This is a genomic window from Microbacterium sp. gxy059, from assembly GCF_050958665.1.
Taxonomy (GTDB): domain Bacteria; phylum Actinomycetota; class Actinomycetes; order Actinomycetales; family Microbacteriaceae; genus Microbacterium.
In genome coordinates, this window is sequence record NZ_JAMXWT010000002.1 from 1 (window position 1) to 53,667 (window position 53,667).

59 protein-coding genes, 1 tRNA gene and 1 other RNA gene (1 of these 61 only partly in view) are annotated in these 53,667 nt (G+C 71.4%); 41 read left to right on the plus strand and 20 right to left on the minus strand.

All coding sequences use genetic code 11. The annotated features are described in order from the left end of the window. The 5 genes from NHL53_RS01465 to xseA form a co-directional block, all read right to left on the minus strand. A partial coding sequence (locus NHL53_RS01465; protein ID WP_433774436.1) for a class II fumarate hydratase occupies nucleotides 1-1,379 on the minus strand: 1,379 nt, incomplete at its 3' end. Then, nucleotides 1,376-2,035, minus strand: a complete 660-nt coding sequence (locus NHL53_RS01470; protein ID WP_433774438.1) for a carbonic anhydrase — start codon at nucleotides 2,033-2,035, stop codon at nucleotides 1,376-1,378. The genes NHL53_RS01465 and NHL53_RS01470, both read right to left, overlap by 4 nt. After that, nucleotides 2,035-2,682 (minus strand): DUF4245 family protein, encoded by a 648-nt coding sequence (locus NHL53_RS01475; RefSeq protein ID WP_433774440.1) that lies wholly within the window; start codon nucleotides 2,680-2,682, stop codon nucleotides 2,035-2,037. Before NHL53_RS01475 ends, NHL53_RS01470 begins: the two co-directional genes overlap by 1 nt. Beyond that, entirely contained in the window at nucleotides 2,682-2,918 is a 237-nt protein-coding gene (locus tag NHL53_RS01480) for an exodeoxyribonuclease VII small subunit (RefSeq protein ID WP_433774441.1), read from the minus strand. Before NHL53_RS01480 ends, NHL53_RS01475 begins: the two co-directional genes overlap by 1 nt. Nucleotides 2,919-2,928: 10 nt before the next feature. Beyond that, entirely contained in the window at nucleotides 2,929-4,215 is a 1,287-nt protein-coding gene (gene xseA / locus NHL53_RS01485) for an exodeoxyribonuclease VII large subunit (RefSeq protein WP_433774443.1), read from the minus strand. 53 nt (nucleotides 4,216-4,268) lie between these two features. Between xseA and NHL53_RS01490 the strand changes: the two genes are divergently transcribed. Further along, nucleotides 4,269-5,312 carry a 4-hydroxy-3-methylbut-2-enyl diphosphate reductase gene (locus NHL53_RS01490; RefSeq protein WP_433774445.1) on the plus strand — a complete coding sequence of 348 codons (1,044 nt, stop codon included), beginning with the start codon at nucleotides 4,269-4,271 and terminating at the stop codon, nucleotides 5,310-5,312. Next, the gene (locus tag NHL53_RS01495) at nucleotides 5,309-5,860 is read left to right on the plus strand and encodes a DUF6264 family protein (RefSeq protein WP_433774447.1); all 552 of its coding nucleotides are present in this window, start codon (nucleotides 5,309-5,311) and stop codon (nucleotides 5,858-5,860) included. Before NHL53_RS01490 ends, NHL53_RS01495 begins: the two co-directional genes overlap by 4 nt. Before the next feature lie 68 nt (nucleotides 5,861-5,928). On the opposite strand, the gene fbaA is transcribed toward NHL53_RS01495, so the two are convergent. Then, nucleotides 5,929-6,960 carry a class II fructose-bisphosphate aldolase gene (gene fbaA / locus NHL53_RS01500; protein ID WP_433774449.1) on the minus strand — a complete coding sequence of 344 codons (1,032 nt, stop codon included), beginning with the start codon at nucleotides 6,958-6,960 and terminating at the stop codon, nucleotides 5,929-5,931. A 190-nt stretch (nucleotides 6,961-7,150) separates the two neighbouring features. On the opposite strand from fbaA, the gene glpX reads away from it, so the two are divergent. The 6 genes from glpX to NHL53_RS01530 all read left to right on the plus strand — a co-directional run bounded on the left by glpX (nucleotide 7,151) and on the right by NHL53_RS01530 (nucleotide 10,851). Continuing rightward, on the plus strand, nucleotides 7,151-8,152 hold the full coding sequence (glpX, locus tag NHL53_RS01505) for a class II fructose-bisphosphatase (protein WP_433774451.1): 1,002 nt from the start codon (nucleotides 7,151-7,153) through the stop codon (nucleotides 8,150-8,152). A gap of 60 nt (nucleotides 8,153-8,212) precedes the next feature. After that, nucleotides 8,213-8,413 carry a UDP-N-acetylmuramyl pentapeptide phosphotransferase gene (locus NHL53_RS01510; protein WP_433774453.1) on the plus strand — a complete coding sequence of 67 codons (201 nt, stop codon included), beginning with the start codon at nucleotides 8,213-8,215 and terminating at the stop codon, nucleotides 8,411-8,413. A 32-nt stretch (nucleotides 8,414-8,445) separates the two neighbouring features. Then, complete coding sequence (gene ychF, locus NHL53_RS01515) at nucleotides 8,446-9,519, plus strand: redox-regulated ATPase YchF (protein ID WP_433774455.1); 1,074 nt, start codon at nucleotides 8,446-8,448, stop codon at nucleotides 9,517-9,519. A gap of 128 nt (nucleotides 9,520-9,647) precedes the next feature. After that, a complete protein-coding gene (locus NHL53_RS01520; protein WP_433774457.1) occupies nucleotides 9,648-9,881 on the plus strand; it encodes a FitA-like ribbon-helix-helix domain-containing protein in 234 nt (77 codons plus the stop codon). After that, on the plus strand, nucleotides 9,878-10,303 hold the full coding sequence (locus tag NHL53_RS01525; RefSeq protein ID WP_433774459.1) for a type II toxin-antitoxin system VapC family toxin: 426 nt from the start codon (nucleotides 9,878-9,880) through the stop codon (nucleotides 10,301-10,303). The genes NHL53_RS01520 and NHL53_RS01525 overlap by 4 nt, the downstream gene beginning before the upstream one ends. After that, nucleotides 10,300-10,851: a GNAT family N-acetyltransferase gene (locus tag NHL53_RS01530; RefSeq protein ID WP_433774461.1), complete on the plus strand. Its 552-nt coding sequence runs from the start codon at nucleotides 10,300-10,302 to the stop codon at nucleotides 10,849-10,851. The genes NHL53_RS01525 and NHL53_RS01530 overlap by 4 nt, the downstream gene beginning before the upstream one ends. A 157-nt stretch (nucleotides 10,852-11,008) precedes the next feature. On the opposite strand, the gene NHL53_RS01535 is transcribed toward NHL53_RS01530, so the two are convergent. Continuing rightward, the gene (locus NHL53_RS01535) at nucleotides 11,009-11,692 is read right to left on the minus strand and encodes a TetR/AcrR family transcriptional regulator (protein WP_433774463.1); all 684 of its coding nucleotides are present in this window, start codon (nucleotides 11,690-11,692) and stop codon (nucleotides 11,009-11,011) included. A gap of 63 nt (nucleotides 11,693-11,755) precedes the next feature. Between NHL53_RS01535 and NHL53_RS01540 the strand changes: the two genes are divergently transcribed. The 4 genes from NHL53_RS01540 (at nucleotide 11,756) to NHL53_RS01555 (ending at nucleotide 14,510) form a co-directional block, all read left to right on the plus strand. Next, a complete protein-coding gene (locus NHL53_RS01540) occupies nucleotides 11,756-12,511 on the plus strand; it encodes an SDR family oxidoreductase (RefSeq protein WP_433774465.1) in 756 nt (251 codons plus the stop codon). A 44-nt stretch (nucleotides 12,512-12,555) separates the two neighbouring features. Continuing rightward, a complete protein-coding gene (locus NHL53_RS01545; RefSeq protein WP_433774467.1) occupies nucleotides 12,556-12,885 on the plus strand; it encodes a nuclear transport factor 2 family protein in 330 nt (109 codons plus the stop codon). A gap of 237 nt (nucleotides 12,886-13,122) precedes the next feature. Next, nucleotides 13,123-13,620, plus strand: coding sequence for a YbaK/EbsC family protein (locus NHL53_RS01550; protein ID WP_433774469.1), 498 nt, complete (start codon nucleotides 13,123-13,125; stop codon nucleotides 13,618-13,620). Nucleotides 13,621-13,910: 290 nt separating this feature from the next. Further along, entirely contained in the window at nucleotides 13,911-14,510 is a 600-nt protein-coding gene (locus NHL53_RS01555; RefSeq protein ID WP_433774969.1) for a mismatch-specific DNA-glycosylase, read from the plus strand. A 250-nt stretch (nucleotides 14,511-14,760) separates the two neighbouring features. On the opposite strand, the gene NHL53_RS01560 is transcribed toward NHL53_RS01555, so the two are convergent. Next, a complete protein-coding gene (locus tag NHL53_RS01560; protein WP_433774471.1) occupies nucleotides 14,761-15,189 on the minus strand; it encodes a hypothetical protein in 429 nt (142 codons plus the stop codon). Nucleotides 15,190-15,278: 89 nt separating this feature from the next. Between NHL53_RS01560 and NHL53_RS01565 the strand changes: the two genes are divergently transcribed. Beyond that, nucleotides 15,279-15,512, plus strand: a complete 234-nt coding sequence (locus NHL53_RS01565) for a hypothetical protein (protein ID WP_433774473.1) — start codon at nucleotides 15,279-15,281, stop codon at nucleotides 15,510-15,512. Between the two features lie 107 nt (nucleotides 15,513-15,619). Here the strand turns inward: NHL53_RS01565 and NHL53_RS01570 are convergent, their stop codons facing one another. Then, nucleotides 15,620-16,111, minus strand: coding sequence for a tetratricopeptide repeat protein (locus NHL53_RS01570; RefSeq protein ID WP_433774475.1), 492 nt, complete (start codon nucleotides 16,109-16,111; stop codon nucleotides 15,620-15,622). Nucleotides 16,112-16,245: 134 nt separating this feature from the next. On the opposite strand from NHL53_RS01570, the gene NHL53_RS01575 reads away from it, so the two are divergent. The 3 genes from NHL53_RS01575 to NHL53_RS01585 all read left to right on the plus strand — a co-directional run bounded on the left by NHL53_RS01575 (nucleotide 16,246) and on the right by NHL53_RS01585 (nucleotide 18,358). Next, on the plus strand, nucleotides 16,246-16,803 hold the full coding sequence (locus NHL53_RS01575) for an HIT family protein (protein ID WP_433774477.1): 558 nt from the start codon (nucleotides 16,246-16,248) through the stop codon (nucleotides 16,801-16,803). A gap of 91 nt (nucleotides 16,804-16,894) precedes the next feature. After that, entirely contained in the window at nucleotides 16,895-17,761 is an 867-nt protein-coding gene (locus NHL53_RS01580; RefSeq protein WP_433774479.1) for an AraC family transcriptional regulator, read from the plus strand. A gap of 300 nt (nucleotides 17,762-18,061) precedes the next feature. After that, the gene (locus tag NHL53_RS01585) at nucleotides 18,062-18,358 is read left to right on the plus strand and encodes a hypothetical protein (protein ID WP_433774481.1); all 297 of its coding nucleotides are present in this window, start codon (nucleotides 18,062-18,064) and stop codon (nucleotides 18,356-18,358) included. A 62-nt stretch (nucleotides 18,359-18,420) separates the two neighbouring features. On the opposite strand, the gene NHL53_RS01590 is transcribed toward NHL53_RS01585, so the two are convergent. Next, nucleotides 18,421-19,236 carry a MerR family transcriptional regulator gene (locus tag NHL53_RS01590; RefSeq protein WP_433774483.1) on the minus strand — a complete coding sequence of 272 codons (816 nt, stop codon included), beginning with the start codon at nucleotides 19,234-19,236 and terminating at the stop codon, nucleotides 18,421-18,423. A gap of 225 nt (nucleotides 19,237-19,461) precedes the next feature. On the opposite strand from NHL53_RS01590, the gene NHL53_RS01595 reads away from it, so the two are divergent. The 3 genes from NHL53_RS01595 (at nucleotide 19,462) to NHL53_RS01605 (ending at nucleotide 22,079) form a co-directional block, all read left to right on the plus strand. After that, nucleotides 19,462-21,246: a glycosyl hydrolase family 18 protein gene (locus tag NHL53_RS01595; protein ID WP_433774486.1), complete on the plus strand. Its 1,785-nt coding sequence runs from the start codon at nucleotides 19,462-19,464 to the stop codon at nucleotides 21,244-21,246. Between the two features lie 125 nt (nucleotides 21,247-21,371). Further along, on the plus strand, nucleotides 21,372-21,581 hold the full coding sequence (locus NHL53_RS01600) for a DUF4287 domain-containing protein (protein ID WP_433774488.1): 210 nt from the start codon (nucleotides 21,372-21,374) through the stop codon (nucleotides 21,579-21,581). A gap of 24 nt (nucleotides 21,582-21,605) precedes the next feature. Beyond that, the gene (locus tag NHL53_RS01605; protein WP_433774490.1) at nucleotides 21,606-22,079 is read left to right on the plus strand and encodes an SRPBCC family protein; all 474 of its coding nucleotides are present in this window, start codon (nucleotides 21,606-21,608) and stop codon (nucleotides 22,077-22,079) included. Between the two features lie 45 nt (nucleotides 22,080-22,124). Here the strand turns inward: NHL53_RS01605 and NHL53_RS01610 are convergent, their stop codons facing one another. Both NHL53_RS01610 and NHL53_RS01615 read right to left on the minus strand, forming a co-directional pair. Beyond that, complete coding sequence (locus NHL53_RS01610; RefSeq protein WP_433774492.1) at nucleotides 22,125-22,775, minus strand: response regulator; 651 nt, start codon at nucleotides 22,773-22,775, stop codon at nucleotides 22,125-22,127. Beyond that, entirely contained in the window at nucleotides 22,772-23,926 is a 1,155-nt protein-coding gene (locus NHL53_RS01615; protein WP_433774494.1) for a sensor histidine kinase, read from the minus strand. The genes NHL53_RS01610 and NHL53_RS01615 overlap by 4 nt, the downstream gene beginning before the upstream one ends. Before the next feature lie 131 nt (nucleotides 23,927-24,057). On the opposite strand from NHL53_RS01615, the gene NHL53_RS01620 reads away from it, so the two are divergent. Beyond that, a complete protein-coding gene (locus NHL53_RS01620) occupies nucleotides 24,058-24,435 on the plus strand; it encodes a hypothetical protein (protein WP_433774496.1) in 378 nt (125 codons plus the stop codon). Beyond that, nucleotides 24,432-25,928, plus strand: coding sequence for a multicopper oxidase family protein (locus NHL53_RS01625; protein WP_433774498.1), 1,497 nt, complete (start codon nucleotides 24,432-24,434; stop codon nucleotides 25,926-25,928). The genes NHL53_RS01620 and NHL53_RS01625 overlap by 4 nt, the downstream gene beginning before the upstream one ends. A 17-nt stretch (nucleotides 25,929-25,945) precedes the next feature. On the opposite strand, the gene NHL53_RS01630 is transcribed toward NHL53_RS01625, so the two are convergent. Then, nucleotides 25,946-26,728: an alpha/beta fold hydrolase gene (locus tag NHL53_RS01630; RefSeq protein ID WP_433774500.1), complete on the minus strand. Its 783-nt coding sequence runs from the start codon at nucleotides 26,726-26,728 to the stop codon at nucleotides 25,946-25,948. A 45-nt stretch (nucleotides 26,729-26,773) separates the two neighbouring features. Between NHL53_RS01630 and NHL53_RS01635 the strand changes: the two genes are divergently transcribed. Continuing rightward, nucleotides 26,774-28,537 (plus strand): GNAT family N-acetyltransferase, encoded by a 1,764-nt coding sequence (locus NHL53_RS01635; protein WP_433774502.1) that lies wholly within the window; start codon nucleotides 26,774-26,776, stop codon nucleotides 28,535-28,537. A 7-nt stretch (nucleotides 28,538-28,544) separates the two neighbouring features. Here NHL53_RS01635 and NHL53_RS01640 read toward each other — a convergent pair whose 3' ends face one another. Then, nucleotides 28,545-29,240, minus strand: a complete 696-nt coding sequence (locus NHL53_RS01640) for a DsbA family oxidoreductase (protein ID WP_433774970.1) — start codon at nucleotides 29,238-29,240, stop codon at nucleotides 28,545-28,547. Nucleotides 29,241-29,505: 265 nt separating this feature from the next. Between NHL53_RS01640 and ssrA the strand changes: the two genes are divergently transcribed. Further along, nucleotides 29,506-29,875, plus strand: a transfer-messenger RNA (tmRNA) gene (ssrA, locus tag NHL53_RS01645). A gap of 152 nt (nucleotides 29,876-30,027) precedes the next feature. Here the strand turns inward: ssrA and NHL53_RS01650 are convergent. The 3 genes from NHL53_RS01650 to NHL53_RS01660 all read right to left on the minus strand — a co-directional run bounded on the left by NHL53_RS01650 (nucleotide 30,028) and on the right by NHL53_RS01660 (nucleotide 31,561). Further along, complete coding sequence (locus NHL53_RS01650) at nucleotides 30,028-30,612, minus strand: hypothetical protein (protein ID WP_433774504.1); 585 nt, start codon at nucleotides 30,610-30,612, stop codon at nucleotides 30,028-30,030. Further along, nucleotides 30,609-31,412, minus strand: a complete 804-nt coding sequence (locus tag NHL53_RS01655; RefSeq protein ID WP_433774506.1) for an inositol monophosphatase family protein — start codon at nucleotides 31,410-31,412, stop codon at nucleotides 30,609-30,611. The genes NHL53_RS01650 and NHL53_RS01655 overlap by 4 nt, the downstream gene beginning before the upstream one ends. A 73-nt stretch (nucleotides 31,413-31,485) precedes the next feature. Continuing rightward, nucleotides 31,486-31,561, minus strand: a tRNA-Lys gene (locus NHL53_RS01660). Nucleotides 31,562-31,780: 219 nt separating this feature from the next. Here NHL53_RS01660 and NHL53_RS01665 point away from each other — a divergent pair. Genes NHL53_RS01665 through araA form a run of 4 tightly spaced genes read left to right on the plus strand, consistent with a single transcriptional unit; the run spans nucleotide 31,781 to nucleotide 36,751 of the window. After that, nucleotides 31,781-33,400, plus strand: coding sequence for an FGGY-family carbohydrate kinase (locus NHL53_RS01665; RefSeq protein WP_433774507.1), 1,620 nt, complete (start codon nucleotides 31,781-31,783; stop codon nucleotides 33,398-33,400). A 50-nt stretch (nucleotides 33,401-33,450) separates the two neighbouring features. Further along, the gene (locus tag NHL53_RS01670) at nucleotides 33,451-34,149 is read left to right on the plus strand and encodes an L-ribulose-5-phosphate 4-epimerase (RefSeq protein ID WP_433774509.1); all 699 of its coding nucleotides are present in this window, start codon (nucleotides 33,451-33,453) and stop codon (nucleotides 34,147-34,149) included. Further along, a complete protein-coding gene (locus NHL53_RS01675; RefSeq protein ID WP_433774511.1) occupies nucleotides 34,146-35,249 on the plus strand; it encodes a LacI family DNA-binding transcriptional regulator in 1,104 nt (367 codons plus the stop codon). The genes NHL53_RS01670 and NHL53_RS01675 overlap by 4 nt, the downstream gene beginning before the upstream one ends. Continuing rightward, nucleotides 35,246-36,751, plus strand: coding sequence for an L-arabinose isomerase (gene araA / locus NHL53_RS01680; RefSeq protein WP_433774513.1), 1,506 nt, complete (start codon nucleotides 35,246-35,248; stop codon nucleotides 36,749-36,751). Before NHL53_RS01675 ends, araA begins: the two co-directional genes overlap by 4 nt. A gap of 57 nt (nucleotides 36,752-36,808) precedes the next feature. On the opposite strand, the gene NHL53_RS01685 is transcribed toward araA, so the two are convergent. Beyond that, on the minus strand, nucleotides 36,809-37,090 hold the full coding sequence (locus NHL53_RS01685) for a hypothetical protein (protein ID WP_433774515.1): 282 nt from the start codon (nucleotides 37,088-37,090) through the stop codon (nucleotides 36,809-36,811). A gap of 60 nt (nucleotides 37,091-37,150) precedes the next feature. Here NHL53_RS01685 and NHL53_RS01690 point away from each other — a divergent pair, with 60 nt between their 5' ends. The 7 genes from NHL53_RS01690 to NHL53_RS01720 all read left to right on the plus strand — a co-directional run bounded on the left by NHL53_RS01690 (nucleotide 37,151) and on the right by NHL53_RS01720 (nucleotide 45,181). Next, complete coding sequence (locus tag NHL53_RS01690) at nucleotides 37,151-38,569, plus strand: alpha,alpha-trehalose-phosphate synthase (UDP-forming) (protein WP_433774517.1); 1,419 nt, start codon at nucleotides 37,151-37,153, stop codon at nucleotides 38,567-38,569. After that, a complete protein-coding gene (gene otsB / locus NHL53_RS01695; RefSeq protein WP_433774519.1) occupies nucleotides 38,566-39,336 on the plus strand; it encodes a trehalose-phosphatase in 771 nt (256 codons plus the stop codon). Before NHL53_RS01690 ends, otsB begins: the two co-directional genes overlap by 4 nt. 75 nt (nucleotides 39,337-39,411) lie before the next feature. Next, on the plus strand, nucleotides 39,412-41,121 hold the full coding sequence (gene ilvD, locus NHL53_RS01700; protein ID WP_433774521.1) for a dihydroxy-acid dehydratase: 1,710 nt from the start codon (nucleotides 39,412-39,414) through the stop codon (nucleotides 41,119-41,121). Between the two features lie 52 nt (nucleotides 41,122-41,173). After that, a complete protein-coding gene (locus NHL53_RS01705; protein WP_433774523.1) occupies nucleotides 41,174-42,979 on the plus strand; it encodes an acetolactate synthase large subunit in 1,806 nt (601 codons plus the stop codon). 1 nt (nucleotide 42,980) lies between these two features. Then, nucleotides 42,981-43,487 (plus strand): acetolactate synthase small subunit, encoded by a 507-nt coding sequence (gene ilvN, locus NHL53_RS01710; RefSeq protein WP_433774525.1) that lies wholly within the window; start codon nucleotides 42,981-42,983, stop codon nucleotides 43,485-43,487. 41 nt (nucleotides 43,488-43,528) lie between these two features. Next, nucleotides 43,529-44,554 carry a ketol-acid reductoisomerase gene (gene ilvC / locus NHL53_RS01715; protein ID WP_433774527.1) on the plus strand — a complete coding sequence of 342 codons (1,026 nt, stop codon included), beginning with the start codon at nucleotides 43,529-43,531 and terminating at the stop codon, nucleotides 44,552-44,554. A gap of 162 nt (nucleotides 44,555-44,716) precedes the next feature. Next, entirely contained in the window at nucleotides 44,717-45,181 is a 465-nt protein-coding gene (locus tag NHL53_RS01720; protein ID WP_433774529.1) for a hypothetical protein, read from the plus strand. Nucleotides 45,182-45,187: 6 nt separating this feature from the next. Here NHL53_RS01720 and NHL53_RS01725 read toward each other — a convergent pair whose 3' ends face one another. Together NHL53_RS01725 and NHL53_RS01730 are read right to left on the minus strand one after the other, a co-directional pair. Then, the gene (locus NHL53_RS01725; RefSeq protein ID WP_433774530.1) at nucleotides 45,188-45,520 is read right to left on the minus strand and encodes a hypothetical protein; all 333 of its coding nucleotides are present in this window, start codon (nucleotides 45,518-45,520) and stop codon (nucleotides 45,188-45,190) included. Between the two features lie 9 nt (nucleotides 45,521-45,529). Then, nucleotides 45,530-45,919: a DoxX family protein gene (locus tag NHL53_RS01730; protein ID WP_433774532.1), complete on the minus strand. Its 390-nt coding sequence runs from the start codon at nucleotides 45,917-45,919 to the stop codon at nucleotides 45,530-45,532. Nucleotides 45,920-46,010: 91 nt separating this feature from the next. Here NHL53_RS01730 and NHL53_RS01735 point away from each other — a divergent pair, with 91 nt between their 5' ends. The 7 genes from NHL53_RS01735 to NHL53_RS01765 all read left to right on the plus strand — a co-directional run. Next, nucleotides 46,011-46,367, plus strand: a complete 357-nt coding sequence (locus tag NHL53_RS01735) for a TraR/DksA family transcriptional regulator (protein ID WP_433774534.1) — start codon at nucleotides 46,011-46,013, stop codon at nucleotides 46,365-46,367. Between the two features lie 236 nt (nucleotides 46,368-46,603). Beyond that, nucleotides 46,604-48,061, plus strand: a complete 1,458-nt coding sequence (gene rpsA / locus NHL53_RS01740; RefSeq protein ID WP_433774536.1) for a 30S ribosomal protein S1 — start codon at nucleotides 46,604-46,606, stop codon at nucleotides 48,059-48,061. Between the two features lie 119 nt (nucleotides 48,062-48,180). Then, nucleotides 48,181-49,659 (plus strand): sensor histidine kinase, encoded by a 1,479-nt coding sequence (locus NHL53_RS01745; protein ID WP_433774538.1) that lies wholly within the window; start codon nucleotides 48,181-48,183, stop codon nucleotides 49,657-49,659. After that, nucleotides 49,656-50,321, plus strand: coding sequence for a response regulator transcription factor (locus tag NHL53_RS01750; RefSeq protein WP_433774540.1), 666 nt, complete (start codon nucleotides 49,656-49,658; stop codon nucleotides 50,319-50,321). The genes NHL53_RS01745 and NHL53_RS01750 overlap by 4 nt, the downstream gene beginning before the upstream one ends. A 123-nt stretch (nucleotides 50,322-50,444) precedes the next feature. Beyond that, entirely contained in the window at nucleotides 50,445-51,614 is a 1,170-nt protein-coding gene (locus NHL53_RS01755; RefSeq protein WP_433774972.1) for a glycosyltransferase family protein, read from the plus strand. Then, nucleotides 51,604-52,863, plus strand: a complete 1,260-nt coding sequence (locus tag NHL53_RS01760; RefSeq protein ID WP_433774542.1) for a glycosyltransferase — start codon at nucleotides 51,604-51,606, stop codon at nucleotides 52,861-52,863. Before NHL53_RS01755 ends, NHL53_RS01760 begins: the two co-directional genes overlap by 11 nt. Beyond that, a protein-coding gene (locus NHL53_RS01765) for a glycosyltransferase family 4 protein (protein WP_433774544.1) crosses the window boundary here: on the plus strand, nucleotides 52,863-53,667 show its 5' portion. 296 nt of this gene lie beyond the right edge of the window; the window shows 805 of its 1,101 coding nt (coding positions 1-805); its start codon is at nucleotides 52,863-52,865; its stop codon lies off the right edge, out of view. The genes NHL53_RS01760 and NHL53_RS01765 overlap by 1 nt, the downstream gene beginning before the upstream one ends.

Sequence of the window (53,667 nt, forward strand, 5' to 3'; positions counted from 1 at the left end):
TCGTCGAGCTGCTCCTCGGTGAGCTCACCGCGCTCGACGTAGCCGAGGTCGATGACCGCCTCGCGCACCGTGATGCCCTGCGCGACCGAGTGCTTCGCGATCTTCGCCGCCGCCTCGTAGCCGATGAGCTTGTTGAGCGGCGTGACGATCGAGGGGCTCATGCCGGCGAGGGCGGTGACGCGCTCGTGGTTGACCTCGAGGCCGTCGACGGTCTTGTCGGCGAGCACGCGGCCCGCGTTCGCCAGCAGGCGGATCGACTCGAGCAGCGCCGTGCCCATCACGGGGATCGCGACGTTCAGCTCGAAGGCGCCGGAGGCGCCCGCCCAGGCGATGGTCGCGTCGTTGCCGACGACCCGCGCGCAGACCATGAGCACGGCCTCGGGGATGACGGGGTTGACCTTGCCCGGCATGATCGACGAGCCCGGCTGCAGATCGGGGAGGTGGAGCTCGCCCAGGCCGGTGTTGGGCCCGGATCCCATCCAGCGGATGTCGTTGTTGATCTTGGTGAGCGACACGGCGATCGTGCGCAGCGCGCCGGACGCCTCCACGAGCGCGTCGCGGTTCGCCTGCGCCTCGAAGTGGTCCTGCGCCTCGGTGAGGGGCAGACCCGTCTCGGCGACGAGGTTCGCGATCACCTTCTGCGGGAAGCCCTGCGGGGTGTTGATGCCCGTGCCCACGGCGGTGCCGCCCTGCGGGACCTCCGCGACGCGGGGGAGGGCGGCGCGGACGCGCTCGATGCCGAGCCGCATCTGCCGCGCGTAGCCGCCGAACTCCTGGCCGAGCGTGACGGGGGTCGCGTCCATGAGGTGGGTGCGACCCGCCTTGACGACGCTCTTCCACTCCTCGGCCTTGGCCTCGAACGCCTCGGCGAGGTGCTCGAGCGCCGGCACGAGGTCGGTGAGGAGCGCCTCGGTGACCGCGACGTGCACGGACGTCGGGAAGACGTCGTTCGACGACTGCGACGCGTTGACGTGGTCGTTGGGGTGCACCTCCGAGCCGAGCTTCTCGGTCGCGAGCGAGGAGAGGACCTCGTTCATGTTCATGTTCGAGCTCGTGCCGGATCCGGTCTGGTAGGTGTCGACCGGGAACTGGTCGTCGTGCTTCCCCGTCACGACCTGGTCGGCCGCCCACGCGATGGCGTCGGCGACGCCCGCGTCGAGCGTGCCGAGCTCCTTGTTGGCGAGCGCCGCGGCCTTCTTGATGCGCGCGAGCGCCGCGATGTGACGCGACTCCAGGCCCTTGCCCGAGATCGGGAAGTTCTGGACGGCTCGCTGCGTCTGCGCGCGGTACAGCGCGTCGACAGGGACGCGCACCTCGCCCATCGTGTCGTGTTCGATCCGGTACTCGGTGTCGGTCACCTGACTCGCTCCTTCGTTCATCGGTCCGCGGTCTCCTCCGCGATGCCCAGCACGACCTCGGGCACCACGGTGCCCTCCGCCAGACGGTAGTTGGCCCCCACGATCCCGAGCCGGCCCTCGGCGACCGCCTCGCTGATCACCTCGGACGAGCGCAGGATCGCATCGACCGTGTCGCGCAGGTGGGCCCTGCCGACCTGCCACGCCGTGACGTCGTCCGCCGCCTCTCCGGCCTCGCGGCGCTCGTTCATGAGACGTCGGACCGTGTGCACGATCGGCGAGATCTGACGCCAGATCGACGGCGGGAGGAGGGGGGCGTCGGGCTCGACGCTCTGGAGCGCCGCTCCGACGGCGCCGCACTCGTCGTGTCCGAGCACGACGATGAGCGGGACGTTCAGGATGTCGACGGCGTACTCGAGCGACCCCATGATCGACTCGCCGGTCACCTGGCCGGCGTTGCGGACGACGAACAGGTCGCCCAGGCCGAGGTCGAAGATGATCTCAGCCGCGAGACGCGAGTCGCTGCAGCCGAACAGCGTGGCGAGCGGGCGCTGCGCGGAGGCGAGCTCGTGTCGTCGCGCGACGTCCTGGTGGGGGTGCTGGGGGGTCTCGGCGACGAACCGCCTGTTGCCCTCGACCATCGTCTGCCACGCGTCGCGCGGGGCCATGACATCCGCCATCACTGCTCCTTCTCTTCGAGAACGGGGATCTGCCCGGACAGCGCACGCGCGACGGCTTCTGCGTCGTCGGCGTCCGCGTGCCCGTAGACGAGGAGATGGTCGGGGCCGGCCTGCGTGCCCAGCGCGTAGGTGACGTTGCCGCTGCCCGCGCCGTCGCCGAGTTCGTAGACCGTCCATTCGACGCCGTCGACGTCGAGGGAGCCGGACGGCCGGGCGCCGCTCAGCACCTGCGACGCCCACACCTCGTCGGCGTCCATCGCCTGCTCGACGCGGAGGAAGGAGCGGGAGGATCCGGGGATCTCGTTGTAGGCGATCGTCCAGACCGAGGGCGCGCCGCCTGAGAGCTCGGCGACGTTGACGCCCCAGTCGTCGAGGCCTTCCGGCACGACGATCGGCCGGTCGAGCTGCTCCGAGGCGCGCTCGGCGAGCCCGGGGACGTCGACCTCGGGGCGATCGGGCATCTCTCCGCGGGGGACGCCGAAGTAGATCACGGCGACGACCGCCAGGCTCACCGCGAGCGCCACGATGAGGTTGCGGAAGGACTGGCTCTGACGGTATCGGCGGGAGTTCTCGGCCTTGCGGGCGGCTTCCTCCTCTGGCGTCTCCGGACGGCCGAGATGCGCGGCGATGCGCGGCTCGCGGGCCATCAGGCGTCGGCCTCGGTCTGCGCGTCCGCTTCCTCCCGCGCCGCGTCCAGACGCCGCTTGGCGCCGAGCAGCCATTCCTCGCAGCGAGCCGCGAGCGCCTCGCCGCGCTCCCACAGGGCGAGGGAGTGCTCGAGCGTGGGGGCGCCCTGCTCGAGCTCGGCGACGACGCGCATCAGCTCGTCGCGAGCCTGCTCGAACGAGAGCGCGGAGACATCGGGGGGAGTCTGATCGGCCATCGGGCCCATTCTACGGGTCCGCCCGTCCCTCCGAGACGGCGGCGATCGCGCCGTGCTCGACCGTCAGCGACAGGCGCGCGCCGGCCGGGGCCGCCGCCGGGTCGCGGACGATCGAGGCGTCCTCGCCCTGCACGATCGCGTAGCCGCGTGCGAGCGTCGACGCGGGGGAGAGGGCGCGCAACGACGCGCGCAGCTCGGCGGCGTGGCGCTCCGCGCGGTCGACGAGGCGCGTCGACAGGTCGCGTCCGCGGGAGACGAGGAGGACCACCTCCTGCTGCCGGTCGCGCACGAGCCGGTCGGGGTCGCGCAGCGCGGGGCGCGTGCGCAGCTGCTCCACCTGCTGGATCCCGTGCTGCACCTGCTGCTGCAGGCGCATCGTCAGCCGGGAGCGCAGCTGGCCCACGAGGGTGCGCTGCTCCGCGACGTCCGGCACGACCCGCTTGGCGGCGTCGGTCGGGGTCGAGGCGCGCAGGTCGGCGACGTCGTCGAGCAGCGGCCGGTCGTTCTCGTGGCCGATCGCGCTCACGATCGGCGTCGACGCCGCGGCGACCGCGCGCACGAGCCGCTCGTCGCTGAAGCCGAGCAGGGTCTGCGGATCGCCGCCGCCGCGGGCGATGACGATGACGTCGACCTCCGGGTCGGCGTCGAGCTGGGCGAGCGCCGCGAGGATCTCCGGCACGCTGCGCTCGCCCTGGACGGTCGCGTGCACCGTGCGGAAGGCGACCTGCGGCCAGCGCAGCTGGGCGTTGCGCAGCACGTCCTTCTCGGCGTCCGACTGCGCGCCGGTGATGAGCCCGATGCGGTTCGGGAGGAAGGGGAGGGGCTTCCTGCGCGACGGGTCGAACAGCCCCTCCGCCTGCAGCTGCCGCCTCAGGCGCTCGAGGCGCTCGAGCTGCTCGCCGAGCCCCACGTGCTTCATCGAGGTCACCTGGAACGAGAACGAGCCGCGCTTCACGAAGTAGTCGGCCTTCAGGCAGGCCACGACGTGGTCGCCGACCTCGAACGGGTCGGGGAGGCGCCGCAGCACGTTCGACCACACCTGGAGCGAGATCTGCGCGTCCGAGCGCAGATCCTTCAGGCCGCCGAAGACGTTCTGGCCGCGCCGGTTCCACTGGGTGATCTCGCCCTCGACCCACACCGCGCCCCACCGGTCGATCGAGGCCTTGATCGACTGGTTGAGCCGGCCGACGGAGGTGGGCTGGTCGGGGCCGGAGTCGCGCGGGGCGACCTGCTCGGACTCGGGGATCCCGGGGGATCCGTCCGGTCCGGAACCGGGGACGGGAGCGAAGGAGGTCACGCACTCAGCGTATTGGGCGCCCCCGACGACGGGCCCCGCGTAGGCTGGATCGCATGAGCACGGCCGCCGTCTCCCTCCCGCTTCCGCGCGTTCCCGCGCGGCGCGAGCGCCTCGTCGCCGTCCCGACGACCGGGCGCAAGAGGATCCTGCTGGCCGCCCCGCGCGGCTACTGCGCGGGGGTCGATCGGGCCGTCATCACGGTCGAGAAGGCGCTCGAGCGCTACGGCGCGCCCGTCTACGTGCGCAAGCAGATCGTGCACAACATCCACGTCGTGCGCGAGCTCGAGCAGCGCGGGGCGATCTTCGTGGACGAGGTGGACGAGGTGCCGCAGGGGGCGCACGTCGTGTTCAGCGCGCACGGCGTCTCGCCGGCCGTCGTCGACGCGGCTGCCGATCGCGGCCTGCAGGCCGTCGACGCGACGTGCCCGCTCGTGACGAAGGTGCACCGCGAGGCGGTCCGCTTCGCGCGCGACGACTTCCAGATCCTCCTCGTCGGCCACGCCGGGCACGAAGAGGTCGAGGGCACCGCGGGCGAGGCTCCGGACAGCGTGACCATCGTGAACTCCCCCGACGAGGCAGACACGGTCGAGGTCGATGATCCGTCGAAGCTCGTCTGGCTGTCGCAGACGACCCTCTCGGTCGACGAGACGATGGAGACGGTGAGTCGCCTGCGCGCGCGATTCCCCGAGCTGCACGATCCGCCCTCCGACGACATCTGCTACGCCACGCAGAACCGCCAGGTCGCGATCAAGAAGGTCGCGGCCGGCGCCGACCTCGTGATCGTGGTCGGATCCGCGAACTCCTCCAACAGCGTGCGGCTCGTCGAGGTCGCCCTGCAGCACGGCGCCCGCGCCGCCCACCGCATCGACTACCCCGACGAGGTGCGGCAGGACTGGCTCGACGGGGTCGAGACGATCGGCATCACGAGCGGGGCGAGCGTGCCCGACGTGCTCGTGCAGGAGCTGCTGCGCGAGCTCGCGCACGCCGGCTACGCCGACGTCGAGGAGGTGCGCACCGCGGAGGAGGACCTCATCTTCTCCCTGCCCAAGGAGCTGCGCGGAGATCAGCCGCGTGGAGGACGGAGCCGCACGGCATGACAGATCAGATCCCGCAGCGCCCGCGCTTCGGCGAGCTCGCGACGCCGGAGGAGCAGCGCCAGCGGATGGGGCTGCCCGCCGAGGCGCCGGCCGAGCCGGCGGATCCCGCGCTCGTCCCGCAGGACGCCCCTCCCGGCGCGACTCCCCGCGGCGCCGCGAGCGGGCCGACGCCGACGGGCGTCGTCGTCGACCGCATCGTCACGATCGCGATGCTCGCCTACGGCATCGTCAACACGATCACCGCGATCCCGATCCTCACCGACCCTGCCGCGTTCTTCGGCGTGATCGGCATCGACGTGGTTCCGTCCGACTACGCGTCGCATCGCACGGCGGGCGCGGTGGCCGTCGGGATCCTCGTGGTCGGGTGGATGCTGACGACCTGGCTCGCGTGGCGTCGCGGTGCGAAGCGGCGCTCCATGTGGTGGATCGCGCTGCTCGGCGGCGTCGTGTTCACGTTCCTGTCGAGCCTCGTGCTCGTCGTGTCGTTCCTGCAGGATCCGGCCCTCGTCGACGCGATCATGCAGATGCAGGGCGCCGTCGCCCCCTGATCTCAGACAGAGAGCGGCCCCGGGAACCTCGCTGGTTCCCGGGGCCGCTCTCTCGCGTGCGCGGCCTGTCAGGCGCTGATCGAGTGGCCGAACGATCCGAGCTGCCTCGTCGACTCGACGACGCGGGCCGCCATCGCCGTCTCGGCGACCTTGCCCCACGCGCGCGGGTCGTACTTCTTCTTGTTGCCGACCTCGCCGTCGAGCTTCAGCACCTCGGCGTAGTTCTCGTACATGTAGCCCGCGATCGAGCGGGTGAACGCGTACTGGGTGTCGGTGTCGATGTTCATCTTGATGACGCCGTTCGCGACCGCGAGGGCGATCTCCTCGTCGCTCGAGCCCGACCCGCCGTGGAAGACGAGGTCGAGGGGCTTCGCGCCCGTGCCGAAGCGCTCGGCGATGCCCGCCTGGATCTCGCCGAGGAGCTCGGGACGCAGCTTGACGCCGCCCGGCTTGTAGACGCCGTGCACGTTGCCGAACGTGAGGGCCGAGATGTAGCGGCCCTTCTCGCCGAGGCCGAGGGCCTCGACGGCCTTCGTCACGTCGCCGACGGTCGTGTAGAGGGCGTCGTTCGACCCCTCGTGCGCGACGCCGTCCTCCTCGCCGCCCACGACGCCGACCTCGATCTCGAGGATCGCGCCGATGTTGTGCGTGCGGGGGAGGAGCTCCTTCGCGATCTCGATGTTCTCGTCGAGCGGCACCGCGGATCCGTCCCACATGTGCGAGTTGAAGATCGGCTCGCCGCCGGCCTTCACCTGGGCCTCGCTCTCGGCGAGCACGGGGAGGAGGAAGCCGTCGAGGGCGTCCTTGGGGCAGTGATCGGTGTGGATCGCGACCGTGACGGGGTAGTTCTTCGCGACCTGGCGCACGTACTGGGCCATCGCGATGGCGCCGGCGGCTCGGGCCTTCACGGTGTGGCCGGCGAAGTAGTCGGCGCCTCCCGTGGTGACCTGCAGGATGCCGTCGGATCCCGCCTCGGTGAGGCCCTGGAGCACGGAGTTGATCGTCTGCGAGCTCGAGACGTTGATCGCGGGGTAGGCGTATCCGCCGTCCTTCGCGCGGGCGAACATCTCCGCGTACTGGTCGGATGTTGCGACGGGCATGAGCGACTCCTTCGAATCGGCTGGTGGGATGCCCTCACAGCCTAGGGCACGCGTGTTCTCGCGTCCGTGCGCACAGGCGTCGCCTTCCGCGTCGCACGCCCTCGAGAATGCGAAAGAATCGCGATTCCTTCCTCGGATCGAGCCTCGGCGCGCCCCGTGTCGGGGCGCCCTTCGCACTACGCTCGGCCTCATGAGCGCCGAACACGAGATCCACGAGCCCGCCGACCTCATCCCGCTGCAGCCCGACCGCAACATCGCGCTCGAGCTCGTGCGGGCCACGGAGGCCGCCGCGATCCGCTCGTCGCCGTTCATCGGGCGCGGCCAGAAGGAGCTCGCGGACGGCGCGGCGGTCGACGCCATGCGCCAGTTCCTCGCGACGGTCGAGTTCGACGGACGCATCGTCATCGGCGAGGGCGAGAAGGACAACGCGCCGATGCTCTTCAACGGCGAGTCGGTGGGCACCGGACGGGGCCGCTCGTACGACATCGCGGTGGATCCGATCGACGGCACGACGCTGACCGCCGAGGGGCGCAACAACGCGCTCTCGGTCATCGCGATGTCCGACCGTGGCACGATGCTCGACGCGTCGAGCGTGTTCTACATGGAGAAGCTCGTGACCGGCCCCGCGGGCGTGGGGGTCGTCGACATCCGCAACCCCATCGGCGAGAACATCCGGCTGCTGGCGAAGGAGCTCGGCAAGCCCGTCGAGGAGATGGTGGTGTCGGTGCTGAACCGGCCGCGTCACGCGCAGCTCATCGAGGAGATCCGCGAGACGGGAGCGGGCACGCGGCTCATGAGCGACGGCGACGTCGCGGGCGGCATCAACGCCGCGCGTCACGACGCGCGCACCGACATGTGCGTCGGCGTGGGCGGCAGCCCGGAGGGCATCGTCACCGCCTGCGCGATCAAGGCGCTGGGCGGGCACATCCAGGGCCGCATGTGGCCGCAGAGCGACGACGAGCGCCAGCGCGGCGTCGACGCGGGCCTGCCGATGGACGACGTGCTCGAGGCCGATGACATGGTGCGCGGCAGCAACACGATCTTCGTGGCGACGGGCGTCACCGACGGCGCGCTCGTCGCGGGCGTGCGACGCAAGGAGGGGTACCTCTACACGGAGAGCGTCGTGCTGCGCGGGCACTCGGGCACGCTGCGCCGCGTGTCCAGCGACCATCTCGAGTCGAAGTGGCTCTGAGCATCTGAACACTGGACGTCTCCTCCGCGTCCGGCGGAGGATCGGTGAGACAATCGAGGCATGTCCTCGCAGACCGAGAAGTCTCCGTCCGACGGCGCCCGAGCGGTCGTCGCCGACGCGCAGGATCCTGCGCGTCGCCCCGACGTGCTGTTCCGCGTGCGCCGTCCCGTCGGCGCCGAGCCGAGCATCTGGTGGCCGATCCTCGGATTCGTCGCCGTGTCGGCGGGCGTGCTCGCCTCGCTGACGCTCCTTCCCGGCTGAGCCCCGGACGGGGCCGCGTAGACTGACCTCCCGTGGCTCTCACTATCGGCATCGTCGGCCTGCCCAACGTCGGCAAGTCCACGCTCTTCAACGCTCTGACCAAGAACACCGTGCTCGCGGCGAACTATCCGTTCGCGACGATCGAGCCGAACGTCGGGGTGGTGGAGCTCCCGGATCCGCGCCTCGACCGCCTGGCCGAGATCTTCGGATCCCAGAAGATCCTGCCCGCGCCCGTGTCGTTCGTCGACATCGCGGGCATCGTGCGCGGCGCGAGCGAGGGAGAGGGCCTCGGCAACCAGTTCCTCGCGAACATCCGCGAGGCCGACGCGATCGCCCAGGTCGTGCGCGGCTTCGATGACGGGGACGTGGTGCACGTCGACGGCAGGGTCGATCCCGCCAGCGACATGGAGACGATCAACACCGAGCTGATCCTCGCCGACCTCCAGACCCTCGAGAAGGCCGTGCCGCGCCTCGAGAAGGAGGTCAAGGGCAAGAAGACCGACCCCGCGGTTCTCGACGCGGCGAAGGAAGCCCTCGCGATCCTCGAGGAGGGGAAGACGCTCTTCCAGGCCGGCTTCGACACGACCCCCGTGCGGGAGCTCGGCCTGCTCACGGCCAAGCCCACGCTGTTCGTCTTCAACGTTGACGAGGGCGTGCTCACCGACGAGTCCCGCATGGCGGAGCTCGCCGCGCTCGTCGCCCCGGCCAAGGCGGTCTTCCTCGACGCGAAGGTCGAGTCGGAGCTCGTGGGCCTCGAGCCCGACGAGGCGCTCGAGCTGCTGCAGGCCCTCGGCCAGCAGGAGTCGGGCCTCGACCAGCTCGCGCGCGTCGGCTTCGAAACCCTCGGCCTGCAGACCTACCTCACGGCGGGCCCGAAGGAGGCGCGCGCCTGGACGATCCGCCGCGGCGCCACCGCCCCGCAGGCGGCCGGCGTCATCCACACCGACTTCGAGCGCGGCTTCATCAAGGCCGAGATCGTCTCGTTCTCCGACCTCGACGAGTACGGATCCATGAACGACGCCAAGGCCGCCGGCCGCGTGCGCATGGAGGGCAAGGACTACGTCATGCAGGACGGGGACGTGGTGGAGTTCAGGTTCAACGTGTGATGTGAGCCGATCCTGCTCCGCGGGCCCCGTCGATCTTCGTGATCGGAGGGGCTTGGTTGGCTTGTTCTGGGGTGTCCGCATTCAGCCATCTGCGCTATCATGGTTGATAGCAGAAGGAGGTGGCCCGGATGTCATCCATCATCGTGCGCGGTCTCGATGACCATGTGAAGCAGCAGCTCGCATCGCAGGCGAAGGAGCACGGGCGGTCCATGGAGGCCGAGGTCCGCGACATCCTCACGAAGGCCGCTCGACGGCCGCACATCGGCATGGCTCTTCTGTCTGCGGCACGGGATGTCGAGGGGGTCGACGAGTTGCCGATTCCGACGCGCGATGATGTCGCAAGGGTCGCGGACTTCGAATGATCGTCCTCGACACGAACGTCATCTCGGAGATCTTTCGGCCCTCTCCGGAGCCTCGTGTCGTCGAGTGGCTTGTGTCCTTGACGGGCGACGTCGCGATCACTTCCATCACTCTCGCGGAGTTGCTTGCCGGTGTGCGCAGGCTCCCGAACGGTCAACGCAAAGACGAGCTGGCGCAGAGGATCGATGAAGCGGTAGCGCCGTATCGGGGGAGCCGGTCGGTGCTCGCCTTCGATGATGGCGCGGCGGAGCGATACGCGGGGGTGCTCGTGTCTCGTGAAGCAGCAGGTGCGCCGGTCAGCACGGCCGACGCCCAGATTGCCGCGATCTGCCTGGCGCACGGGGCCACCTGCGCTACGCGCAATATTAAGGACTTCCAGCACACCGGCGTCGAACTGGTGGACCCATGGAAGGTGGACGCGTGAGGCATTGTTCGATCGAGGTCCTCGCGCACCAGGAGCTCACTGAGGCCGATCGAAGTGGGCTTCGACAGCTCTTCGACAGCGAGTATCTCAAGGAATTCGGAGAGTGGGATCCACAACAGCCGTATGGCTACGCGTCACATGATGTCCATATCATGGCCCGGATCGAAGGTCGCGTCGTCGGTCATGTGGGTTGGGCGCGCCGCGAGATCGCTGTCGGTACGGAGACTCTCGCGATCGCAGGAGTCGGCGGTGTCTTGATCTCCGGTGACGCGAGAGGGATGCGGCTCGGGGAGGAGCTGATGAGGTGTGCAGAGCAGTCGATGCGCGCTCGCGGCCACCTCGGGTTCGGTTACCTCGGCTGTCGAGAGCAGGTCGTCCCGTTCTACGAGTCATGCGGTTGGAAGAGGATCCTTGCCCGCGAGAAGTCAATCGGGCGTGATGGTGAACCTGTTGTGGACGACCCTGGCCCGCCGATCCTCATCCTGCCAATCGCCCCGCTCGAGCTGTGGCCTGGGGGCGACATCGACCTGCGCGGACGGGCTTGGTAGTCGCTGACTGCAGATGGCCCCACGTGTCGGAACGTGGTCGAGTTTCGTTTCTCGCTTTAGCGTTTCGTGCGGATTCGACTGGTATCCACCTGCCCTGACGGGAGCTCTTTGCGTGGACCCGCCAATTCATGGTCCGAGGATTGTCGTGTACCGGGTCTCAGGGCTTCTGTGTGGCGAGCTTTGTGAGCCACTCGATCAGCAACTGCGTCTGAGTTTGCCCGAGAACCTCGGGCTGGGATGCAGCGACCTCGATCGCGGTTGCTAGGGAGTTCGCGGGTCGCGCGTCAGTACCGGTGATCGCCGCGATCGTGCCCTCGCGGACCGCGGCTGAGAGCGTTGGATCAGGCTGGGCGAGGATGATCTGGCGCAGTGTGACACCGATGTTGGTTACGAGCACATGCGCGGCCGCCTGATCCGGGGGTACGACGAGCCGGCCCTGGGCGGCAGCGCGGGCTGCGAGGCCGCGCAGGATCTCGCTGGGCCGAGACTGCGCAGCGGGGGAGTAGCCGGGGCGTACGTTCCCGTACATGAGCGAGTAGAAGCCGGGGTTGGACAGGCCGAACGAGACGTGTGCGTCCCAGCCAGCTCGGATGTCCTGGACGGGGTCACCGGAGGACTCCATCGTTGCCTTCTGCCCGAGGTACAGGTCGAAGCCGTGCTCGATGACAGCATCGATGAGGCCCTGCTTCGATCCGAAGAAGTGGTACAGGGTCGGCATCTTCACGCCGACGGCGTCGCACACGGCCCGCAGGGAGAAGTCCTCCCCTGGGGCGGCGGCGATCAAGTCTGCCGCTGCGGCGATCAGCCGCTCCCGTGTATCGCTTCCCGCTGCACCTGTCATGCTGATATAGTACCTTGTGTAGCAATGACATACCGTTACATATCAGCGATACGAAGGAATGAGATGACTGACCACACACTCTCCGGCAAGAACGTGCTGATCGCAGGCGGGGCGAAGAACCTCGGTGGACTCATCGCCCGCCAGGCTGCCGAAGCCGGTGCGAACGTCGCGATCCACTTCAATTCCGACGCCAGTCGTGCCGATGCGGAGCAGACGCTTGCGGCCGTCGAAGCGTCCGGCGTCAAGGGTGCGATCTTCCAGGCTGACCTGACCGTGCCGGCTAACGTCACCCGCCTGTTCGCGGACGCGGAGGCGGCGATCGGGACGATCGACGTGGCGGTGAACACCGCGGGCAAGGTGCTGCGAAAGCCGATCGTCGAGACCACCGAGGCCGAGTACGACTCGATGTTCGACATCAACGCGAAGGCCGCGTACTTCTTCATCCAGGAAGCAGGCAAGCACCTCGCCGACGGCGGAAAGATCATCACGATTGTCACCTCGCTGCTGGCAGCGTTCACCGACGGTTACTCGACCTACGCGGGCGGCAAGTCTCCCGTTGAGCACTTCACCCGCGCCGCGGCCAAGGAGTTCGCAGGCCGCGGGATCTCTGTCACGTCCATCGCGCCGGGACCGATGGACACGCCGTTCTTCTACGGACAGGAGACTCCGGAGCGAGTCGAGTTCCACAAGTCCCAGGGGATGGGTAACCAGCTCACCAAGATCGAGGACATCGCCCCGATCGTCCGTTTTCTCGCCACCGAGGGCTGGTGGATCACCGGCCAGACCATCCTCGCCAACGGCGGTTACACCACCCGCTGAGCCGGGCCTTCCGAAACGACATCGAGACCACGGAGAATCTCATCATGACTACGCAACAGATTCCTGAGCCGGTCGCGTCATTCCTTGAGCGCGTGAACGCCCATGACGAGGAGGCCTTCCTCGACGCCTTCACCCCGGCCGGGGCGGTTGACGATTGGGGGCGCACGTTCACCGGCCGGGAGCAGATCAAGGCCTGGAGCGACCGGGAGTTCATCGGGTCCCGCGGCACCTTGACCGTCGAAGAGGTTGGAACTACAGGCAACAACGTCACCGTCATCGGTGACTGGCGTTCCAACCATGCCAATGGCCGTTCGAAGTTCGTCTTCGAGATCGATGGTGGCAAGCTCGCCAAGATGACCATCCGCGAAGGCTGAAGGCCGCGAAAGGCGGACGTCGACCAGGTCGGCGTCCGCCTTTTCCTATTGCCGTGCCGATCCACATTGTGACGACCATCGCATGACCACCGTTCCGCTCGCACGTCCCGGGCACCGTCGATCCGAGGTGGGGCCTGCCGAAGCGACCCGCAGGGTGCTCCGCGGATCCGTCCAGGTGCGCATAGCCTCGCGCGAGGGATGCGGCCCGGGTGCAGGGACATCCGCGAGGATGGGGGAATGAGTGTCGCCGAGGTTCGCGCCCACCTGACCCGCTTCGATCTGGCCGACGCGCTCGTCGAGTTCGATGACTCCAGCGCGACGGTCGAGCTCGCCGCCGCCCGCCTCGGCACCGAGCCCGCGCACATCGCCAAGACCCTCGCATTCCTCGATCCCGCGGAGCGCGGTCGCGTCGTGCTGATCGTCGTCGCGGGCGACGCGAAGGTCAAGAGCGGCCCGTTCAAGCGCCGCTTCGGCGGGAAGGCGACGATGGTGCCCGCCGACCGCCTCGTCGAGCTCACCGGCCACCCGATGGGCGGCGTGTGCCCCTTCGCGAACGCGCCGGCCGCGACGGTGTGGCTGGACGAGTCGCTGCGTCGCTTCGACGTCGTCTACCCGGCCGGCGGCACGGAGGCGTCGGCCGTGCGGATGGAAGTGTCCCGGCTCGAGGATGTGTCCGGCGCGGCCGGATGGGTCGACATCTGCGGCGGGTGGCGCGAGGACGAGAACGCCGGCTGACCGCGGCGCCGGAGCCCCCTCTCCGCGAGCTCGCGACGGACGGCGACGCATACTCTGGATCCATGTCCACGCGCGACGTTCCTCGCCAGATCGGGGACCTCCCGGCCCTCGGTCGTCCCGCGAACAGCGCCCTGCTTCTCGAAGGCATCACGACGCTCGCCGAGGTGAGGGCGACCGGCCCGCAGAACCTGCTTCGGCTGCACGGCGTCGGACCGAAGGCGGTGCGGATCCTCGAGGACGCGCTCGCCGCGGAGTCACCAGGCACGTCAAGAACGCGTCGCCCCTCGCCGATGGGCGGCGCACGGCCGACGAAGGACGATCTCGTGGGCTTCGCCACGGACGATCCCGACGCGATCGACGACGTCCTTCCCGCCGACGGCGCCCGGCTGCGACTGCTCATCGTGGGCATCAACCCCGGCCTCTGGACCGCGGCGGTCAACGCGCCCTTCGCGCGGCCGGGCAACCGCTTCTGGCCCTCGCTGCATCGCGCGGGGCTGACGGACCACGTGGTGGACGCGGCCGCGGGGCTGTCCGAAGACGACGAGCACCAGCTGCTGGCGCGGGGGATCGGGATCACGAACCTCGTCGGACGGGCGACGGCTCGCGCCGACGAGCTGTCGCGAGAGGAGCTTCGCGCGGGAGGATCGCGACTCGTCCACCGCGTCGCAGAGCTGCGCCCGCGGGCGGTCGCGGTCGCGGGCATCACCGCGTTCCGCACGGCGTTCGGGCAGCCTCGGGCGTCGCTCGGCGTTCAGGACGCCTCGCTCATCGACGGATGGCCCGAAGGCATAGACCTGTGGGTCGTGCCCCAGCCGAGCGGCCTCAACGCGCACGAGACGATCGACTCGCTCGCGGCCAGATGGCGTGCGGTGTGGGAGGCGACGGGCTGATCCCCGCGCCACCCCGTCAGGCGTGCTCCTCCGCGGCGTCGACGCATGCCGAGGTGACTCTCTGGGGTTCGTCCGTGCCGCGACGCGGGGCGTTCCGGTTCACCGTCTCGGCCTCGCCGAGGTCGATCCCGTGTCCTCCTCCTGATCCGGCCGCGTGGCGTGCGGCCCGGAGTAGCCCGCCGCCGCAAGCGCCACGAGGCGGACCTGCCTTGCCGGGATCCGCCCCGTGCGGGACCGGACGGCCTGCCGCCTACGGCACCCACTCCTGCGACCAGTAGTCGAGAGTGAGAACGAGGGCTACTCCCGAGGTGTTCGCCGAGACCGAGACCGTGCGCGGATCGAAGAAGTCGCCGGGGATCCTGAGCTGCGGCGTGGCCCCGAGCTCCTCGGCGAGGTCTTCGGGGGTCTGGCCGGGTGGCGGATCCACCGTGAGGGTCGTCCAGCCGCCGCCGCTGGCGCAGTCGCTGCTCTCGCCCGGGACCGTCGCGCCGGCGGGGAGCTCGACGGCCGAGGACGGGGGAACGTCGCCCTCCGTGGCCATCATCGTGAGCCACCCCAGCCGTACGACGTAGGCCATGGCGAGGACGCCGACCAGAACGATGAGCAGGATCCATGCGGTCCGGCGGAATCGCGTGGTCGTGCGGCCGTCTGCGCCGAGTCCTTCAGCGGGTGCAGGCATGGGGCCTCCGAGTCGCGAGTCCACGCTGCTTCGGCGGGGTTCTCACGATGACTGTAGGTCATCATCGATGATGACTCGGTCAGGCCGAGATGCCTCTCGCGTGCACCGCCGAAGGGCTCTGGCTACCCGCGAAGGACATGTACGGCCGCTGGACCGTGCGGTGCGTCGACGCATCGACGGGCGAGCCGCGGCGGATCGGCGATCTCGGCGACGCCGACATCGCCCGGGATCCGGACGGCCGGCGACTCGCGATCGTCGATCAGCGCTCGTGGCTGCGGATCCTCGACGCCGGTACCTCCGGGAGTTCCGGATCGACCAGGTGAACAGGCGCTTCTCCGTCGCCTGGATCGGCGACGACCGCATCGCAACGCGCACCGACCTCGGGTTCGTCGGGGTGTATCCGGTCGGGTAGGCGTCCGTCCTCGGGCCGTCACGCCTCCGGGGTGAGCGCTACCGCGTAGGCGCGCATCGAACGGCGGTAGCGCGGCAGCGAATCGATCTGCGCCTCGATGGCGACGCGAAGCGCCTCGTTCGTGCGTCCGGCGCTGTGCAGAGCCAGTGCCAGCACGACGCGGGGCGCGGAGCCCGTGGACTCGTGCACGGGCGCGGCTTCGAGCACGGCGATCGCCTCGTCGAGGCGCCCGAGGTTGCGCAGCGTGGATCCGTACTGGACGGCGAGCTGCGCGTGCCGGGCCTCATCGAGACCGAGTTCGAGAGCGCGCTCGTACTCCTCGCAGGCCTCCGCCTCGAAGCCCATCGAGTCGTACATGCCCGCGAGCTCGAATGCCGCGCGGCCGTCGACGGCCGGGCAGGTCTCGGCGAGACCGCGCATCGCGGCGACGCCCTCCTCGCGCTCGAGGGAGTCGAACCGATCCCAGATGTCGGCGACCGCCGCCTCCCACTCGTCGAGCGTCGTCGTCATGTCGCCAGTCTCTCAGGGACCGGCTGGCCGAGGTCGCCGCGCACCCCGATGCGCCTGAAGCGGGCGCGTGCGATGTCGGAGGCCCGATCTACGGTGGAGGACATGGCAATCGAATCGCTGGAGGAGACCGCCCCGTGTCGGTGCGAGCGGTGACGCCCGAGCCGCAGAGCGGCGACCCCGCGCAGGGGGGAGGCCCCGTGAGCGACTGGCGTGCGGACCGCGTCGGCTCGGCGGTCGCGGGCACGAATCCCACCGTGCTGGCGGAGCTCGATGCGGCATTCGCGGTCATCGGCGACGTGCAGTGGCTGCCGGGTTACTCGCTCGCCCTGACCAAGACCCCGGGGGCCGATCGACTGAGCGATCTGCCGCGCGCCGAGCGGATCCGCTATCTCGCCGACGTCGACCTCATCGCGACGGCGGTGGAGGACGTGTGCCGCGGGCACGACGCGGGATTCCGCCGAATCAACATCGAGATCCTCGGCAACCACGACGCATTCCTCCACGCGCATATCTGGCCGCGCTACGAGTGGGAGCCGAGTGAGATCGTCGCGAAGCCCGTCTGGATGTACTCGCCGGATCACTGGACGGACGAACGGCACCGCCTCGGTCCCGCACACGACCGACTGCGCGCGGACCTCACCCGAGAGATCCTCCGACTGCGGCAGGTCGCGGAGTATCGCATGGACTCCTGACCCGCGCCGCCCACCCGACCCGATCGGACCGGGAGAATCGGGCGGGGCGTGCCGCCCCTGGCGGAGAGTCGAAGGCGAAGGGAGCCACACCGTGATCGAGGACCTCAACAGGCTCGTCGACGAGATCGACGCCCATCTCGGCGAGGGCGTGGATATCGACGCGCTCGCCGCCGAGAGGGGGACGACGGGATACCACCTGCGCCGGATGTTCTCGTCCCTGGCGGGGATGCCCGTCTCCGAATACGTGCGCCGCCGGCGGATGACCGTCGCGGCCGCGGACGTGATCGGCGACGAGGACCTGCTCTCCATCGCGATCCGCCACGGGTACGGATCCGTCGAGGCGTTCGGGCGCGCGTTCCGATCGGTCCACGGCGCGAGCCACTCCGACGTGCGCCGTGACGGCGGCCCCCTTCGCAGCCAGCAGCAGATCAGGTTCCGTCTGACCGTCGAAGGGAGCACCCCCATGGATGCCCGAATCACCGAACGCCCCGTCCTCCGCCTCGTCGGATACGCCCTCCGCGTGCCGCTGATCCACGAGGGGGTCAACCCGCATATCCACGAGCACGTGCGATCGATCTCGGCCGAGCAGAACATCCGGCTCACGGAGCTGTCGAGCGCCGAGCCCGCGGGAATCCTCTCGGTGAGCGCCGACATCGAACCGGACGACCCGGAGGGGAGCGACCTGACCTACCTGCACGGCGTCTCCGTCGACTCGGACGCGACGGTGCCCGACGGGCTCGACGTGATCGAGGTCGAAGCCGGGCCCTGGGTGGTCTTCCGCACCTCCGGCGCGCATCCCGATGCGCTGCAGGCGGCATACGCGGTCTCCGCGACGGAGTGGTTCCCCTCCAACCCGTGGCGTCTGCGCCCCGGTCCGTCGATCGTCTCGATCCTCGAGCACACGCCGGACTTCCGCACGGCGACCTGCGAGCTCTGGATGCCCGTCGAGCGCGCCTGAGACGAGCCCTGCCCATCCGGCGCCCCGCATCCCGTGCGGGAGCGCCGGACGGCCGTTCCGCCTAGGCTGATGCCCGACCGCACGGACCACCACCGAGGGGGACCAGCGATGCCGGTGATCGAGCAGCTCGACGAGCGATTCGGCGCGACGCCCGTGGCGACGCTGCGGCGCTGAGCGGAAGCCGTCTCGCAGGCGTCGGAGCACGAGCCGGTCGAGATCGGCACCTGGACGCGGCTCTGCTGGTCCAACGGCGGAGGCGCAGCCGCCGCATGGTTCTTCGGTGACGACGATCGGATCCTCGTGCTCACGATCGATCACGACTCGCCCCTGAGCGCCTTCGAGGCCCAGGAACGACAGCGCGAGCACTACCGCGGGCTCCCCGACGACCTGCGGCCGCTCGCCATCGGCCGCGAGCCCGAGTACCCGCTCCTCCGGACCGAGATGTCGCCGACGCCCATGGCCTTCGCCACCGGAGTGTTCTGGTTCGACGGACGGAACTGGCGGATCACGGAGGGCCTCGCCGCCCGCATCGAGTCCGACGAGCGATTCCGGCTGGCGGACACCGGCATCCGGTTCTGCCTGCGGCCGTTCGAGTGACGCGATCCCTCGTGCCGCCGCGGTCGCCGCGCGGAGCCCGAGGCCGGGCTCCGCGCAGGCGATCAGGCGACGGGCTGCTGCAGCGCGATCACCCAGTCGTCGACGTCGTCCGCGTCGTACGGCGTACGCAGGTACACCTCGCGGCAGGTGCCGACGGGCGTGAGGCCCCGATGCTGCACCTCCGCCACGAGCCCCTGCCAGGCGGCCTGGATGCCCAGCAGGTCGGGCGCCGCGTAGGTCGTGACGAGGGCGCGCGGCACCGCGTCCAGCGTCTGAGCCTCGAGACCTGAGGGCACGTCGTCGCCCGCGATCTGCTCCGCGGCCGCGGCGATCATCCCCTCGTCGTCGCCCGTGTAGTGGGCGACCCCCGGCCCGGTGTGCGCGGAACCCGCGGCGGCGATCGCCGCGTTCACCCGCTCGAACATCGGGCCGATCTCGGCCTCGACCTGGCTCATCTCGGCGATGCGCACCGACAGCTGCACCAGGCGGAGGGCAGGCAGCTGCTGCACCTCGAAAGCGGTGGAATCGGACATGGTTCTCTCCTTCTCGATCGATCGGAGCCTCGCCTCGACGAGATGCAGGCGCGTGCGGTCCGCGGTGATCTGCTCCGCGAGCTCGTCTCGTCGCTGCCGCAGCAGCGTCGCGACGCGCGCGTCGGCATCCTCGGCGTCCAGCAGCGTCCCGACGTCCTCGAGGAGGAAGCCGAGATCCTTCAGAGCGACGAGCCGGTTGGCGCGGGGCAGCTGATCGGCGTCGTACCGGCGGTATCCGGTGAACGGATCCACCTGCGCGGGCGTCAGGAGCCCGAGCTGGTCGTAGTGCCGCAGCATGCGCACCGACACACCGGCCAGGCGGGCGAAGTCTCCGATGCTCAACATGGTCCTGCCATTCCAGGGTCTGACCCCGTGTGAGAGTCAAGGGCGGATCGAGGGATGCGAGAACTCTACGGCGCGCGCTCCGCCCCCGCAGGAGACGCGCGAGACCCGTTGCCGCCCCTCGACGCCGACTGCTAGATTTATGCCCGGGAATTAGGTAGGAAACCTAACTAATTCCGTCGTCGCGGCGATGAGGCCGCGGCGCTCAACCGATCGAAGGAGCTCGCGTTGTCCTCACGAACCCCTGCTCTCGCCGCGGTCGCGGCCCTCGCGCTCGCCGCGACGGCCGTCGCGGCCCCCGCCGCGGCCGCGCCGCCCGATGAGCCCGCCGCCCACGAGACGACCACCGTCAACGGATACCGGAACGTCGGCTACTACGGCCAGTGGCAGGCGCTCGCCGACCGCGAGGCCACGCTCAAGAAGCTCTTCGTCGACGCCGACGCCGGGCGCGACCTCACGCACCTCAACTACTCGTTCGGCAACATCGCCGGATCGCAGGAGGCGATCGACGAGGCGCGAGAGGACGGCGTGCGGGGTCTCGGCGGCGTCGAGCCGTACACCTGCTTCCTCTCGGACGACGATGACGCCGCGGCGGGCGAGACCGACACGGCCGGCGACGCCGAGAGCGACTTCCTGCACCTGTTCCCGGCGGAGCAGTCGGTGCTGGGCGTCGCCGACAGCGCCGACCAGCGCCTCGCCGGCAACCTCAACCAGCTGCGGCAGGTGAAGCGCCTCCACCCCGACCTGAAGGTGCACGTCTCGCTCGGCGGATGGGCGTGGTCGAAGTCGTTCTCCGACGCGGTCGCGACGCCCGAGCGCCGCGACGCGCTCGTCGAGTCGTGCGTCGACCTCTGGATCCGGGGCGACCTGCCCGAGATCGACGGCCGCGGAGGCGAGGGCGCCGCCGCGGGCATCTTCGACGGCTTCGACATCGACTGGGAGTGGCCGGGAGCGCCCGACTGGGCCCAGGAGGTCGGCAACAGCATCGACGAGGAGAACGACCGCGCCAACTTCCTGGCGTTCATGGAAGAGCTGCGCGGGGCGCTCGACGAGCTCGGCGCCGAGACGGGCGAGCACTACGAGATCTCCGCGTTCCTGCCCGCGAGCCCCGCCGTCATCGAGGCGGGCGGCTGGAACGACCCCGAGCTCTTCCAGTACCTCGACTTCGGCAACCTGCAGGGGTACGACCTCTGGGGGCCGTGGGGCGAGACCACCGGGCATCAGGGCAACGTGCACGGAGATCCCGCGCACAACTGGGGTCTCGGCCTCGACACGGTCGTCGCCAGCTACACCGACGCCGGCATCGACCCGGCGAAGCTGAACCTGGGCTTCGCGTCATACGGCTACGGCTGGCAGGGCGCAGGCGAGGAAGCGTGGGGAGAGGCGGAGAGCCCCGCCTGGCAGGAGGACGGCACGGCGGTGCTCAGCTGGGATCAGCTGAAGACCCGCGGCCTCGACATCCGCCACGCCCAGGTCGACGGCAGCTTCGACGCGACGTACGGCTACGACGCCGAGGCGCGCGAATGGTGGACGTTCGACGATCCCGTGGCCGTCGCGGAGAAGACCCGCTGGGCGCTGAGCCTCGGGCTCGGCGGCGTCGACTACTGGGAGCTCGCGCACGACGTCGATGCCGACCTGCCCGCCGCCGGGGCGGAGGCGCTCCGCCAGGCGGAGCCCGGGCCGATCGCGGGGACGGAGCCGACGACGTGCGACGCGGACGGCCCGTGGAACGCGCAGACGACGTACTCCGCCGGCGACACGGTATTCCTCGACGGCAGGGTCTTCACGGCCTCCTGGTGGACCCGCGGCGAAGAGCCGGGAGCGAGCGTCCACGGCGCCTGGCAGACCGCATCGGAGTGCGGCGACGCCGACGGCGAGATCTCGACGTGGTTCCCCGATGCGATCTACACCGCCGGCGACCGGGTGACGCACGGCGGCGAGGTGTTCACCGCACGATGGTGGACGCGCGGCGACGAGCCCGGCGCCTCCGACGGGGGTCCCTGGGAGCGCTGAGCGAGGGGAGGGGCGGGTGCGTTCTCGTCCCTCCCCGGCCCGGACGGCGACGAGCCCTGGTGCCGTCGCCCCCGCTGCGCCATACTCGGCGACGGAAGCGTTCGCCTCGAGAGGGAGAGTCCGACATGGCCGACACGCAGAAGGGGCCGAAGTCCTACTTCCCGTCGATCGAGGCGAAGTACGGGCGCTCGATCGACGAATGGATCGCCGAGCTGCGGCCGCACGCCGGCTCGCCGCACATGCAGCAGGTCGCCTTCCTCAAGGAGCAGGGCATGGGGCACGGTCACGCGAACGCGCTCGTGCACGTGTTCCGCGCCGAGCACGACGGCGCCTGAGCCCGACGAGTGTAGCATCGCGGGATGCCCTCGCTCGTCCTCGTCACCTCGATCGCCGCGCCGCCGGAGGCGTGCTTCGCGCTGAGCCTCTCGGTGGACGCGCACAGCGCATCCATGGCGGGCACCGACGAGCGCGCCGTCGCCGGGGTCACGGCCGGCGAGATGGCGCTGGGGGAGACGGTCACCTGGAGCGCGCGCCACTTCGGGGTGCGGTTCCGGATGACCTCGCGCATCACCGCCTGCGAGCCGCCGCTCCGTTTCGTCGACGAGCAGATCGCCGGACCGTTCGGCCGCTGGTGGCACGAGCACCTCTTCCAGGCGACGGCCGACGGGACGCGCATGATCGACCACATCGAGTACGCCTCGCCGTTCGGGCCGCTCGGGCGCCTCGTCGATCGCGTCGTGCTGGCGCGGTACATGAACGGCCTCATCGCGCGCCGCAACCGCTGGCTCGCGGAGGCGCTCGCCGGAGCCGCCCCGCGCGAGCGCGCCGTGTGAGCGGCTGCGGGATCCGCACGCGTCGAGCGCCGGGCTCGGCTCCGCTCACTCGCCCGGCCGGACGAGGCCCGATTCGTAGGCGAGCACGATGAGCGCGGCGCGATCGCGCGCCTGCAGCTTCGCGAGCAGGCGGCTGACGTAGGTCCGCGCCGTCGCCGGGCTGAGGAACAGCCGCTGCGCGATCTCGGCGTTCGTCAGACCGCGCCCCACGAGGGCGAGGAACTCCCGTTCGCGAGGCGTGAGCCCCGACACCGGGGCCGGATCGGCGCCGCCGCCGGCCGCGGCGCGCATCACGCGGGCGGTGACCTGCGGCGAGAGGAGGGCATCGCCGGCGGCCGCGATCCGGATCGCCCGCCGCAGCTCGTCCGGGGCGATGTCCTTGAGGAGGTAGCCCGCGGCGCCCGCGCGGATCGACGCGAACACGTGCTCGTCCTCGTCGAAGGTCGTGAGCACGACGACCCGCACCGCGGCGAGCCCGGAGTCGCCCACGATCTCGCGGGTCGCCTCGAGCCCGTCCATCTCGGGCATGCGGATGTCCATGAGCACCACGTCGGGACGGTGAGCGCGCGTCCGCTCGAGGCCCTCGCGCCCCGTCGCCCCCTCCGCGACGATCTCGATGTCGCCGTCCCGTTCGGCGAGGGCGCGCAGCCCCGAGCGCACGAGCTCCTGATCGTCGACGAGCACGACGCGGATCATGGCGCCAGCCTCGCAGGCAGCGTCGCCTCCACGAGGAAGCCCCCGAAGCGCCCGTCGTGCGCGGCGAGGGAGCCTCCGAGCAGACGGACCCGCTCGCGCATCCCGGTGATCCCCGATCCGTCGTCGCCCGCTCCCCGTCCGACTCCGTCGTCGGCGATGCGCACGACGAGTCGCGCGCCCTCCCGGCGCAGAGCGATCTCCACGCGGGTCGCGCGGGCGTGCCGCAGGACGTTCGTCAGCGACTCCTGCACCACCCGGAACGCGGCGGCCGCGACCGCCGCGTCGACCTCCTTCTGCTCCACCTCGCACGAGAGGGCCACCTCCAGGCCGGCGTCCCGCGCGGTCCGCGCGAGGCCCTCCATGTCGGAGAGACCCGAGGCGCGGGGCGTCGGCTCGTCCTCCGTGCGCAGGATCCGGACGGTCGCGCGGAGCTCCTGCAGCGAGCGCGTCGCCGTCTCGCGGATGCGTCCGACGGCGGTCGCCGTCGTCGCCTCGTCGCCTCCGATCGCCTCGCTCGCCACGGCGGCGTGCACCGACACGATCGAGAGGGCGTGGCCGACGGTGTCGTGCAGCTCCCGGGCGATGCGGACGCGCTCGTCCTGCCGGGCGCGACGGATCGCGTGCGCCCGCTCGGATTCCGTGAGGGAGCGGATGCGCGCGGCCTGCGCACGCGCCTCTCGCGTGCGGCGCACGGCGACGCCGCAGGCGATCGCCGCGGCGACGAGAGCGAGGTTCGTCAGCAGGTCCGATCCGATGAGGTAGGTCGTCGGCTCGCCGTCGCGCACGAGGAAGAACGCCGCCGTGCCGACGAGCACGACCCCCGACGCGGCGGCGAACCCGGTGCGGCCCGCCTCGGCGCAGGCGAAGAGCGCGGCCGCGGCGGGAAGGGCGATGCCGATCGGGGCGAGATCGAGGGTGTAGTAGGCGAAGACCGCCAGCACGGTGACGGCCAGCATCGTGCGCGGTAGGCGCCGGCGGAGGAGGAGCAGCGCCCCGAACAGCGCCGCGAAGCCGTAGACCAGGGGCGAGGGCGGGCCGGACGGGGACGCGGAGGCGGCGACGACGAGCGCGACGACGAGCGCCATCGCCCCCGCCAGCACGATGTCGACGAGGAGGGGCGGGCCGCTCGGGGACCGGGAGGCGGCGTCCATGGGAGCCAGCGTACGGACTCGCCCGGCCGCGCGATGTCGTCTGCGGGCGACATCCGCTGTCGGCTCGGGACGACCCGGGAGTCGCCCCCGCGCCGATGCCGCCCGGGGCTCGGCCCGGGAGCATCGGAGCCATGACAGAAGAGCACCCGCACACCGTTCCCGCCCCCTCGCCGCGCCTGAGCTGGCCGCTCGTCGTCGGCCTCGCCGCGCTCGCGCTCCTCTGGCCGCTGACGGGAGTGCTCGGCGCCGGCGGCGTCGGCCGCGCAGTCGCCGTCATCGCGGTGACGCTCCTCGTCTGGATCGGCGTCGTCGGGCTCGGCAGGATCCCGCGCCCCGTTCTGACCCTGACGACGACCGGCGCCGCGTACGGCGTGATCTACCTCGTCGCGATCGCGGTGATCGCGAGCCCGCTCGCGCTGCTCGCCTGGTACACGGTCGTCGCGACCGCCGCGCTCGGCGCCCTCGCGGGTCTCGCGGCCTGGGGCGTGCAGGCGATGATGCGGCGATGATCCCTCGTCGCGCGGCGGGAGCCGCTCTCGCGGGGGCCCTCGCCCTGGCGCTCGCCGGATGCGGCCTCCTGCCGAGCACCTCCTCGGTCGAGGCCGTCGACTTCGACGAGCCCCTCGCGATCCCTCCGCTCGCCGAGTCGAGGATCGAGGACGGCGTGCGGGTGTTCGACCTCGCGGCCGAGGAGGGGCGCACCTCGTTCTCGGGGCTCCCCGCGACCGCGACGCGCGGGTACGACGGGGGCTTCCTCGGCCCCACCCTGCGCGCCGCGCGCGGAGAGCGGATCGCCGTGCGGGTCTCCAACGAGCTGACGGACGAGACGACCGTCCACTGGCACGGGATGCACCTGCCGGCGGCGATGGACGGAGGCCCCCATCAGCCGATCGCGCCGGGGGAGACCTGGGAGGCCTCCTGGACGATCGACCAGCCGGCGGCGACGCTCTGGTACCACCCTCACCCGCACGGCGAGACCGAGAACCAGGTGCACGCCGGCCTCGCGGGCCTCTTTCTCCTCGACGACGAGGAGTCGCTCGCCGCGGAGCTGCCGTCCGAGTACGGCGCGGACGACGTGCCCGTCGTCATCCAGGATCGCGACCTCGACGTCGAGACGGGGGAGCTGCGCGTCGACGGCCTCGACGGGGGAGGCGGCGAGGTGGGGCTGCTGGGCGGCACGATCATGACGAACGGCGTGGTCGGCGCCTTCCACCGGGTGAGCTCCGACCGGGTGCGTCTGCGCCTGCTGAACGGCTCCACCGCCCGCGTGTACGACCTGGGCTTCGCGGATCGGGAGGTGGATCTCGTCGCGACCGACGGCGGCCTCCTGCCCGAGCCGGTCCGCACCGGGAGCGTGCGGCTGAGCCCGGGCGAGCGCGCGGAGATCGTCGTCGGGATGCGGCCGGGGGAGCGCGCCATGCTGCGCTCGACCCCGCCGGATCTCGGGCGGATCGCGGCGGGGTTCGCCGCGGGGGAGAACGACGGCTTCGACGTCCTCGAGCTGCGGGCGGACGACGACCTCCGCTCTCTGCCGGAGCCGTCGTGGGACGCGCCCGAGCGGCGGCCGCTCGACGAGGCGGCCGCGTCGGCCCACCGGGAGTTCGAGCTGGAGGGGCGGCGGATCAACGGGCGGGAGATGGACATGACCCGCATCGACGAGACGGTGAGCGCCGGGGCGACGGAGATCTGGACCGTGCGCAACGGCGAGATGTCGCCCCACAACTTCCACGTCCACGACGTGCAGTTCGAGGTGCTGTCCATCGACGGGGATCCGCCTCCCGCCGAGCTGGCGGGGAGGAAGGACACGATCTACCTCGAGGCGTTCCGCGCCTATCGGCTCATCATGCGCTTCGACGGCGAGGCGGACCCCGACGCGCCGTACATGTACCACTGCCACCTCCTCCAGCACGAGGACGAGGGGCTCATGGGGCAGTTCGTCGTCGTCGAACCCGGTTCGTCCGCCGTCGAGGGCGGGCCAGGCGAGCACGACGGGCACGGGTGAGCCGCGCCGCCGTGCGCTCACACGGCGGGTGCGGGGACGTCGCCTCGGAGGATCGAGGGCCAGCCCCTCACCTCGTCGGGCGTGCGAGCCACTCTCAGGCGCGCCTGCGGGAGGGCGCCCGCGAGCGCCTCGGCGGTCGAGAGCGGGTGACCGGGATCCCCGACCCAGGCGAGGATCGTGACGGGCACCGCGATGCGCGAGATCTCCGCGAGCGACGGGAGATCGCTTCCTGCCGCTCCTCGGAGCACCGAGGGGAGCAGTCGCGCGGAGACCTCCGGGCGCGTCTCAGGGCGCCCGACGGTCGCGGGAGGAGCCTCCTCCTCGCGGCTCATCGCGACGAACGCCTCGAGTCCCGAGCGCTCGACGAGGTCGGCCGCCTCCCGGTAGCCTCCCGCGCGGGCCGCGCGGCTGCTCCAGGCGGTCGGCGGCAGCATGAGCGTGAACCCGCTGAACCGACCCGGTGCGCGCGCGGCGGCGTGCAGGAGGGTCGCGGCCCCCATCGACGGGCCGACGCCGTGCACCGCCTCGTCGGGGAAGACGGCGTCGAGGAGGCGGAGCAGATCGTCGGCGAGCACCGGCCAGCGGTAGTCGTCCGGTGCGGCGCGCCCCGACGAGCGCCCGTGGCCTCTGGCGTCGTATCGCAGGAGACGCGTGCCGCTCAGGCCCCGGCCGAGATCCAGATCGAGGAGGCGATCCCTCCGCCTGCTGGACGTGAGACCGTGCAGCTGGACGACGGGATGCCCGCCCTCATCGCTCAGCTCGAAGTCGAGCTCTGCTCCCGGGACGGAGAATGCGGACACGAGCGCTCCTGACGACGGCGATGAGCAGAAGGATAAGGTACCGCCATGCGCCTCACGAACATCGCGCACCTCCGCCTCCCCTTCGGCCGGCTCGTCGGGTACGACGTCTCCCTGCGCGGTCGCGGCTCGGAGCTCCCGGTCTCCTTCGACCAGCGTCGTCACGTGGCCGCGGGAGCGCGGGACGGATCGTGGATGGCGCTCTCGTTCCGCCTCGGCGGATCCGTGTCCCGAGAGGCGCTCGAAGCCGCCTGGCTCGCGGTCATCGCCCGGCACGGCACGATGCGCGCGGCCTTCGACCCCGGTGAGCACGGGCCGATCCAGCGCGCCCTCGACCTCGCTCCCGGGCGGTGGACCGAGCATCCGATCGGGCCCGGCCAGTCGACGACCGACGCGCTGCGCGACGTGCTCGACCGCGCCTGCACCCCCTACGCGGCGCCCTCCCATCGCCTCTGCGCTCTCGAGACGGACGAGGAGACGACCATCGTGATCGGCGCCGATCACGCGCACGTCGACATGTGGTCGATGCTCGTGCTCGCGCGCGACCTGCTGCGCGCGCTCGCCGCGGCGGAGGCGGGGGAGGATCCGCGGATGCCGGTCGCCCCCGACTTCTCCGACCACACCCGTGAGCTGGGCGAGCGCGTCGACGTCCCGGACGACGTGCGCGCGAGATGGTCGGAGGTGCTGGAGGCCGCGGGCGGGGCGATGCCGCGCTTCCCGCTGTCCCTCGGCGGCGACGGCCCGCACCCCGAGCGCGTCGAGGTGCGCGACGTGCTCGACCTCGACGACAGCGCGGCCTTCGCCGCCCAGGCGCGTGAGGAGGGCGTCTCCACGCTGTCGCTGGCGGTGTCGGTGATGACGGCCGTCACGCGCGAGGTCGCCGACCAGCCGCTCCGGGCGGTGTTCCCCGTGCACAGCCGCTGGGACGGGGCATGGCACGATGCCGTCGGCTGGTTCATCACGAACTCGGTGCTCGAATCGGCGGACGCGGATCCGCGCGCGTCCGCCGCCGCCGTGCGCGAGGCGGTGAGGCTCGGCTCGTGGCCGCTGGCCGAGGTGCTCCGGCCCTGGGGAGGGATGCCCGAGCTGCCGGGGATGTTCGCGATCTCCTGGCTGGATCTGCGGCGCCTCCCCGTGCGGATCGACGCGAAGGGCCTCGACGCGCAGTACGTCGGGGCGACCATCCGCACCGACGGCGTCATGCTCTGGTTCATCCTCGACGAGTCCGGGCTGCATCTCCGCTGCCGCTATCCCGACACGCGAGAGGCCAGGCGCCATGTCGGCCGCTGGCTCGACGCGGTCGTGCGGAAGCTGCGCGGCACCGCCCGCGGATCCGTGAGCACCACGCTGCGGGTCGACGGATCCGTCTTCCGCGTCGAACGCGCGACGCGAGGCGACGTGGGCGACATCATGGCGCTGCTCTCCGGCGACGAGATCGCCGGGCCAGCGGAGAGCGACGAGATCGAGCGGTACGAGCGCGCGTACGACCTGGTGTCCCGGGAGAGCTCGCACTTCCTCGCGGCGGTCCGCGACGAGGCGGATCGGGTCGTCGGAACGATGCAGCTGTCTGTGCTCCCGGCGCTCGCGCGCGGCGGCGTCACGCGGCTGCAGCTCGAGGGGTTCCGCGTCGCCGAGGCCGAGCGGTCGCGGGGGCTCGGCGCCGCGATGCTCGACTGGGCGCACGAGCACGGGAGGCGACACGGCGCCGAGCTCGCGCAGGTCGCCGTCGACGCGCGCCACGAGCGCTCCCGCGCGTTCTACGAGCGCCACGGCTACGCCGCGGGTCAGACGGGGCTGAATCGCTCCCTCTGAGCGGGGATCAGACCGCGCACCCGTCCGGCCCGCAGGCGTCGCCATCGGCGAGCGTCGTGAGCGAGGGGTGCGACGCCTGCCAGGCCTGCGACAGCGCGCCGGCGAACACCTCGGTCGGCTGCGCTCCCGAGACGGCGTAGGCCATGTCGATGACGAAGGTGGGCACGGCGCTGATCCCCAGCGAGGCGGCCTGCGCGACGTCCGCGCGCACGGCGGGGATCCGGGAGCCGCTGTCGAGCTCGTCGCGGATCTCCTGCTCGTCGAGGCCCGCTTCGACGCCGATCCGCACGAGCTCGTCCGCGGACCCGATTTCGGCGCCCCTCTCGAAGTGCGCGCTCAGGAGCGCCTCCTTCACGGCGTCGGCGGAGCCGTGCTCCTTCGCGAGGTGCAGCAGCTGGTGCCCGCGCAGCGAGTTCGCGACGACGAGGGCGTCGAAATCGTAGGCGAGGCCCTCGCCTGACGCCTGCTCGGCCACGTGGGCGAACATGCCGCGCACCTGATCCTCCGGCAGGCCCTTGCGCGACGAGAGATACTGCGCCTCGGTCCCGTCGTAGCGCTCGGGCAGCGAGGGATCCAGCTGATACGAGTGCCAGACGACCTCCACCTCGTCGCGGTGCGGGAACGCGGCGAGGGCGCGCTCGAAGCGGCGCTTGCCGATGTAGCACCAGGGGCAGGCGATGTCGGACCAGATGTCGATCTTCACATCGGGGGAGAACCGTGCGCGCGGCCGCCGCATTCCCGGATCCGCTCCCGGGACCTCGCGCACGGCAGACGGGGATCGTGACCCGCGCCCAGAAGATCCTCGAACGCCTCGTTCCGGAGCGGGGGAGACTGAGCGCGAGTGGACGTCGGCGGTCGTTCCGGTGTATTCTGTAGCGCTCGGGCAGAGACCCGACGGATCCCGCTCCGCGAGCGGGTGAGAACTCCACAGCGTGCGACAAGCGGTTCCCTTCACCCGAAGGATCCACGGGGCTGATCGGTTTCGACAGCGCCTGCTGATCTGAGGGAAGCGGGCCGAGGATGCAGGGTTATCTCGTTAACGCCCCCTGCAAACCCATAAGTGCCAACTCCAAGCGCACTGACTTCGCCCTCGCTGCCTAAGCGAGCCCGATAGTCCGTCAGACCGTGGCTGATCCCGACACGGACCCTGGCGTCATCTAGGGATCTCGCTGCGACGCGGTGTCGAGACGCGTCGTGGGACTCTTCCTCGACTGGGCTCGTCGACCTATGCGTCTGCGCTGAAGGTCGGAGCCGAGCAGAACGCCTCCGCAGACTGCGCCCGGAGAAACCCCAGTGAACCAGTGCTGGACGGGGGTTCGATTCCCCCCAGCTCCACGAACCGCTCGCACGTGTGGAAAGCCCCGCCCTTCCTGCAGACTGCAGGGAGGGCGGGGCTTCTTCGTGCGCTCAGGAAGCGTCACGCGGCGATCTCTGCTCGCGCTTCGTCCGCATCCGCTTTCTGCGCGAGCCCGTCGAGAGGCGGCGCGTCTCTAGCGTCCCCAGATGACGAGGTCGAGGCCCGACTTCGTGTCGGCGAGCGCGACCCACCCGTCGGCGAACTCGTAGGTCATGCCGTAGCCGTCCTCGCTGACGTAGAGCGCGTACTCCGGATCCTCTGTGAGGATCACCGAGCCGTCCTCGCCCTCCTCCTGCAGCCAGCCCTGGTCGAGGAGGTACTGCTGCATCTCGGTCGACGTCTGCTCGTCGACCGGCGCCCAGCCGTACATCTGCGCGACGTCGGTGCCGCTCGAGTCGTCGCCCCAGATACACTGCAGGCCCTCCTCGAACTCGTGCTCGCCGATGCGGAACGTCTCGGCTCGCACATCCCAGTCGAGGTCGCGCAGGCTCGCGACGAACGTCTCGGGCAGCATCGTGTCGCAGGTCAGCTCGGCGCGCTCCTCGGGCGAGGAGGTGTCCTCCGGCGCGGGAGACGCATCATCGGCGCCGCATGCGGACAGGGCGACGGCGAGAGAGGCGGTCGCCGCTGCGGCCAGGATCCGCGCGGCGCGGGCGCGACCGCTCGTCGCCTCCCCGTCGCGGGGGAGGAGCGCGTCGACCGGCCGCGAGGAGATCATGACGGCGATCCGTGCAGCACGGCGAGGACCTCGTCGTGCAGGGCGCCGTTGGTCGCGAGCGCGGAGCCGGTGGCGAGCCGGTCGTCGCCCTCCACGGAGGTGAACCGCCCGCCCGCCTCGCGCACGATCGCGGCCGCGGCGGCGACGTCGTACTCCTTGACGTCGAACTCGCCGACGATCTCGAGCCGGCCCTCGGCGAGCAGCATGTACGACCAGACGTCGCCGTACGCGCGGTCGCGCCACACCCGCTCCTGAAGCGCGAGCAGCGCGTCGAGCCGGCCGGCGTCGCGCCACTGCGCGATCGACTGGAAGCTGAGCGAGGCGTCGTCGAGGCGCTCGACCGCGGAGACGCCGATGCGCTGGTCCCGCTCGTCGCCGTTCGTCCACGCGCCGAGCCCGTCCCCGGCCCACCAGCGGCGGCCGAAGGCGGGCATGCTCACGACGCCGAGGCGCACCACGCCGTCGATCTCGAGGGCGATCATCGTGCCCCACGCGGGAAGGCCCCGCAGGTAATTGGCGGTGCCGTCGATCGGGTCGATGATCCATCGCCGCGCCGCGGCCTCGGAGGATCCGTACTCCTCGCCGAAGATCGCATCGGCGGGGCGCTCGCGGGCGATGAGATCGCGGATGGCGCGCTCCGTGGCGAGGTCGGCCTCGGTCACGTGCGAGCGGTCGGCCTTCAGTCCGACCTCGAGATCGGGCGCGTCGAACCGAGGCAGCGACTGCCGATCGGCGGTGTCCGCGAGGCGCAGGGCGAGGGCGAGGTCGTCGTCGAGCGAGGGGGAGACCGAGGAAGCCATGCGTCCAGCGTACCGAGAGGCCGGCGGGGACGACGAAGCCCCAGTCGCCGTGGCGACCGGGGCTTCCGTGCGGTGGTGCGCCCTCAGGGGCTCGAACCCTGGACCCACTGATTAAGAGTCAGTTGCTCTACCGACTGAGCTAAAGGCGCATGATCCGAATCGGGAGGATCCTCATCAGGAGGATCTTCGCGTGCCGAACCGAGAGACCACATTACACAGTCCCCTCGGGGTGCGCCAATCTCGGGCGCACCCCTGGCGTGTCTGAGCGCGGGCTGGGTGGCGCGGGCGAAAGGGGAGTGGCGCCGTCGGTGGTGTGAGCGCTAACATGAGGAATCCCGATCGACGATGCCCGAGAACGGAGCGATGCGATGACGCACCCCCAGGATGACGACGCCCGAGCCGCGATCGACGGGGGACGCGCCGCCCTCGGGATCGAGCTCGGATCCACGCGCATCAAGGCGTGTCTGATCGACGAGCAGGGGAGAACGCTCGCCTCGGGAGGGTGCGAGTGGGAGAACGCGCTCGTCGACGGGCTCTGGACCTACGACCTCGACGACGTCCGCTCCGGCGCGCAGGCGGCGTTCGCGGAGCTCGCCGCCGACGTGCGGCAGCGATACGGGACCGAGCTGCGCGAGCTCGGATCCATCGGCGTCTCGGCGATGATGCACGGCTATCTGGCCTTCGACGCCGATGGCCGTCTGCTCGTCCCGTTCCGCACCTGGCGCAACGTCAACACGGAGCGCGCCGCCGAGGCGCTGTCGGGCGCCCTGAGCTGGAACATGCCGCTGCGCTGGTCGGCCGCGCATCTCCTCCAGGCGGCGATCGACCGCGAGGAGCACGTCGCGAGCATCGCGCGCATCACCACCCTCTCGGGGTACGTGCACCGGCTCCTCACGGGCGAGGACGTGCTCGGCATCGGGGACGCCTCGGGGATGTTCCCGATCGACCCGGCGGCTCGCGACTACGACGCGCGGGCGCTCGGGATCGCCGACCAGCTGCTCGCCGCGGAGGGCGCCGGTCACCTCTCCTTCTCCCGCGTGCTGCCCGCGGTGCGCCGCGCCGGCGACGCCGCCGGAGCCCTCACCGAGGAGGGGGCGCGGCTCCTCGATCCCGACGGGCCCCTCCGACCGGGCGCGGTCGCGGCCGCTCCCGAGGGAGATGCCGGCACGGGAATGGTCGCGACGAACGCCGTCACGCCTCGCACGGGCAACGTCAGCGCGGGCACGAGCATCTTCGCGATGGTGGTGCTCGAGCGCCCGCTCGCGCGTCCGCACGAGGAGATCGACATCGTCACGACGCCCGCGGGCGACCTCGTCGCGATGGTGCACTGCAACAACGGCGCGAGCGAGCTCGGCGCCTGGGCGGGGGTGTTCCGCGAGTTCGCGCGGGCGCTCGGGCAGGATCCGTCGACCGACGAGGTCTTCGGCGCGCTGTTCGCCGGCGCACTGGAGCCGGGTGCGGACGACGGGATCCTCGCTTACAACCACCTCTCGGGCGAGCCGATCGCGGGCCTGGCCGAGGGGCGCCCGCTCATCGTGCGGACGCCCGCGTCCCAGCTGACGCTCCCCGGCCTCATGCGCGCGCAGGTCCGCGGCGCCTTCGCGACGCTCAGCCTCGGCATGCGCACCCTCGCGGAGGAGGACGTCGCGATCGACGCGATGTATGCGCACGGCGGCATGTTCCGGACGGCGGGCGTCGCGCAGCGTCTGCTCGCCGACGCCGTCGGCGCACCCGTGCTGGTGGGCGACACGGCCGCGGAGGGCGGAGCCTGGGGCATGGCGGTGCTCGCCGCGTTCCGGCGGACCGTCGCCCGGGGTGAGGCCCGACCCGAGGAGCTCCCCACCTGGCTCGACGCGACGGTGTTCGTCGAGACCCGCGTCACGCGATCCGAGCCCACGGACGACGAGCGCGCCGACCACGAGCGCTACCTCGCACGCTGGAGCGAGGGGCTCGCGATCGAGCGCGCCGCCACCGCGAGCACCCGCTGAGACCACCGCACATGACCGCCCGACGGCGTCGGGCACCGAGGAGAGCACTTATGGCACCCGCATCCGTCCCGCCCGCCATGCGCGCCGCCGTCGACGCGGCGAAGGAACGCGTCGCCCGGCTGCACGGCGAGCTCCCGCGCTGGGACCTCGTCGTCTGGACCGCGGGCAACGTCTCCGAACGGGTCCCCGGAGAGGGCGGGCACCCCGATCTCATGGTCATCAAGCCGTCGGGCGTCGGCTACGACGAGCTGACACCCGACGCGATCGTCGTCTGCGCCCTCGACGGGAGCCTCGTGGAGGGCGAGCGCAGCCCGTCCTCCGACACCGCCGCGCACGCGTACGTGTATCGGCACATGCCGGAGGTGGGCGGGGTCGTGCACACGCACTCCACGTACGCCACGGCGTGGGCGGCGCGCGGCGAGGAGATCCCCTGCGTGCTCACGATGATGGGCGACGAGTTCGGCGGCCCGATCCCCGTGGGGCCGCTCGCGATCATCGGCGACGACTCGATCGGCCGCGGCATCGTCGAGACGCTCGCCGGACACCGCAGCACCGCGGTGCTCATGCGGAACCACGGACCGTTCACGATCGGGCGCGACGGACGGAGCGCGGTGAAGTCGGCCGTTCTCCTCGAGGAGGTCGCCAGGACGGTGCACATCTCGCGTCAGCTGGGCGAGGCGATCCCGATCCCGCAGGACACGATCGACGCGCTGTACGAGCGGTACCAGAACGTCTACGGGCAGCGATGAGCCCGCGTCGCGGCGAGGCCGTCCGACGCCCGCCGTCGATGGCGGACGTCGCGGAGGCGGCCGGCGTGTCCCATCAGACGGTCTCGCGAGTGCTCAACGGCAGTCCCCGGGTGCGGGAGGAAACGCGCGAGCGCGTCCAGGAGGCGATCCGCGCGCTGGGGTACCGGCGCAATCAGGCGGCCAGGGCGCTCGTGACGTCGCGGAGCGCGACGATCGGGATCGTCACCTCGGGCGTCGCCCACGTGGGGCCGGCGCGCACGGCGCTCGCGGTCGAGGCGGCCGCGCGCGGCTCGGGCTACTTCGTCGCGCTCAGCTCGCTGTCGCACGCCGCGGCCGACGAGGTGCGCACCGCGATCGACCGGTTCCTCGAGCAGGGCGTGGAGGGCATCGTCGTGCTCGCCCCGTTCGTCGACATCGCGCGCGTGGTCGACGAGGTCGCCGCCGCGGTGCCGATCGTCGTCGTCGCCGCGCGCGAGGACGTGCCGGACGGATCCGACGTGCGCTACGTATCCGTCGACCAGCGCGCGGGCGTGCGCGACGCGGTCGAGCACCTCGCGGACGCCGGACACACGCGGCTCGCGCACATCGAGGGCGAGCACGGGTGGCACGACGCGATCGCCCGCAGCGCGGGATTCCTCGAATCGGCGAGGCGCCGCGGCATCGAGGGGCGGGTCGTGACGGCCGACGGCTGGGATCCCGCCGACGGCTACGCCGCGGGCCTGGAGCTGCGCGATGCGATCCGACGCGGAGAGGTGACGGGCGTCGTCGCCGGCAACGACCACCTCGCGATCGGCCTCATCCGCGCGTGCGTCGAGGGCGGGATCCGCGTGCCGGAGGACCTCTCGGTCGTGGGCTTCGACGACATCGACGTGGCGGGATACCTCACGCCCGCGCTCACGACCGTGCGACAGCCGTTCGCGGAGCTCGGAGGGGAGGCGGTGCGGCTGCTCCTGGAGCCGGGCGTCGCCGCGCCGCAGCCGGTTCGGCCGCTCCTCGTCGTGCGCGACAGCGTCGCGCCTCCCCGGCCCGCGACCACCACCCGGACATCACCCGACCGGCCGGCGCCGACGCCGGCCGACGAGAAGGAAGGACGCCCATGACGAAGCCCTACGCCGACCGCGAGGTCTGGTTCCTCACCGGCAGCCAGGACCTGTACGGCGAGGAGACCCTCCGGCAGGTCGCCGAGCAGTCGCAGGAGGTCGCGCGGCTGCTCGACGACGCCGACGGGATCCCCGCGCCCGTCGTGTGGAAGCCCGTGCTGAAGGATCCCGCGACGATCGCGCGGGTCATGCGGGAGGCGAACGCGGACGACCGCGTGATCGGCGTGATCGCGTGGATGCACACCTTCAGCCCCGCGAAGATGTGGATCTCCGGGCTGGATGAGCTCCGCAAGCCGTTCCTGCACCTGCACACGCAGGCGAACGTCGAGCTGCCGTGGAGCACGATCGACTTCGACTTCATGAACCTCAACCAGGCCGCGCACGGCGACCGGGAGTTCGGCTACATCCAGTCGCGGCTGGGCCTCGCCCGCAAGACCGTCGTCGGCCACGCGAGCGACCCGCGCGTCGTGGGGGAGGTCGCCACCTGGCAGCGCGCGGCGGCCGGCCTCGCGGCGGCGCGCTCGCTGAAGCTGGCGCGCTTCGGCGACAACATGCGCTTCGTCGCGGTCACCGAGGGCGACAAGACCGAGGCCGAGGTGCGCTTCGGCACGCAGGTGAACACCTGGGGCGTCAACGACCTGGCGGCGGCCGTGGACGCCGCGAGCGACGCCGACGTCGACCGCCTCGTCGACGAGTACGAGGAGCTCTACGACGTCGCTCCCGAGCTGCGCCGCGGTGGCGAGCGCCACCGGTCGCTCCGCGACGGCGCGGCGATCGAGGTCGGCCTGAGGGCCTTCCTGGAGGAGGGCGGGTTCGAGGCGTTCACCACGAGCTTCGAGGACCTCGGATCCCTGAAGCAGCTCCCGGGGCTCGCGGTCCAGCGCCTCATGGCGGACGGGTACGGGTTCGGCGCGGAGGGCGACTGGAAGACGGCGATCCTCGTGCGGGTCGCGAACGTGATGGGCTCAGGGCTCCCCGGCGGCGCGAGCCTCATGGAGGACTACACGTACGACCTCGCTCCGGGCCGCGAGGCGATCCTCGGCGCGCACATGCTCGAGGTGTCGCCGTCGCTCACGACGACGCGCCCGCGGCTCGAGGTGCACGAGCTCGGCATCGGCGACAGGGAGGACCCGGTGCGGCTCGTCTTCACGGCCGACCCGGGGCCGGCCGTCGTCGTCGCGATGAGCGACATGCGCGACCGCTTCCGCCTCACGGCCAACGTCGTCGAGAACATCGAGGCGCCCGACCTGCCGCGCCTGCCGGTCGGCCGCGCCGTGTGGCGACCGCAGCCCGACCTGGCGACGAGCGCGGCCTGCTGGATGGCGGCCGGCGCCGCCCACCACACCGTGATGTCGACGGCCGTCGGGATCGAGGCCTTCCGCGACTTCGCCGAGATGGCCGGTGTGGAGCTCGTGACGATCGACGAGACGACGACCGTTCCCGCCTTCCAGCGCGAGCTGCGATGGAACGCGGTGTACCACCGGATCGCGGACGGCATCTGAGCCAGGGCATGCGAAAGGGCGGGGCGGATCCGAGCGGATCCGCCCCGCCCTCTCGCGTCAGCGGCGCTTCTTCCGCTTCTTCTCGGGCGCCTCCGTCGCACGGGCCTTGGCGTACTTCTCCTCGCTGCCGGCGATGGGGGAGTCCTCGGCGACGAGCTCGCCCCGGGACGCGCGGCGGATGTCGAGGATCATGCCCAGCGACAGCGCGAACGTGATGCCCCAGCTGAGCCAGGCGAGGGCGACCCGCCATGTGAACGGCTGAGAGCTCGACCCCCGCAGCAGGGAGTAGCCGCTGGTCAGGGCCCCGATGAGTCCGGTTCCGAGCAGGTATTTGCGCATGCCTCCACGGTAGCGCGCGCAGTCAGTAGGGTGAGCGAAGAGACCGAAGGAGCTCAGCACATGCCCACAGCAGATCTTGTCGTCGTCGCCAACCGCCTGCCCGTCGACCGCGTCGAGGGGCCGGACGGCGAGCACCTCTGGCGCCGGTCGCCCGGCGGCCTCGTCACGGCTCTCGAGCAGGTCATGCACAACCTCGACGGCGCCTGGGTCGGCTGGGGAGGCAAGGCCGACCTCGAGGTCGAGCCGTTCGAGTTCGACGGCACGCTGCTCGTCCCCGTGAAACTCAGCCCGGCCGATCTGCGGGACTACTACGAGGGGTTCTCCAACGGCACGATCTGGCCGCTGTACCACGACGTCATCGCGGCGCCCGAGTTCAAGCGCTCGTGGTGGGACGCCTACGTGCGGGTCAACCGGCGCTTCGCCGAGGCCGCGGCCGGCGCCGTCGCGGAGAACGGCGTCGTCTGGGTGCAGGACTACCAGCTGCAGCTCGTGCCGCAGATGCTGCGCGAGCTGCGGCCAGACATCACCATCGGGTACTTCCACCACATCCCCTTCCCCGCATACGCGCTCTTCGCCCAGCTCCCGTGGCGCCGCCAGGTGCTCGAGGGGCTGCTGGGCGCCGACGTCGTCGGATTCCAGCGGGCGGCCGACGCGGGCAACTTCCAGCGCTCGATCCGGCGCCTCCTCAGCTACCCGACGAAGGGCGACACCGTGCAGGTGCCGCTCATCGACGACGGCTCCCGCACGGTCATCGCGAAGCACTACCCGATCTCCATCGACGCGCAGAAGTTCATCGAGCTCGCGAAGCACCCCGACGTGGTCGCGCGCGCGAAGGAGATCAGGGAGCAGGTCGGATCCGAGAAGCTGCTGCTCGGCGTCGACCGCCTCGACTACACGAAGGGCATCCGGCACCGTCTGAAGGCCTACGGCGAGCTGCTGCACGACGAGCGACTCACCCCCGAGCAGGCGACGCTCGTGCAGGTCGCCAGCCCGTCGCGCCCCGGCGTGGAGGCGTACCAGGATCTGCGGGACGAGATCGAGATGATGGTCGCCCGCATCAACGGCGACTACTCGTCGGTCGAGAACACCGCGATCCGGTATCTGCACCAGGGGTATCCGCGCGAGGAGATGGTCGCCCTCTACCTCGCCGCGGACGTCATGCTCGTCACGGCTCTGCGCGACGGCATGAACCTCGTGGCGAAGGAGTACGTCGCCGTGCGCACGGACAGCACGGGCGTGCTCGTGCTCAGCGAGTTCGCGGGCGCGGCCGACGAGCTCGGCAGCGCGCTGCTCGTCAACCCCCACGACATCGACGGGATGAAGGACACGATCATTCGGGCGCTGCAGATGCCAGAGGCGGAGCAGGCCAGGCGCATGCGGACGATGCGCAGGAAGGTGCTCGACAAGGACGTCGAGAAGTGGGGGCGCGCGTTCCTCGACGACGTCGAGCGGCTGCGCGGGAAGAGGCTCGCGCCGTGACGGCGGCCGACCCGGTCGTCCGCGTCGCCGAGGCTCCCCGCCTGCTCGTCGCGCTCGACTTCGACGGCACGCTCGCGCCGCTCGTGGACGAGCCGATGTCGGCGCGGGCGACCCCCGAGGCCGCCGCCGCGATCACCGCGCTCGCCGCGGCACCCGGGACGACCGTCGCGTTCGTCTCGGGGCGCACGATCGCCGACCTGCGCGTCATCGCGGAGCACGACGACGCGTCGCCGGTCTGGCTCGCGGGATCCCACGGCGCCGAGCACTGGAGGCCCGCGGGAGCGCCGCCGGTCGATGCGGGCGACGCCGACGGGGGAGGGGGCGACCCCGACGTGCTCGCGGCGGACGCCGAGGCGATCGTGGAGGGCTGCGCGGGAGCGTGGATCGAGCGGAAGGCGTTCGGCTTCGCCCTGCACACCCGCCAGGCCGACGAGGCCGCCGAGCGGGAGGCGCAGCGCCGCGTCGACGCGCTCATGGCGGAGCGCGCCCCGGAGTGGCGGCGGCGCACGGGCAAGCGCGTGGTCGAGTACGCGTGGCGCCACGAGGGCAAGGACACCGCGATCGCCGACCTCCGCGCCGCGACGGCCGCAGACGCGGTGCTCTTCGCCGGCGACGACGTCACCGACGAGGACGCCCTGCGCTCGCTCGCGCCGGGGGACCTCGGGATCCGGGTGGGGCCGGGGGAGACGGCCGCCGACATCACCGTCTCCGACACGCGGGAGCTCTCCGTTCTGCTCGATCGGATCGCGAGAATCCGAGCAGACTGACGAGTCAGCACGCACCCGAGTCGCCAGAACGTGTCTGCGCACGGGGCGAGTGCGCACTGGGAATAGACTGCGAGAGTGAGTGAGAACGCAGTTTCCGGAATCGACATCAAGCCCCGCAGCCGCGTCGTGACCGACGGCATCGAGGCGACCACGTCGCGCGGGATGCTCCGCGCCGTCGGCATGGGCGACGCGGACTGGGAGAAGCCCCAGATCGGCATCGCGTCCAGCTGGAACGAGATCACCCCCTGCAATCTCTCGCTCGACCGTCTCGCGCAGGGCGCCAAGGAGGGCGTGCACTCCGGCGGCGGCTACCCGCTGCAGTTCGGCACGGTCAGCGTCTCCGACGGCATCTCGATGGGCCACGAGGGCATGCACTTCTCCCTCGTCAGCCGCGAGGTCATCGCCGACAGCGTCGAGACCGTCGTGATGGCGGAGCGCCTCGACGGCACGGTCCTGCTCGCGGGATGCGACAAGTCGATCCCGGGCATGCTCATGGCGAGCGCCCGCCTCGGGCTCTCCAGCGTGTTCGTGTACGCGGGATCGATCGCGCCCGGCTGGGTCAAGCTCTCGGACGGCACCGAGAAGGACATCACCATCATCGACTCGTTCGAGGGCGTCGGCGCCTGCCGCGCCGGTCGCATGAGCGAGGAGGACCTCAAGCGCATCGAGTGCGCGTTCGCCCCGGGCGAGGGCGCCTGCGGCGGGATGTACACGGCCAACACGATGGCCTCGGTCGCCGAGGCGCTCGGGCTCTCGCTTCCCGGCTCCGCGGCCCCGCCCTCGGCGGACCGCCGCCGCGACTACTTCGCGCACCGCTCCGGCGAGGCCGTCGTGAACCTCCTGCGCCAGGGGATCACCACGAAGGACATCCTCACGAAGGAGTCGTTCGAGAACGCGATCGCCCTCGCGATGGCGCTCGGCGGCTCGACCAACGTCGTCCTGCACCTGCTCGCGATCGCCCGCGAGGCCGAGGTCGACCTGTCGCTGAACGACTTCAACCGCATCGGCGACCGGGTGCCGCACATCGGCGACATGAAGCCGTTCGGCAAGTACGTGATGAACGACGTCGACCGCCACGGCGGGATCCCCGTGATCATGAAGGCGATGCTCGACGAGGGCCTGCTGCACGGTGACGCCCTCACCGTCACGGGCAAGACCGTCGCCGAGAACCTGCGCGAGCTCGACCCCGACCCGATCGACGGCGAGGTCATCCGCCGTCTCGACAACCCGCTGCACGCCACGGGCGGCCTGACGATCCTGCAGGGCTCGCTCGCGCCCGAGGGCGCCGTCGTGAAGTCCGCGGGCTTCGACGCCGACGTGTTCGAGGGCCCCGCCCGGGTGTTCGAGCGCGAGCGCGCCGCGATGGACGCCCTCGCCGAGGGCGAGATCCAGGCGGGCGACGTGGTCGTCATCCGCTACGAGGGCCCGAAGGGCGGCCCCGGCATGCGCGAGATGCTCGCGATCACCGGCGCCATCAAGGGCGCGGGGCTCGGCAAGGATGTACTACTGTTGACGGACGGTCGATTCTCCGGCGGCACAACCGGCCTGTGCATCGGCCACATTGCTCCCGAGGCGGTCGACGCTGGACCGATCGCCTTCGTGCGCGATGGCGATCTGATCCGGGTCGATGTCGCAGCTCGCACTCTCGACCTACTCGTCGACGAGGCCGAGCTCGCCTCCCGCCGCGAAGGCTGGGAGCCGCTGCCTCCGCGCTACACCCGCGGCGTTCTCGCCAAGTACTCGAAGCTCGTGCGCTCCGCCGCCGAAGGCGCGACCACCGGCTGATCCGCGCGCTCCGCGCCGCGCTCGCCGTATTCGAACAGATCAGGGAAGCACCATGCCTGCAGAATCGCCCACGGCCGTTCCCCGGCCACCCGCTCGCACCGCTGCCAGCGCGCCCGTCATGACGGGCGCGGCCGCCGTCGTCCGCTCGCTCGAGCTGCTCGGCGTCGACGACGTCTTCGGCCTCCCCGGCGGAGCGGTCCTCCCCGCCTACGACGCCCTCATGGGCGCGGAGTCCCTCCGTCACATCCTCGTGCGCCACGAGCAGGGCGCCGGGCACGCCGCCGAGGGATACGCGGCGGCGAGCGGAAGGGTCGGCGTCGCGATCGCGACGTCGGGCCCCGGGGCGACGAACCTCGTGACGGCGATCGCCGACGCCTACATGGACTCGGTGCCCTTCGTCGCGATCACCGGCCAGGTGTTCAGCCACCTGATGGGCACGGACGCCTTCCAGGAGGCCGACATCGTGGGCATCACGATGCCGGTCACGAAGCACTCCTTCCTCGTGAAGAAGGCCGCCGACATTCCCCGCGCGATCGCCCAGGCGTTCCACATCGCCTCGACCGGCCGACCGGGCCCCGTGCTCGTCGACATCACGAAGGACGCGCAGGAGGAGAAGGTGCCCTTCGTGTGGCCCCCGTCCTTCGACCTGCCCGGCTACCGCCCCGTCACGAAGGCGCACGGCAAGCAGATCCAGGCGGCCGCGTCTCTCCTCTCCCAGGCGGAGAAGCCCGTGCTGTACGTCGGCGGCGGCGTCATCCGCGCGAAGGCGTCGGAGGAGCTGAAGACCTTCGCCGAGACGACAGGCGCCCCCGTCGTCACGACGCTCATGGCGCGAGGCGCCTTCCCCGACTCGCACGAGCAGCACCTCGGCATGCCCGGCATGCACGGCGCGGTGCCCGCGGTGCTCGCGCTGCAGGAGAGCGACCTCATCATCGCGCTCGGCGCGCGCTTCGACGACCGCGTCACGGGCAAGGCCGCCCTCTTCGCCCCGCACGCGAAGGTCGTGCACGTCGACATCGATCCCGCCGAGATCGGCAAGATCCGGTCGGCTGAGGTGCCGATCGTCGGCGACGTGCGCGAGGTGCTCATCGACCTCGAGTCGGCCTACCGCGCGCGCACGGCCGCGGAGCGGCCCGAGTTCGCCGAGTGGTGGCAGTATCTCCGCGGGCTTCAGGACCAGTACCCGCTGGGCTTCTCGTCCACCTCGGACGGCCGTCTCGCGCCGCAGCACGTGATCCAGCGGATCGGCGAGCTGACCGGTCCCGAGGGCGTGTACGCCGCCGGCGTCGGCCAGCACCAGATGTGGTCGGCCCAGTTCATCCGATACGAGCGCCCCAACTCCTGGCTGAACTCGGGCGGAGCCGGCACCATGGGCTACTCCGTTCCCGCGGCGATGGGGGCGAAGGTCGCCGAGCCTCACCGACCGGTGTGGGCGATCGACGGCGACGGCTGCTTCCAGATGACGAACCAGGAGCTCGCGACCTGCGCGCTCAACGACATCCCCATCAAGGTCGCGATCATCAACAACTCGTCGCTCGGCATGGTGCGCCAGTGGCAGACCCTCTTCTACGACGGCCGCTACTCGCACACCGATCTCGACACGGGACACGACACGAGGCGGATCCCCGACTTCGTGAAGCTCGCGGAGGCGTACGGCTGCCTGGCGATCCGGGTCGAGCGGGAGGACGAGGTCGACGACGCGATCCGCCTCGCGCTCGAGACGAACGACCGCCCCGTGGTGATCGACTTCGTCGTGAGCGCCGACGCCATGGTGTGGCCGATGGTGCCGCAGGGCGTCAGCAACAGCTACGTCCAGTACGCGCGCGACCACGCGCCGGCATTCCACGAGGGGGACTGACATGTCGACACACGTTCTCAGCCTGCTCGTCGAGGACACGCCCGGTCTGCTCACGCGGGTCTCGGGGCTGTTCGCTCGTCGCGGCTTCAACATCCACTCGCTCGCGGTCGGCGTGACAGAGGTGCCGGGGCTCTCCCGCATCACGGTCGTCGTCGACGTCGACGCTCAGCCCCTCGAGCAGGTCACGAAGCAGCTGAACAAGCTCGTCAACGTCGTGAAGGTCGTCGAGCTCGACGCCGCCGCGTCGGTGCAGCGTCAGCACATGCTCGTGAAGGTGCGCGCGGACAACGGCACGCGGGCCAACGTCCTCGAGGTCGTGAACCTCTTCCGCGCGAGCGTCGTCGACTACTCACCCGACGCGCTCGTCATCGAGATCACGGGGGACCAGGGGAAGGTCGACGCGTTCCAGCGCGCGATCGAGCCCTTCGGCATCAAGGAGATCGCGCAGTCGGGCCTGCTGGCCCTCGGCCGCGGTCCGAAGTCGATCACCGAGCGCGTGCTGCGCTGACCCTCGAAACCCACAGAACCACAACGCTAAGGAGCACACCCATGGCAGAGATCCTGTACGACGCCGACGCCGATCTGTCGATCATCCAGAGCAGGAAGGTCGCGATCGTCGGCTACGGCTCGCAGGGCCACGCCCACGCCCAGAACCTCCGCGACTCGGGCGTCGACGTCAAGATCGCGCTTCGCGAGGGATCGAAGTCGGCGCAGAAGGCGCAGGACGAGGGCTTCGAGGTGCTGTCGGTCGCCGACGCGACGGCATGGGCCGACGTCATCATGATCCTCGCGCCCGACCAGCACCAGCGCGCCATTTACGCCGAGGGCATCAAGCCGAACCTCGCGCCGGGCAAGGCGATCGCCTTCGCGCACGGCTTCAACATCCGCTTCGGCCTCATCGAGGCGCCCGAGGGCGTCGACGTGATCCTCATCGCGCCGAAGGCTCCGGGGCACACGGTGCGCCGCGAGTTCGTCGCGGGCCGCGGCATCCCCGACATCATCGGCGTCGAGAAGGACGCCTCTGGCAGCGCCTGGGCGCTCGCGCTCTCGTACGCGGCGGGCATCGGCGGCACCCGCGCGGGCGTCATCAAGACGACGTTCACCGAGGAGACCGAGACCGACCTCTTCGGCGAGCAGGCCGTGCTCTGCGGCGGCATGAGCCACCTCGTGCAGGCGGGCTTCGAGACGCTCACCGAGGCCGGTTACCAGCCCGAGATCGCCTACTTCGAGGTGCTGCACGAGCTGAAGCTCATCGTCGACCTCATGTGGGAGGGCGGCATCGCCAAGCAGCGCTGGAGCATCTCCGACACGGCCGAGTACGGCGACTACGTGTCGGGTCCGCGCGTCGTCGACCAGCACGTCAAGGACAGCATGAAGGCGATCCTCGCCGACATCCAGTCCGGCGCGTTCGCGAAGCGCTTCATCGACGACCAGGATGCGGGCGCTCCCGAGTTCACGGCGCTGCGCGCCGCCGAGGAGAAGCACCCGATCGAGGTCACCGGCAAGCAGCTGCGCTCGCTCTTCTCGTGGAAGAACAGCGACGACGACTACGTCGAGGGCACCGCGGCGCGCTGATCCTCGCGTCCTGTCGCTGCGGGCCGTCACCCTGAGGGGTGGCGGCCCGTCGCCGTCGCTCGGGTCGTCACCCCGCATACACAGGAGGGCATCGTCGGCGCGTTCTCCCCGAACGGGCGGATCCGCCCGGCGCCGCGAGCGTCGGACGGACAGTCTGAGGGCATGACGAACGCCGAGACCCTTCCCGACCTGTCCGCCCCGATCCGCACCGAGGACGACCTCGTCGCGCACGTCGCGGGCCTCCTCATCGAGGCGTACGCGCCGCGCGGCTGGCTGCTGACCTTCGACGCGCACGGCTGCCCGAAGCGCGAGCTCTTCCAACTCGACGACATGCCGGCCGATCCGCGGCGCAGGATCGCGGTGGAGGGCGTCGGCGAGGCGACCTGCGCCGAGCTGTTCGCGGTGGAGATCGCCGCGATGTGCGACGCCTCCGATGCGGACGAGGTCGTCATGGTGTGGGAGAGGCCGGGGGAGGGAGCGCTCTCCGAGACCGACGTCGCCTGGATCCGCGGCATCGACGAGGGCGCGCGCCGCGTCTCGATCCCGCTTCGGGCCCAGGTCCTTCTCACGAGCAGGGGAGCGCACCTCGTGCGGCCGACGACGGAGGGCGCCGAGGTGGTCAGCTGATCGGCGTCAGCTCGCGGCGCGGCGGAACGTGAAGCTCCCGGACACGACGCCGTGATTGACGACGCCCTCCCCGGTGCCGAGGATGCGTCCCGACGTCGTGGCGCCGCTCTCGACGAAGGCGTAGCCGGTGTGCTCGAGCCGCCAGCCGACGCGCTCGATCTCGCTGAGGAAGTAGCCGACGCTCTCGTCGACCTGGATGAGGTTCTCCGATGAGCCCCATGCGGACTTCTCGCCGGCGAGGCGGCTCACATCGAGCGTGATGTGGAGCAGGAGATCGCCGCGATCGTGGGCGAGCCGCGCGAGGCCGATCTGCCGCTGGGCCTCCTCGGGAGTGGGCATGGCGGGGCCTCAGCGACGCGGCTCGCGCGTCGACCAGAGGGCGGCGACGATGAGCACGGGCTGCAGGAACAGTCGAGCGAAGCGCTTGTTGTCGGTGTCGAGGCCGAGCGCATCCCGGCGATGGATCCACTGCGAGAGGTTGCCGGGCAGCACCGCCGCGAAGAACCCGGCCGCGAGGCGGCCGACGTCGCGGCGCCTCCGCCGGGATGCGAGGAGGGCGGAGCCGAGCGCGATCTCCGCGACGCCCGAGGCGACGACCGTCGTGTCGGGCTCGAGCGGCACGAGCTCGGGCACCTGGGCGCGGAACTCCCGTCGCGCGACCGTCAGGTGGGCGAGGCCGGCGACCGCGAGGAGCGATCCCAGGGCGACGCGGACGATGGTGCGGGGAGTCGACGACATGAGGCGAGTCTATGCGCCGCGCGGGCCGCGCCGCGCGGAATCCTGTGCGTCGGACGCGCGGCTCCCCGGAACGATGGGCAGGATGGACGACATGGCCGATCTCGACGACGCGACGCTCGCGGGGCTCCTTCGGGAGCGGCGCGAGGTGATCCTGCGCGCGGCGGAGGAGCGGGCCGCCTCGTTCGCCGAGATCGCCGGTGCGCGCAGCGCGGCGACGGCCGACGACGAGCACGATCCCGAGGGCGCGACGCTGTCCGAGGAGTGGTCGCGGCTCGCGGGGCTCGAGGAGCGGGCCGCCCGCGACCTCGCGGAGGTCGACGACGCGCTGCGCCGACTGGCGGACGGGTCCTCCGGTCTCTGCGAGGCGTGCGGGAGGCGGATCCCCGCCGAGCGCCTTGCGGTGCGGCCGACGGCGACGCGATGCGTGGGATGCGCCTGCCGGCGCTGAGCGGGGCCGGCGCACGCCGCGACCCGCGGAATCCCGCGCGACGCGCCCGGCGGACGGCGGCTTCCGTCTGCTAACCTTGAGTGTCACTCCTGCGCGCGTCTCCGTGCGCTCGCGAGGGGTCACGCTGTACACACCATCCATCGCCTCGGCTCTCTTCAGATGCCGGCGCCCGGATGAGGGCGCCCGCGTCGAGCACGAGGCCTGATCATCCCAACCCCTTAAGGCATAACGACTACATGACTAACGCAACGACCGCCCCGGCCGGCAAGCAGGTCGCGATCAACGACATCGGATCTGCTGAGGACTTCCTGGCCGCGGTCGAGAAGACTCTCAAGTTCTTCAACGACGGCGACATCATCGACGGCGAGATCGTCAAGATCGACCGCGACGAGGTCCTGCTCGATGTCGGGTACAAGACCGAGGGCGTCATCCCCTCGCGCGAGCTCTCCATCAAGCACGACGTCAACCCCGACGACGTCGTCAAGGTGGGCGACCACATCGAGGCCCTCGTCCTCCAGAAGGAGGACAAGGAAGGCCGCCTGATCCTGTCGAAGAAGCGCGCGCAGTACGAGCGCGCCTGGGGCGACGTGGAGCAGATCAAGGAGAACGACGGCGTCGTCAAGGGCACCGTCATCGAGGTCGTCAAGGGCGGTCTCATCCTCGACATCGGCCTCCGCGGCTTCCTCCCCGCCTCGCTCATCGAGCTGCGCCGCGTGCGCGACCTCACGCCGTACCTCGGCCAGGAGCTCGAGGCGAAGATCCTCGAGCTCGACAAGAACCGCAACAACGTGGTCCTGTCGCGCCGTGCGCTCCTCGAGGAGACGCAGTCGGCCACCCGCACGCAGTTCCTCAACGGCCTGCACAAGGGCCAGGTCCGCAAGGGCACGGTCTCCTCGATCGTCAACTTCGGCGCGTTCGTCGACCTCGGCGGCGTGGACGGCCTCGTGCACGTGTCCGAGCTCTCGTGGAAGCACATCGACCACGCCAGCGAGGTCGTCGAGGTGGGCCAGGAGGTCACCGTCGAGGTTCTCGAGGTCGACCTCGACCGCGAGCGCGTCTCCCTGTCGCTCAAGGCGACGCAGGAGGACCCGTGGCAGGTCTTCGCCCGCACCCACCAGATCGGCCAGATCACGCCCGGCAAGGTCACCAAGCTGGTGCCCTTCGGCGCGTTCGTCCGCGTGGCCGACGGCATCGAGGGCCTCGTGCACATCTCGGAGCTGTCGCACAAGCACGTCGAGATGGCCGAGCAGGTCGTGTCGGTGGGCGAGGAGCTCTTCGTCCGCGTCATCGACATCGATCTCGACCGTCGCCGCATCTCGCTGTCGCTCAAGCAGGCCAACGACATGGTCGACCCGAACGGCACCGAGTTCGACCCGTCGCTGTACGGCATGACGACCGAGTACGACGAGAACGGCGAGTACAAGTTCCCCGAGGGCTTCGACCCCGAGACCAACCAGTGGCTCGAGGGCTACGAGGAGGCTCGCGACACCTGGGAGCGCGAGTACGCGCAGGCCCAGGCTCGCTGGGAGCAGCACAAGGAGCAGGTCGCCAAGGCCATCGAGGCCGAGGCGAACGTCGAGGAGACCGCTCCCGCCGCCGGCGGCAGCACCTTCTCGACCGAGAGCAACGGCGGCGGCGCCCTCGCCGACGACGAGGCCCTCGCGGCGCTTCGCGAGAAGCTCTCCGGCAACTGAGACCACCGCGTCTCGCGCTTCTGAGCGAAGGGGTCGGATCCTCCGGGATCCGGCCCCTTCGCCGTTCCCGCCCGACGCGGCTGGGTAGGCTGATCGGCGACGCGACGGAGGGAGCGCGCATGGCCTTCGCTCGATGGCGCGCGCCGGTGCGCGTGCGGATCCTCGCCGCGATCCTCGCCGTCGCCGCGGTCGGACTCCTCGCGGCGGGAGCCGCCGCCTTCCTCCTGCAGCAGGCGCGCGTGGTCGACGGCATCGACGAGGAGCTCCGGCAGGAGCTCACCAGCGTGACCGCCCGCGTCGACGGCGGCGCCGCCGCGTCCGCCCCGTCCTCCGAGACTCCTCCCGCCGACGCTCCCGCAGAGCCGGTCGGCTTCGCGGGAGCCGACGCGCTGGTCCAGGAGATCGTCCGCCTCATCCCGCCGCCGCTCGGAGGCGGGACGCTCGGCATGATCGACGGGCGCGCCGCCTACGTGCCAGGGGTCCCCACGACGATCGACCTGACCGACGCCGCCTTCGCCTCCGCCGTCGCCGAGACCGCCCGCACGAGCGGCGTCGTCATCGGCACCGCCGCGCTCGAGGGCCGTGAGGTCCGCTATCTCGCCGTGCCGCTCGCCGTCGAAGGGGATCAGGCAGAGGGGCTGTTCGTCTCGGCGATCGCCCTGGACGAGCGCCTCGCCGACCTGCGGTCGGTGTTCCTCGTCTACGCCTGGGTGGCGCTCGGCGTTCTCGTCGTGATGGCGCTCGTCGGGTGGATCGTCGCCGGGCGGCTGCTGCATCCCGTCCGCGAGCTGCGGGCGACAGCAGCGCGCATCACGGCGGGCGCGCTCGATGAGCGGATCCCCGTCACGGGGAACGACGACCTCTCCGAGCTCACTGAGACGATCAACGCGATGATCGCCCGCCTCGAGGATGCCTTCCTCGGACAGCGGCGCATCGTCAACGACGTGCGCCACGAGCTGGCGACCCCGGTCACGATCGTGCGCGGGCATCTCGAGCTCGTCGACCCTCGGGATCCAGAGGACGTCGTCCAGACGCGCGACCTCGCGATCGACGAGCTGGACCGCATGTCCGGTCTCATCGGCCAGATCTCGCACCTCGCGGAGGCCGAGCGCGCCGGAGCCCACCACCCGCGCGCGACGGATGCGGGAGAGCTGACGCGCGATGTCTTCGCGAAGGTGCGGGTCATCCCCGATCGCGACTGGCGGCTCGGCCCCGTCGCACGCGGGGACGCCGTGCTCGATGCGGAGCAGATCACGCAGGCGTGGGTGCAGCTCGCGGACAACGCGGCCAAGCACTCTCCGCCCGGCACGCGCATCGAGATCGGCAGCTCGCTCGACCGCGACGCCCTGCGCTGCTGGGTCGACGACGACGGCGCCGGAGTGCCAGACGAGGCCAGAGCGCGGATCTTCGAGCGCTTCGGCCGCGCGCAGGAGAGCCGCGGCACGGCGGGATCCGGCCTCGGACTCTCGATCGTGCAGGCGCTCGTCGGCGCGCACGGGGGACGCGTCGACCTCGACACGGCGACGGGGCGCGGAGCGCGCTTCACCATGGTCCTGCCGCGGCGAGCGGCGAGCGACGAGGAAAGGGAGGAACGATGAGCAGGATCCTCATCGTCGAGGACGAGGAGCGCATCGCGACCTTCGTCGACAAGGGGCTGCGCGCCGCCGGACACGCGACGGAGCGCGCGTCGCGCGGAGACGAGGCGCTCGAGCTCCTGCGGTCGATCGACGTCGACCTGGTGCTGCTCGACGTGGGTCTGCCGGGGATGGACGGCTTCGAGGTGCTCCGCGCGCTGCGGGGGAGCGGCAGCAGGGTTCCCGTCATCATGCTCACCGCGCACGGCTCGCTCGAGGACACGGTGCAGGGGCTCGACGGCGGGGCCGACGACTACATCCCGAAGCCGTTCCGCTTCGACGAGCTCCTCGCGCGCGTGCGCGTGCGGCTGCGGGACGCACCGCGGACCGCGGCGGATCCGTCGGAGCTCCGGCACGGATCCCTCTCGCTCGACGTGCGCTCGCGGCGGGCGGCCGTCGACGGCGTCGCCGTCGAGCTGTCGGCGCGCGAGTTCGCCCTCGCCGAGGAGTTCCTGCGCCATCCCGACCAGGTGCTCAGCCGCGAGCAGCTGCTGAGCCGCGTCTGGGGCTACGACTTCGATCCCGGATCCAACGTCGTCGACGTCTACGTGCGCTATCTGCGCGCCAAGCTCGGGGCGCAGCGGATCGAGACCGTGCGAGGGATGGGGTATCGGCTCGTGGGCTGATCCCGCCGGATGAGAGACCTCTCATCTGCGTCTCACGCTCCTCTTCTCCGCGCCGACGAGCGTGGAACGCGGACGGTCCCGACACGCACCCGCGGGGCCGCGGAAGAGGAGACTCCAGTGAGCATGAGAATCGTCCTGTTCTCGCACGATTCGGCGGGACTCGGGCACATCCGGCGCAACCTCGCGCTCGCCCACGCGCTGACGGCGGGGGCGTCCGAGCCCGTCACGGGCCTGCTCGTCGCCGGCCGTCCCGAGGCGACGAGGTTCCGCCCGCCCCGAGGGTGGGACTGGCTCGTGCTCCCCGGCGTCCGGCACGCGGCGAGCGGATACGCTCTCCGCGAGCTCGGGATCGGCCTCGATGAGGCGGCGGCGCTGCGCGGCGGCGCCTTCCGCGCCGCCGTCACGGCCTTCGCCCCGGACCTCGTCATCGTCGACCGCCACCCGCTCGGCGTCGCCAGGGAGCTGGAGGACGGCCTCCGCGCGCTGCGCGCGGAGCATCCGGAGTGCCGGATCGTCCTCGGACTGCGCGACGTGCTCGACGCCCCCGCTGCGGCGGCCGAGGAGTGGCGCGCCGTCGGCGGCGCCCGCACGATCCGCGCGCTCTTCGACGCGATCTGGGTGTACGGCGATCCGCGCGTCCACGATCTCGCGGCCTCGGGAGAGCTGCCCGCGGGGCTGCGGGACCTCGTCTCGCACACCGGCTACCTCGCCGCGGGGCGCGTCGACGGGCACGAGCACGCCGTCGAGGCCCCCTACGTGCTGACCACCGTCGGGGGAGGATCCGACGGCGCGGATCTCGCGGCGGCCGCGGCGGCCGCGCCCGTCCCCGCCGGGATGCGCCATCTCGTCGTCACCGGCCCGCAGATGAGCGCCGCGGATCGACGCCGCGTGCAGGACGCCGCAGGCGGCGGCGCCGAGGTCGTCCGGCGCGTGCCCGACGCGCTCCCTCTCATCCGGCACGCGAGCGCCGTCGTCTGCATGGGCGGGTACAACACCGTCTGCGAGGTGATGAGCACGGACACCCCCGCGCTCGTCGCGCCGCGCCGTCAGCGCCGCGCCGAGCAGGGCATCCGCGCTGGCGCCCTCGAACGGGCGGGCGCGATCGAGATCCTGTCGCCCTGGGACGTCTCCCCGGCGGCGATCGGCCGCTGGCTCTCGGCGAACGCCGGACGCTCCGTCTCGCGCGCCGCGGTCGCGCTCGACGGACTCGCCCGGATCCCCGACCTCGCCGCGGCGACGCGGCTCCGGAAGCCCGTGTCGCACGTCAGGGAGGGAGAGAGCGTTGCCGTCTGATGCCCTGACCGACCCCGTGGATGAGCCCCGCGGCGGCATCGGCTACGTCGTGAAGGTCTATCCCCGCTTCTCGGAGACGTTCATCGTCACCGAGCTGCTCGCTCGCGAGGCCGCGGGGGAACGCCTCACGGTGTTCGCCCTGCGCCCCTCGCAGGATCCGCGCTTCCACCCGGAGCTCGCGCGGGTAGCGGCTCCCGTCCGGTATCTTCCGCGTCCCTCTCGCCCCTCCGCGCTGTGGGAGGCGCTGCGCGAGGCGGAGCCCTGGGTGGGCGAGGGCATCGCCACGGCGCTTCCCGACCTGCTCGCGGCGGAGGTCGACGAGGCGATCGCGGCCGTCGCCCTCGCGCAGCACGCCCGGCGCGAGCGGCTCTCGCACCTGCACGCGCACTTCGCGACGTCGGCGGCGGTCGTCGCGCGCCTCGCGAGCCGGATCGCGGGGATCCCCTACTCGTTCACGGCCCACGCGAAGGACCTCTTCCACGAGTCCGTCGATCCCGAGCGGCTGCGCACGCTCATCTCCGACGCGGCGTACGCCGCGACGGTCAGCGCCTTCAACGTGCGCTTCCTCCGGGTCGTCGCGCCCGCCCACGCCGACCGCATCCGCCTCGTCCCGAACGCGATCGAGGTCGAGCGCTTCCCCTATCGCGCCCCGCGGCGCCCCGCCGACCGGACGCTGCGGATCGCCGCCGTGGGCCGCCTGGTGGAGAAGAAGGGGTTCCGCGTGCTCCTGGACGCGCTCGCCGCGCTCCGCGACGGGGGCGTCGACGCGCGGCTCACGCTCGCGGGAGACGGCGAGCTCGCCTCCGACCTGCGGAGGCAGACGGCCCGTCTCGGCCTGTCGGATCGCGTGCGGATGCCCGGGCCGCTGCCGCAGGACGAGGTGTCGGAGCTGCTGCGCGCCTCGGACGTGTTCGTCGCCCCCTGCATCATCGGATCCGACGGGAACGCCGACGGCCTCCCGACCGTGCTGCTCGAGGCGATGGCGACCGGAGTGCCCTGCGTCTCGACGTCCGTCACCGGAATCCCGGAGGTGGTCGTCGACGGCGACACCGGGATCGTCTGCCCTCCCGGGGACGCGCTCGCGCTGGCGAGCGCCCTCCGGCGGATCGCGGAGGGAGAGGCGGACGTCGCGGCGCTGTCGGCCGCGGCGAGGGAACTCGTCGAGAGGCGCCACGACGCGCGGGCTCAGGCTCGCGCCCACGCGGAGCTCACCGCGGGGATCCGCGTGGGGCGAGAGGAGGCGGCCTGATGCGCATCGCGTACGTGTGCGCCGATCCGGGGATCCCCGTCGACGGCGCGAAGGGGGCGTCGGTGCACGTGCAGCAGATCGTGCGGGCGCTCCGGCGGCGGGGAGACGAGGTGACGGTCTACGCCGTGCGGGCGGGAGCCGACCGGGTCGAGGGGGCGCCGGTCGTGGTCGTCCCCGTCGCGGGCGGCGAGCCTGCTGACCGCGAGCGGGGGGTCGCGCGGGCCGCAGCGGAGATCGCGCGTCGCGTCGCCGCTGACGGATGCGATCTCGTGTACGAGCGGCTCTCGCTCTTCTCGGACGTCTCGGCGCGGGTCGGCGCCCCGTCGGTCGTCGAGGTCAACGCGCCGCTCATCGACGAGCAGCGCGCCCACCGGACGCTCGTCGACGAGGCCGGGGCGGAGCGGGCCGCCCGACGCGTGCTCGAGGCGGCGTCCGTCGTCGCCTGCGTCTCGGATCCCGTCGCCCGCTGGGCCGCAGACCGGGGCGCCCCGCCCCTGCGGACCGTCGTCGCTCCGAACGGGGTGGATGTGCGGGCGTTCGCCCCGGCTGACATCGGAGACGGCCCGCTCGAGACGGTCTTCGTCGGATCGCTCAAGAGCTGGCACGGGGTGGAGACCGCGATCGACGCGATCCGGGGCCTCGACGGCGTCCGGCTGACGATCATCGGCGACGGGCCGGAGCGCGACGCGCTCCGACGCCGCGCCGAGGGGAGCGGCGCGGACGTCCGCTGGCGGGGTGCGATGCCCCATGCGCGGGTCCCGTCCGCCCTCCGCGGCATGCACGTGGGCCTCGCACCGTATCCGG

What these genes read in the sequence shown, in the direction of transcription:
- NHL53_RS01470 (WP_433774438.1), bottom strand. Translation starts at nt 2,035, where the DNA reads ATGGCGGATGTCATGGCCCCGCGCGACGCGTGGCAGACGATGGTCGAG.
- NHL53_RS01475 (WP_433774440.1), bottom strand. Translation starts at nt 2,682, where the DNA reads ATGGCCCGCGAGCCGCGCATCGCCGCGCATCTCGGCCGTCCGGAGACG.
- NHL53_RS01480 (WP_433774441.1), bottom strand. Translation starts at nt 2,918, where the DNA reads ATGGCCGATCAGACTCCCCCCGATGTCTCCGCGCTCTCGTTCGAGCAG.
- NHL53_RS01490 (WP_433774445.1), top strand. Translation starts at nt 4,269, where the DNA reads ATGAGCACGGCCGCCGTCTCCCTCCCGCTTCCGCGCGTTCCCGCGCGG.
- NHL53_RS01495 (WP_433774447.1), top strand. Translation starts at nt 5,309, where the DNA reads ATGACAGATCAGATCCCGCAGCGCCCGCGCTTCGGCGAGCTCGCGACG.
- fbaA (WP_433774449.1), bottom strand. Translation starts at nt 6,960, where the DNA reads ATGCCCGTCGCAACATCCGACCAGTACGCGGAGATGTTCGCCCGCGCG.
- glpX (WP_433774451.1), top strand. Translation starts at nt 7,151, where the DNA reads ATGAGCGCCGAACACGAGATCCACGAGCCCGCCGACCTCATCCCGCTG.
- NHL53_RS01510 (WP_433774453.1), top strand. Translation starts at nt 8,213, where the DNA reads ATGTCCTCGCAGACCGAGAAGTCTCCGTCCGACGGCGCCCGAGCGGTC.
- NHL53_RS01520 (WP_433774457.1), top strand. Translation starts at nt 9,648, where the DNA reads ATGTCATCCATCATCGTGCGCGGTCTCGATGACCATGTGAAGCAGCAG.
- NHL53_RS01525 (WP_433774459.1), top strand. Translation starts at nt 9,878, where the DNA reads ATGATCGTCCTCGACACGAACGTCATCTCGGAGATCTTTCGGCCCTCT.
- NHL53_RS01535 (WP_433774463.1), bottom strand. Translation starts at nt 11,692, where the DNA reads ATGACAGGTGCAGCGGGAAGCGATACACGGGAGCGGCTGATCGCCGCA.
- NHL53_RS01540 (WP_433774465.1), top strand. Translation starts at nt 11,756, where the DNA reads ATGACTGACCACACACTCTCCGGCAAGAACGTGCTGATCGCAGGCGGG.
- NHL53_RS01545 (WP_433774467.1), top strand. Translation starts at nt 12,556, where the DNA reads ATGACTACGCAACAGATTCCTGAGCCGGTCGCGTCATTCCTTGAGCGC.
- NHL53_RS01550 (WP_433774469.1), top strand. Translation starts at nt 13,123, where the DNA reads ATGAGTGTCGCCGAGGTTCGCGCCCACCTGACCCGCTTCGATCTGGCC.
- NHL53_RS01555 (WP_433774969.1), top strand. Translation starts at nt 13,911, where the DNA reads ATGGGCGGCGCACGGCCGACGAAGGACGATCTCGTGGGCTTCGCCACG.
- NHL53_RS01560 (WP_433774471.1), bottom strand. Translation starts at nt 15,189, where the DNA reads ATGCCTGCACCCGCTGAAGGACTCGGCGCAGACGGCCGCACGACCACG.
- NHL53_RS01565 (WP_433774473.1), top strand. Translation starts at nt 15,279, where the DNA reads ATGCCTCTCGCGTGCACCGCCGAAGGGCTCTGGCTACCCGCGAAGGAC.
- NHL53_RS01570 (WP_433774475.1), bottom strand. Translation starts at nt 16,111, where the DNA reads ATGACGACGACGCTCGACGAGTGGGAGGCGGCGGTCGCCGACATCTGG.
- NHL53_RS01590 (WP_433774483.1), bottom strand. Translation starts at nt 19,236, where the DNA reads ATGTTGAGCATCGGAGACTTCGCCCGCCTGGCCGGTGTGTCGGTGCGC.
- NHL53_RS01600 (WP_433774488.1), top strand. Translation starts at nt 21,372, where the DNA reads ATGGCCGACACGCAGAAGGGGCCGAAGTCCTACTTCCCGTCGATCGAG.
- NHL53_RS01605 (WP_433774490.1), top strand. Translation starts at nt 21,606, where the DNA reads ATGCCCTCGCTCGTCCTCGTCACCTCGATCGCCGCGCCGCCGGAGGCG.
- NHL53_RS01610 (WP_433774492.1), bottom strand. Translation starts at nt 22,775, where the DNA reads ATGATCCGCGTCGTGCTCGTCGACGATCAGGAGCTCGTGCGCTCGGGG.
- NHL53_RS01615 (WP_433774494.1), bottom strand. Translation starts at nt 23,926, where the DNA reads ATGGACGCCGCCTCCCGGTCCCCGAGCGGCCCGCCCCTCCTCGTCGAC.
- NHL53_RS01620 (WP_433774496.1), top strand. Translation starts at nt 24,058, where the DNA reads ATGACAGAAGAGCACCCGCACACCGTTCCCGCCCCCTCGCCGCGCCTG.
- NHL53_RS01625 (WP_433774498.1), top strand. Translation starts at nt 24,432, where the DNA reads ATGATCCCTCGTCGCGCGGCGGGAGCCGCTCTCGCGGGGGCCCTCGCC.
- NHL53_RS01635 (WP_433774502.1), top strand. Translation starts at nt 26,774, where the DNA reads ATGCGCCTCACGAACATCGCGCACCTCCGCCTCCCCTTCGGCCGGCTC.
- NHL53_RS01650 (WP_433774504.1), bottom strand. Translation starts at nt 30,612, where the DNA reads ATGATCTCCTCGCGGCCGGTCGACGCGCTCCTCCCCCGCGACGGGGAG.
- NHL53_RS01655 (WP_433774506.1), bottom strand. Translation starts at nt 31,412, where the DNA reads ATGGCTTCCTCGGTCTCCCCCTCGCTCGACGACGACCTCGCCCTCGCC.
- NHL53_RS01665 (WP_433774507.1), top strand. Translation starts at nt 31,781, where the DNA reads ATGACGCACCCCCAGGATGACGACGCCCGAGCCGCGATCGACGGGGGA.
- NHL53_RS01670 (WP_433774509.1), top strand. Translation starts at nt 33,451, where the DNA reads ATGGCACCCGCATCCGTCCCGCCCGCCATGCGCGCCGCCGTCGACGCG.
- NHL53_RS01675 (WP_433774511.1), top strand. Translation starts at nt 34,146, where the DNA reads ATGAGCCCGCGTCGCGGCGAGGCCGTCCGACGCCCGCCGTCGATGGCG.
- araA (WP_433774513.1), top strand. Translation starts at nt 35,246, where the DNA reads ATGACGAAGCCCTACGCCGACCGCGAGGTCTGGTTCCTCACCGGCAGC.
- NHL53_RS01685 (WP_433774515.1), bottom strand. Translation starts at nt 37,090, where the DNA reads ATGCGCAAATACCTGCTCGGAACCGGACTCATCGGGGCCCTGACCAGC.
- NHL53_RS01690 (WP_433774517.1), top strand. Translation starts at nt 37,151, where the DNA reads ATGCCCACAGCAGATCTTGTCGTCGTCGCCAACCGCCTGCCCGTCGAC.
- NHL53_RS01705 (WP_433774523.1), top strand. Translation starts at nt 41,174, where the DNA reads ATGCCTGCAGAATCGCCCACGGCCGTTCCCCGGCCACCCGCTCGCACC.
- ilvN (WP_433774525.1), top strand. Translation starts at nt 42,981, where the DNA reads ATGTCGACACACGTTCTCAGCCTGCTCGTCGAGGACACGCCCGGTCTG.
- ilvC (WP_433774527.1), top strand. Translation starts at nt 43,529, where the DNA reads ATGGCAGAGATCCTGTACGACGCCGACGCCGATCTGTCGATCATCCAG.
- NHL53_RS01720 (WP_433774529.1), top strand. Translation starts at nt 44,717, where the DNA reads ATGACGAACGCCGAGACCCTTCCCGACCTGTCCGCCCCGATCCGCACC.
- NHL53_RS01725 (WP_433774530.1), bottom strand. Translation starts at nt 45,520, where the DNA reads ATGCCCACTCCCGAGGAGGCCCAGCGGCAGATCGGCCTCGCGCGGCTC.
- NHL53_RS01730 (WP_433774532.1), bottom strand. Translation starts at nt 45,919, where the DNA reads ATGTCGTCGACTCCCCGCACCATCGTCCGCGTCGCCCTGGGATCGCTC.
- NHL53_RS01735 (WP_433774534.1), top strand. Translation starts at nt 46,011, where the DNA reads ATGGCCGATCTCGACGACGCGACGCTCGCGGGGCTCCTTCGGGAGCGG.
- rpsA (WP_433774536.1), top strand. Translation starts at nt 46,604, where the DNA reads ATGACTAACGCAACGACCGCCCCGGCCGGCAAGCAGGTCGCGATCAAC.
- NHL53_RS01745 (WP_433774538.1), top strand. Translation starts at nt 48,181, where the DNA reads ATGGCCTTCGCTCGATGGCGCGCGCCGGTGCGCGTGCGGATCCTCGCC.
- NHL53_RS01750 (WP_433774540.1), top strand. Translation starts at nt 49,656, where the DNA reads ATGAGCAGGATCCTCATCGTCGAGGACGAGGAGCGCATCGCGACCTTC.
- NHL53_RS01755 (WP_433774972.1), top strand. Translation starts at nt 50,445, where the DNA reads ATGAGAATCGTCCTGTTCTCGCACGATTCGGCGGGACTCGGGCACATC.